General features: G+C 71.5%; 47 protein-coding genes (1 of these 47 cut by a window edge). 25 read left to right on the top strand and 22 right to left on the bottom strand.

The genetic code is table 11. From position 1 onward, the window contains the following. A protein-coding gene (locus E6U81_RS09055) for a sensor histidine kinase (RefSeq protein ID WP_240803721.1) crosses the window boundary here: on the bottom strand, nucleotides 1-1,444 show its 5' portion. 887 nt of this gene lie to the left of the window's left edge; only the first 1,444 of its 2,331 coding nucleotides appear in the window; it begins with the start codon at nucleotides 1,442-1,444; its stop codon lies beyond the left edge, outside the window. A gap of 391 nt (nucleotides 1,445-1,835) precedes the next feature. Between E6U81_RS09055 and E6U81_RS09050 the strand changes: the two genes are divergently transcribed. After that, nucleotides 1,836-2,159, top strand: coding sequence for a hypothetical protein (locus E6U81_RS09050; RefSeq protein WP_136229563.1), 324 nt, complete (start codon nucleotides 1,836-1,838; stop codon nucleotides 2,157-2,159). Nucleotides 2,160-2,266: 107 nt separating this feature from the next. Here E6U81_RS09050 and msrB read toward each other — a convergent pair whose 3' ends face one another. The 4 genes from msrB to E6U81_RS09030 all read right to left on the bottom strand — a co-directional run bounded on the left by msrB (nucleotide 2,267) and on the right by E6U81_RS09030 (nucleotide 5,544). Continuing rightward, a complete protein-coding gene (gene msrB, locus E6U81_RS09045; RefSeq protein WP_136229562.1) occupies nucleotides 2,267-2,680 on the bottom strand; it encodes a peptide-methionine (R)-S-oxide reductase MsrB in 414 nt (137 codons plus the stop codon). A 23-nt stretch (nucleotides 2,681-2,703) separates the two neighbouring features. After that, nucleotides 2,704-4,101, bottom strand: a complete 1,398-nt coding sequence (gene murC / locus E6U81_RS09040; RefSeq protein WP_136229561.1) for a UDP-N-acetylmuramate--L-alanine ligase — start codon at nucleotides 4,099-4,101, stop codon at nucleotides 2,704-2,706. Nucleotides 4,102-4,158: 57 nt separating this feature from the next. Beyond that, nucleotides 4,159-4,626 (bottom strand): indole-3-glycerol phosphate synthase, encoded by a 468-nt coding sequence (locus E6U81_RS09035; protein WP_136229560.1) that lies wholly within the window; start codon nucleotides 4,624-4,626, stop codon nucleotides 4,159-4,161. Between the two features lie 135 nt (nucleotides 4,627-4,761). After that, nucleotides 4,762-5,544, bottom strand: a complete 783-nt coding sequence (locus E6U81_RS09030) for a pyrimidine reductase family protein (protein WP_136229559.1) — start codon at nucleotides 5,542-5,544, stop codon at nucleotides 4,762-4,764. Between the two features lie 36 nt (nucleotides 5,545-5,580). Here E6U81_RS09030 and zapE point away from each other — a divergent pair, with 36 nt between their 5' ends. Together zapE and E6U81_RS09020 are read left to right on the top strand one after the other, a co-directional pair. After that, complete coding sequence (gene zapE, locus E6U81_RS09025; protein WP_136229558.1) at nucleotides 5,581-6,684, top strand: cell division protein ZapE; 1,104 nt, start codon at nucleotides 5,581-5,583, stop codon at nucleotides 6,682-6,684. Between the two features lie 65 nt (nucleotides 6,685-6,749). Beyond that, complete coding sequence (locus tag E6U81_RS09020) at nucleotides 6,750-7,175, top strand: OsmC family peroxiredoxin (RefSeq protein WP_031151218.1); 426 nt, start codon at nucleotides 6,750-6,752, stop codon at nucleotides 7,173-7,175. Between the two features lie 70 nt (nucleotides 7,176-7,245). Here the strand turns inward: E6U81_RS09020 and E6U81_RS09015 are convergent, their stop codons facing one another. After that, the gene (locus tag E6U81_RS09015; protein ID WP_240803720.1) at nucleotides 7,246-8,331 is read right to left on the bottom strand and encodes an amidohydrolase family protein; all 1,086 of its coding nucleotides are present in this window, start codon (nucleotides 8,329-8,331) and stop codon (nucleotides 7,246-7,248) included. Nucleotides 8,332-8,369: 38 nt separating this feature from the next. After that, nucleotides 8,370-9,695, bottom strand: coding sequence for a cytochrome P450 (locus E6U81_RS09010; RefSeq protein ID WP_136229556.1), 1,326 nt, complete (start codon nucleotides 9,693-9,695; stop codon nucleotides 8,370-8,372). A 319-nt stretch (nucleotides 9,696-10,014) separates the two neighbouring features. On the opposite strand from E6U81_RS09010, the gene E6U81_RS09005 reads away from it, so the two are divergent. The 3 genes from E6U81_RS09005 to E6U81_RS08995 all read left to right on the top strand — a co-directional run bounded on the left by E6U81_RS09005 (nucleotide 10,015) and on the right by E6U81_RS08995 (nucleotide 13,044). After that, complete coding sequence (locus E6U81_RS09005; RefSeq protein ID WP_136229555.1) at nucleotides 10,015-10,572, top strand: hypothetical protein; 558 nt, start codon at nucleotides 10,015-10,017, stop codon at nucleotides 10,570-10,572. A gap of 101 nt (nucleotides 10,573-10,673) precedes the next feature. After that, complete coding sequence (locus E6U81_RS09000; RefSeq protein WP_206309882.1) at nucleotides 10,674-12,032, top strand: alkaline phosphatase PhoX; 1,359 nt, start codon at nucleotides 10,674-10,676, stop codon at nucleotides 12,030-12,032. 82 nt (nucleotides 12,033-12,114) lie between these two features. Beyond that, the gene (locus tag E6U81_RS08995) at nucleotides 12,115-13,044 is read left to right on the top strand and encodes a polysaccharide deacetylase family protein (protein WP_240803719.1); all 930 of its coding nucleotides are present in this window, start codon (nucleotides 12,115-12,117) and stop codon (nucleotides 13,042-13,044) included. A gap of 79 nt (nucleotides 13,045-13,123) precedes the next feature. Here the strand turns inward: E6U81_RS08995 and E6U81_RS08990 are convergent, their stop codons facing one another. Next, nucleotides 13,124-13,798, bottom strand: coding sequence for an AIM24 family protein (locus tag E6U81_RS08990; protein ID WP_136229553.1), 675 nt, complete (start codon nucleotides 13,796-13,798; stop codon nucleotides 13,124-13,126). Nucleotides 13,799-13,868: 70 nt separating this feature from the next. On the opposite strand from E6U81_RS08990, the gene E6U81_RS08985 reads away from it, so the two are divergent. The 4 genes from E6U81_RS08985 (at nucleotide 13,869) to E6U81_RS08970 (ending at nucleotide 19,224) form a co-directional block, all read left to right on the top strand. Continuing rightward, entirely contained in the window at nucleotides 13,869-14,621 is a 753-nt protein-coding gene (locus tag E6U81_RS08985) for an aminoacyl-tRNA hydrolase (RefSeq protein WP_136229552.1), read from the top strand. Between the two features lie 141 nt (nucleotides 14,622-14,762). Then, on the top strand, nucleotides 14,763-16,397 hold the full coding sequence (locus E6U81_RS08980) for a DUF692 family multinuclear iron-containing protein (RefSeq protein ID WP_136229624.1): 1,635 nt from the start codon (nucleotides 14,763-14,765) through the stop codon (nucleotides 16,395-16,397). Beyond that, a complete protein-coding gene (locus tag E6U81_RS08975; protein WP_136229551.1) occupies nucleotides 16,394-17,434 on the top strand; it encodes a TIGR04222 domain-containing membrane protein in 1,041 nt (346 codons plus the stop codon). The genes E6U81_RS08980 and E6U81_RS08975 overlap by 4 nt, the downstream gene beginning before the upstream one ends. A 101-nt stretch (nucleotides 17,435-17,535) precedes the next feature. Beyond that, nucleotides 17,536-19,224 (top strand): alpha/beta fold hydrolase, encoded by a 1,689-nt coding sequence (locus tag E6U81_RS08970; protein WP_136229550.1) that lies wholly within the window; start codon nucleotides 17,536-17,538, stop codon nucleotides 19,222-19,224. 113 nt (nucleotides 19,225-19,337) lie between these two features. On the opposite strand, the gene hemQ is transcribed toward E6U81_RS08970, so the two are convergent. Continuing rightward, the gene (gene hemQ / locus E6U81_RS08965; RefSeq protein ID WP_030032685.1) at nucleotides 19,338-20,051 is read right to left on the bottom strand and encodes a hydrogen peroxide-dependent heme synthase; all 714 of its coding nucleotides are present in this window, start codon (nucleotides 20,049-20,051) and stop codon (nucleotides 19,338-19,340) included. 4 nt (nucleotides 20,052-20,055) lie between these two features. After that, entirely contained in the window at nucleotides 20,056-21,540 is a 1,485-nt protein-coding gene (hemG, locus tag E6U81_RS08960) for a protoporphyrinogen oxidase (protein ID WP_136229623.1), read from the bottom strand. A gap of 154 nt (nucleotides 21,541-21,694) precedes the next feature. Between hemG and E6U81_RS08955 the strand changes: the two genes are divergently transcribed. Further along, entirely contained in the window at nucleotides 21,695-22,723 is a 1,029-nt protein-coding gene (locus E6U81_RS08955) for a DUF4349 domain-containing protein (RefSeq protein ID WP_136229549.1), read from the top strand. 59 nt (nucleotides 22,724-22,782) lie between these two features. Then, nucleotides 22,783-24,165, top strand: coding sequence for an FAD-dependent oxidoreductase (locus E6U81_RS08950; protein ID WP_136229548.1), 1,383 nt, complete (start codon nucleotides 22,783-22,785; stop codon nucleotides 24,163-24,165). 78 nt (nucleotides 24,166-24,243) lie between these two features. Here E6U81_RS08950 and hemE read toward each other — a convergent pair whose 3' ends face one another. Continuing rightward, nucleotides 24,244-25,308: a uroporphyrinogen decarboxylase gene (gene hemE / locus E6U81_RS08945; protein WP_136229547.1), complete on the bottom strand. Its 1,065-nt coding sequence runs from the start codon at nucleotides 25,306-25,308 to the stop codon at nucleotides 24,244-24,246. 91 nt (nucleotides 25,309-25,399) lie between these two features. Between hemE and E6U81_RS08940 the strand changes: the two genes are divergently transcribed. From E6U81_RS08940 to E6U81_RS08915, 6 genes are all read left to right on the top strand, one after another. Next, nucleotides 25,400-26,056 carry a DUF3000 domain-containing protein gene (locus E6U81_RS08940; protein ID WP_030651584.1) on the top strand — a complete coding sequence of 219 codons (657 nt, stop codon included), beginning with the start codon at nucleotides 25,400-25,402 and terminating at the stop codon, nucleotides 26,054-26,056. A 265-nt stretch (nucleotides 26,057-26,321) separates the two neighbouring features. Then, nucleotides 26,322-26,984: a response regulator transcription factor gene (locus E6U81_RS08935; protein WP_007267191.1), complete on the top strand. Its 663-nt coding sequence runs from the start codon at nucleotides 26,322-26,324 to the stop codon at nucleotides 26,982-26,984. 124 nt (nucleotides 26,985-27,108) lie between these two features. Then, complete coding sequence (locus E6U81_RS08930) at nucleotides 27,109-28,392, top strand: ribonuclease D (protein WP_136229546.1); 1,284 nt, start codon at nucleotides 27,109-27,111, stop codon at nucleotides 28,390-28,392. Between the two features lie 221 nt (nucleotides 28,393-28,613). After that, a complete protein-coding gene (locus E6U81_RS08925) occupies nucleotides 28,614-29,840 on the top strand; it encodes an acetyl-CoA C-acyltransferase (RefSeq protein WP_136229545.1) in 1,227 nt (408 codons plus the stop codon). Continuing rightward, nucleotides 29,837-31,975, top strand: a complete 2,139-nt coding sequence (locus E6U81_RS08920) for a 3-hydroxyacyl-CoA dehydrogenase NAD-binding domain-containing protein (protein WP_136229544.1) — start codon at nucleotides 29,837-29,839, stop codon at nucleotides 31,973-31,975. The genes E6U81_RS08925 and E6U81_RS08920 overlap by 4 nt, the downstream gene beginning before the upstream one ends. A 91-nt stretch (nucleotides 31,976-32,066) precedes the next feature. Next, nucleotides 32,067-33,107 (top strand): LCP family protein, encoded by a 1,041-nt coding sequence (locus E6U81_RS08915; protein ID WP_136229543.1) that lies wholly within the window; start codon nucleotides 32,067-32,069, stop codon nucleotides 33,105-33,107. Between the two features lie 78 nt (nucleotides 33,108-33,185). On the opposite strand, the gene E6U81_RS08910 is transcribed toward E6U81_RS08915, so the two are convergent. From E6U81_RS08910 to E6U81_RS08885, 6 genes are all read right to left on the bottom strand, one after another. Next, entirely contained in the window at nucleotides 33,186-34,673 is a 1,488-nt protein-coding gene (locus tag E6U81_RS08910) for an amino acid permease (protein ID WP_136229542.1), read from the bottom strand. A gap of 131 nt (nucleotides 34,674-34,804) precedes the next feature. Then, on the bottom strand, nucleotides 34,805-36,721 hold the full coding sequence (dxs, locus tag E6U81_RS08905; protein ID WP_136229541.1) for a 1-deoxy-D-xylulose-5-phosphate synthase: 1,917 nt from the start codon (nucleotides 36,719-36,721) through the stop codon (nucleotides 34,805-34,807). 262 nt (nucleotides 36,722-36,983) lie between these two features. Next, nucleotides 36,984-38,240 (bottom strand): sugar ABC transporter permease, encoded by a 1,257-nt coding sequence (locus E6U81_RS08900; RefSeq protein ID WP_240803728.1) that lies wholly within the window; start codon nucleotides 38,238-38,240, stop codon nucleotides 36,984-36,986. 56 nt (nucleotides 38,241-38,296) lie between these two features. Next, a complete protein-coding gene (locus E6U81_RS08895) occupies nucleotides 38,297-39,085 on the bottom strand; it encodes an ATP-binding cassette domain-containing protein (RefSeq protein ID WP_030847635.1) in 789 nt (262 codons plus the stop codon). 161 nt (nucleotides 39,086-39,246) lie between these two features. Beyond that, complete coding sequence (locus E6U81_RS08890; RefSeq protein ID WP_206309881.1) at nucleotides 39,247-40,359, bottom strand: substrate-binding domain-containing protein; 1,113 nt, start codon at nucleotides 40,357-40,359, stop codon at nucleotides 39,247-39,249. 117 nt (nucleotides 40,360-40,476) lie between these two features. Further along, nucleotides 40,477-41,691 (bottom strand): ROK family transcriptional regulator, encoded by a 1,215-nt coding sequence (locus E6U81_RS08885; protein ID WP_031151165.1) that lies wholly within the window; start codon nucleotides 41,689-41,691, stop codon nucleotides 40,477-40,479. 583 nt (nucleotides 41,692-42,274) lie between these two features. On the opposite strand from E6U81_RS08885, the gene mgtA reads away from it, so the two are divergent. The 3 genes from mgtA to E6U81_RS08870 all read left to right on the top strand — a co-directional run bounded on the left by mgtA (nucleotide 42,275) and on the right by E6U81_RS08870 (nucleotide 46,717). Beyond that, entirely contained in the window at nucleotides 42,275-44,995 is a 2,721-nt protein-coding gene (gene mgtA, locus E6U81_RS08880) for a magnesium-translocating P-type ATPase (protein WP_136229540.1), read from the top strand. 14 nt (nucleotides 44,996-45,009) lie between these two features. Beyond that, on the top strand, nucleotides 45,010-45,723 hold the full coding sequence (locus E6U81_RS41680) for an MgtC/SapB family protein (RefSeq protein WP_276615800.1): 714 nt from the start codon (nucleotides 45,010-45,012) through the stop codon (nucleotides 45,721-45,723). A 109-nt stretch (nucleotides 45,724-45,832) separates the two neighbouring features. Next, the gene (locus E6U81_RS08870; protein WP_136229539.1) at nucleotides 45,833-46,717 is read left to right on the top strand and encodes a hypothetical protein; all 885 of its coding nucleotides are present in this window, start codon (nucleotides 45,833-45,835) and stop codon (nucleotides 46,715-46,717) included. 10 nt (nucleotides 46,718-46,727) lie between these two features. Here E6U81_RS08870 and E6U81_RS08865 read toward each other — a convergent pair whose 3' ends face one another. The 4 genes from E6U81_RS08865 to acnA form a co-directional block, all read right to left on the bottom strand. After that, nucleotides 46,728-47,654 (bottom strand): carbohydrate ABC transporter permease, encoded by a 927-nt coding sequence (locus E6U81_RS08865; protein WP_136229538.1) that lies wholly within the window; start codon nucleotides 47,652-47,654, stop codon nucleotides 46,728-46,730. 13 nt (nucleotides 47,655-47,667) lie between these two features. Then, nucleotides 47,668-48,612, bottom strand: coding sequence for a sugar ABC transporter permease (locus E6U81_RS08860; protein WP_136229537.1), 945 nt, complete (start codon nucleotides 48,610-48,612; stop codon nucleotides 47,668-47,670). A 42-nt stretch (nucleotides 48,613-48,654) separates the two neighbouring features. After that, entirely contained in the window at nucleotides 48,655-50,085 is a 1,431-nt protein-coding gene (gene ngcE / locus E6U81_RS08855; RefSeq protein WP_136229536.1) for an N-acetylglucosamine/diacetylchitobiose ABC transporter substrate-binding protein, read from the bottom strand. A gap of 316 nt (nucleotides 50,086-50,401) precedes the next feature. Continuing rightward, nucleotides 50,402-53,116, bottom strand: coding sequence for an aconitate hydratase AcnA (gene acnA / locus E6U81_RS08850; protein ID WP_136229535.1), 2,715 nt, complete (start codon nucleotides 53,114-53,116; stop codon nucleotides 50,402-50,404). 330 nt (nucleotides 53,117-53,446) lie between these two features. Here acnA and E6U81_RS08845 point away from each other — a divergent pair, with 330 nt between their 5' ends. Then, nucleotides 53,447-54,295 carry a transglutaminase domain-containing protein gene (locus tag E6U81_RS08845; protein WP_136229534.1) on the top strand — a complete coding sequence of 283 codons (849 nt, stop codon included), beginning with the start codon at nucleotides 53,447-53,449 and terminating at the stop codon, nucleotides 54,293-54,295. Here the strand turns inward: E6U81_RS08845 and E6U81_RS08840 are convergent, their stop codons facing one another. Continuing rightward, the gene (locus E6U81_RS08840; RefSeq protein ID WP_136229533.1) at nucleotides 54,296-55,174 is read right to left on the bottom strand and encodes a haloalkane dehalogenase; all 879 of its coding nucleotides are present in this window, start codon (nucleotides 55,172-55,174) and stop codon (nucleotides 54,296-54,298) included. Between the two features lie 97 nt (nucleotides 55,175-55,271). Here E6U81_RS08840 and E6U81_RS08835 point away from each other — a divergent pair, with 97 nt between their 5' ends. From E6U81_RS08835 to E6U81_RS39730, 3 genes are all read left to right on the top strand, one after another. Then, nucleotides 55,272-55,760, top strand: coding sequence for a MarR family transcriptional regulator (locus E6U81_RS08835; RefSeq protein ID WP_136229532.1), 489 nt, complete (start codon nucleotides 55,272-55,274; stop codon nucleotides 55,758-55,760). A 102-nt stretch (nucleotides 55,761-55,862) separates the two neighbouring features. Continuing rightward, nucleotides 55,863-57,392 (top strand): UDP-N-acetylglucosamine 1-carboxyvinyltransferase, encoded by a 1,530-nt coding sequence (locus E6U81_RS08830; protein ID WP_136229531.1) that lies wholly within the window; start codon nucleotides 55,863-55,865, stop codon nucleotides 57,390-57,392. A 78-nt stretch (nucleotides 57,393-57,470) separates the two neighbouring features. Further along, nucleotides 57,471-57,632, top strand: a complete 162-nt coding sequence (locus tag E6U81_RS39730; RefSeq protein WP_168714589.1) for a hypothetical protein — start codon at nucleotides 57,471-57,473, stop codon at nucleotides 57,630-57,632. Nucleotides 57,633-57,671 lie beyond the last annotated feature (39 nt).

Here is a 57,671-nt window from a genome sequence, read left to right as displayed (position 1 = left end):
CTTCGCGCAGCAGGTCGGCGACGCGCATGGGCTCGGTGTGCGGGTCGGGGACCTCGCCGCCCGCCAGGATCAGGAGGTTCTCGATCTGCCGCCGCATGCCGACCGTGAGCTGGTCGGACCGCATCAGCTGGGCGAGCAGGGCCTCGTCGTGGCCGAAGGTGTCCTGGAGGTCCTCGGTGAGGCTCAGCTGGCGGCTGACGAGGTTTCCGGTGCGCGAGGCGATGCCCGAGGCGAACAGGCCGAACCCGTGGCGCTCGGCGGCGAGCCGGCGGTGGCCGTCCACCGACACGGCGACGGCCCGGGCGAACGCGTCGCTGATGCGCCCGACCTCGTCCCGGTCCCCGCTCACGGCCGGCAGGGCCTCCGGGTCCACGGTATGTCCGCGCTGGAGCCGGGCGACGACGTCCGGGAGGGTCTGCTCGGCCACGGTCACCGTGCGCTCGTGCAGGTCGTGCAGGCGGCGGAGGACCGACCGGGTGGTGAACACGACCACGATGACGACGGCGAGCAGCGCGCCGCCGCTGCCGGCTATCAGCCAGGCGACCTCGGCCTGCAGCTCCGCCGCCTTGGCCTCGCCGCGGGCGAGCACCGAGCGCGCCAGGTCGATGTTGAGCGTGGTCATCTGCACGGAGAAGTTGGCGTGTGCGGACGACCAGCCGCTCACCTCGCCGGGGAGTCTGATGCCCGAGACGGTGTCCTTGTGCCCGGAGAGGACCGCGTTCTCGATGCGCGTCTTCTCCTGCCAGTCCTCGGAGCCGACGACCCGCTCGTAGAACCGCTCGTCCCGCGCCGTCAGGTGCGGCACGATCAGGGCTTCGTGCAGGTAGCGCTGGGCTCCCAGGGAGCTGACGAACTGGTCGTAGCCGACGAAGCTCAGTTCTCCGGAGGGCCCGGCGAGGGCCAGGACGGTGTCCTCGCGCGCCACCATCTCGGTGGCCTGGAGCATCGAGACCACGGGGCGGCTCGCCTGGGCGAGTTCGGCGTCCTCCGCGTGGCTGAACTCCTGCTGGTAGACCTGGATGACCTTGCCGATGACCTCGGAGTAGTAGGCGAGGGTGCTGTCGGCGGCGCCGCTGCGGGTGTCCGCGCGCTGGCGGTGGGCGGCCAGTCTGTCGAGCTGCCGGGTCACTTCGGTGAAGGAGCGTGAGGGGTCGTCGGCAAGCGCCCGGAACTCGGCGGCGGCGGAGTCCGTGGCGGCGCGCCGTACGCGCAATTCGCCCTCGGACCCGGTGGTGCCCGCCCACAGGGAGGCGGTCGCCGTGCGTTCCGCCTGCATGTCGACCATCAGCGTGTAGAGCGGGGCTCCGACCCGCTCGGCGGCCTCCACGTCGGCCCGCAGTTGGGCCGACTGCTCCAGCAACCGTTGCGCGGACACCGTGACTTGGGTGCCCATCGCCACGGTGGGGACCACTGCCAGCCAGATGAGGAGGGTGCGCAGGCGCACGTTGCGCCACCGACGCGGCGTCGACTGCCCTCTTACGCCTTCGGGTTCTATGGGAGACATCGGTCCTCGGGAGCGGGGGCGTGGGGACGTCAGGGATGGCCGAACGGCCGGACCGGGCACGGCACTGCAGAGGGGACGTCCACAACCGGTGTGGTTGTGACGGGATGTGAGGGGCCGATCATAACCAGACAGACGGAAGAAACGGATAGGTGTCTTCACACGCCGACCGTGCTATCTCCGTCGGATCACCCCAGGCCAGAGACCGGATCGGAATCGAACCGCGACGTCCCCGACACCATCTCCGTCCGGTTTCGGCCGACCGCCCCTCCGGTCGCACCGGGCAGGGGGCGGGGCGACGATGGGAAGACGACCCCTCCCGTAAGGAGGACCCATGAACCGGCGCACACGGCTCCTCGTCCTCGGCCCCCTCGTGGCCGCTTCCTTCGTCGCCGCCCCCGCCGCCCTCGCGGCGGTGCCGCACACCCCGCCGGCCGCCGTCCCGGCCGCGACGTGTTCGACCTCCGGGGTCCTCGAGAACGGCAAGGTGCACCTGTCCGGCGGCGGCTTCACCCCGGGCCCGGCCTATGTGTACGGGTCGGCCGGCTTCGGCGGGACTGTCGAGATCGCCCAGAACGGCGGCTTCCAGGTCATGAACGTGCCGCCCGGCCAGTACAGCGTCCGCCAGGGCGGCGAGATGACCCAGTGCAGCGGCTGAGCGCCCGCGACGACGCACGCGCCGGCCGCGGATGCGGACACGGCCGGGCCCTCCCGGCCCCGTGCGGGGCCGGGAGGGCCCGGCCGTGCTCCTGAGGCGTTCCGGCGTCAGCCCGCGTCGGGAGCCGGCGTCAGGCGCAGCGAGATGCTGTTGATGCAGTAGCGCTGGTCCGTGGGCGTCGGGTAGCCCTCGCCCTCGAAGACGTGGCCCAGGTGGGAGCCGCACGTCGCGCAGCGGACCTCGGTGCGGACCATGCCGTGGGTGGTGTCGGCGAGCAGCTCGACGGCGTCGGAGTCCTTCGGGTCGAAGAAGGACGGCCAGCCGCAGTGCGACTCGAACTTCTCCGAGGAGCGGAACAGCTCGGCCCCGCAGCCGCGACAGGAGTAGACGCCCTCCGTCTTGGTGTCGGTGTACTCACCGCGGAAGGCCGGCTCGGTGCCGGCGAGGCGCAGCACCTGGTACTCGGACGGGGTCAGCTCCGCCTGCCACTGCTCGTCCGTCTTCTCGACCTCGTACGACATGACTCTTCCGCTCCCTCGTTCCGTCAGCTCGAAAGGCGGGCGAGGATGGCCGGACCGAGGTCCGTGACATCTCCCGCGCCCATGGTGAGAACGAGATCGCCGGGCTTGGCCATTCCCGCGATGACGTCGGCGACGGCCGCCTTGTCGTGCTCGGCGGTGACGTCGGCGCCCGCGGCCCGGGCGGCAGCGATGATGATGTCGCTGGTCACGCCGGGGATCGGGTCCTCGCGGGCGGGGTAGATGTCCAGGACGACGGAGGCGTCGGCGAGGGCCAGGGCCTGGCCCATCTCCTTGCCGAGCTCCTGGGTGCGGGAGAAGAGGTGCGGCTGGAAGACGACCAGGATGCGGGAGTCGCCGGCGGCTCCGCGGATGGCCTCCAGGTCGGCGTTCATCTCGGTGGGGTGGTGCGCGTAGGAGTCGATGACCTGCACGCCGGCGGCCTCGCCCTTGAGCTGGAGGCGGCGCTTGACGCCCGTGTACTTGCCGAGCGCGGAGGCCAGGTTGTGCGCGGGGATGCCGAGGGCCACGCCCGCGGCGAGGGCCGCGACGGCGTTGTGCGCGTAGTGGCGGCCGGGGACGGAGACGGTGAAGGTGAGCATCCGGCCGTCCAGGACCACGGTGACCTCGCTGGTCAGGCCGCGCGGGGTGATCTTGGTGATCCGGACGTCGGCGTCCTCCTCCTCGCCGTACGTGACGACGGTGAGGCCCTCGCGGTCCGCGACGCGGCGGGCGATCTCGGCGGCGCCCTCCTGGCCGTGGGCGACGACCAGGGTGCCACCGGGCACGACCTTGCCGACGAAGGTCTCGAAGGACTCGTAGATCTCCTCGATCGACGCGTAGTTCGCGTGGTGGTCGAGCTCCGCGTTGAGGATGATCGCGACCTGCGGGGTGTACTTGTGGAACGTGCGGTCGCTCTCGTCGGCCTCGGCCACGAAGATGTCGCCCTCGCCGTGGTGGGCGTTGGAGCCCGGGGCGTCCAGGTCGCCGCCGATGGCGTAGGAGGGGTCCAGGCCCAGGGCGGAGAGGGAGACCGCCAGCATCGAGGTGGTGGTGGTCTTGCCGTGCGTGCCGGCGACGGCGATCGGGCGCAGTCCGTCCATCAGCGCGGCGAGGGCGTCGGAGCGGTGCACGACGGGGATGCCGAGCTCGGCGGCGCGGGCCAGCTCGGGGTTGTCGGCGCGGATGGCGCTGGAGACGACCACGCAGGTGGAGTCGGGGGCGAGGTTGCCGGCCGCGTGCCCGCCGTGGACCGTGACGCCGTGGGCGCGCAGCGCCTCGGCGGTCTCGGAGTCGCCGCGGGCGTCGCTGCCGGCGACCTTCCCGCCGCGCTGGGCCAGGATCTTCGCGATGCCGGACATTCCGGCGCCGCCGATGCCGATGAAGTGGGGCCGTTCCATGGCGGTCGGCAGGCCGGGCTTCATTCAGGTCGCTCCAGGATCGAGTGCGGTGCTTGTGTGCGTCGGGCTCTGGGCCCCAGCCTATTCGTTGTGGGCGAAGAGCTTGAGCACGGGAACGCCGACCTTGTGGCGCGCCCGGGAGGCCCAGTCCCGGTGGAAGAACTCCTCCACGAAGTGCGGGGAGGTCAGGACGATCACCTCGTCGGCGCCGGTTTCGTCCACGACGGACTGCAGCTTGTCGAGAGGGTGCTTCTCGACGATCTGCCCGACGGCCCTGGCGCCCTTCTGGCGCAGGGCGTTCAGGGAGTGCGCGAGGGCGTGCGCGGCGGGGCCGAGCGCGTCCTCGCCCTCGGGCTCGTCACCCTCACGGATGGCCTCGGGGAGCTCACCGAGCGCTACGTCGTCGATGGCGCGCAGCAGTCGGTCCTGGTCGCCCCGGGGTTGCATGAGGACGACGAAGGAGACCGCGTCGTCTCCGTGGAGGCTGGTGACGAAGTCCACGTCCACCGTGGTCAGCGGCTGCTCGATCATCAATACGCTCGTGAACACGGACGCCCTCTCCTTCATGGGCCGAGGCCGGCCGGCCGGCCCCTGCGGAAACCATCCTGCCCCGCTCTCGCACGGGGCCTGCGCAGGTATATGTGCCCAGCGGAAGCAAAGCGGAACGGGAAATTCCGCCCCTTGTCAGATCCGACGGTAGCTCGTGAAGAGGAACCCGGCCTCCTCCAGTACGCAGGCGGGCGCGAGCCGGTGCGGAACCGTGACGGAAGGGCCTCCGGCGATGCGCTGGGCGCCGCCCGCCGTGAGCGTCGGGGAGATCGTCAGGCACAGCTCGTCGAGCACGTCGGCGGCCACGAACTGGCCCAGCAGCCTGGGCCCGCCCTCGGTGAGCTGGCGGCGCAGCCCCCGGTCCGCCAGCTCCCGTACGGCCCGGGCCGCGTCCACGGCCGCACCCTCGCCGGCCACCACCACCTCGGCGCCCGCGGCCCGCGCCTGGGCCACCCGGTCGGAGGGCGCGGCGGCGCCGGTGACCACCAGGGTCGGGACCAGCGGGGAGGTGAACAGCGGCAGGGAGAAGTCCAGGTCCATGCTCGCGGTGACCACGGCGACGGCCGGGGCCGGGCCCTGTCCGGCGGCCTCGCGGCGGGCCGCGAAGGCCTCCCGGGCGCGGGCCGGGCGGTAGCCCTCCTGGCGAACCGTTTCCGCGCCGACGACCACCACATCGGCCAGTGCCCGCAGGGTGCCGAAGATCCGCATGTCGGTCTCGCCCGAGATGGGCTGCGAGCGGCCGTCGTGCTGGGCGGCGCCGTCCAGGGTGGAGACCATGTTGGCCCGCAGCCAGTGGCCGTCCGCCGCCAGGGCGGGGTACGCGTAGGCGTCCGCGAGCTCGTCGAGCGACCACTCCCGGTCCGCCCCGTCCTGGCTCCGGGCTGGTGTCTGATCGGTCACAGGGAACAGGCGTCGCATCGGTGCAGTGTGCCACGCCCCGTAGAGTTAAGGGCTGTGTCGACATCACTCTCCACCTCCGGTTACACCTCAGGCCGGCCCCCGATAGCCGACGCCGGGCCGCAGGCCCTGTGCGCGCGCGAGCCGCGGGTTCCCGCCGAGCGGCTGGTGGCCGAGATGGTGCCGCCGCCGCGGTTCGACTCCGTCCGCTTCGACACCTACAACCTCGACCCGGCCCAGCCGAGCCAGGCCGAGGCCGTCACCGTGCTGAGCGGCTTCGCCGCGGGCCTGGGCGGGGCGCACGCGAGCGGCTCGGGCAGGAAGCGCTGGTTCTCCAGGAAGCCGGCGGCTCCCGCCGCGCCCCGCGGGGTCTACCTCGACGGCGGCTACGGCGTCGGCAAGACCCACCTGCTCGCCTCCCTGTGGCACGCCACCCCGGCCGAGCCCGCGCTCAAGGCCTTCGGCACCTTCGTGGAGCTCACGAACCTGGTGGGCGCGCTCGGCTTCCAGCAGACCGTGCAGACCCTGGGCGGGCACAGGCTGCTGTGCATCGACGAGTTCGAGCTGGACGACCCGGGCGACACCGTGCTGGTGTCCTCGCTCCTCAGCCGCCTCGTCGAGCAGGGCGTGGCGCTGGCCGCCACCTCCAACACGCTGCCCGGCAAGCTCGGCGAGGGCCGCTTCGCCGCCGCCGACTTCCTGCGGGAGATCCAGGGGCTGTCGGCGCACTTCCGGCCGCTGCGCATCGACGGCCAGGACTACCGCCACCGCGGCCTGCCGCAGGCCCCGGCGCCGTTCTCCGACGAGCAGGTCACCAAGGCCGCGTACGCGACCGGGGGCGCGAGCCTGGACGACTTCCCCGGCCTGCTGGAACACCTGGCCCGGGTCCACCCGAGCCGGTACGGCGCGCTGACCGACGGCATCACGGCCGTCTGCCTGACCGACGTCGGCCCGGTGCCGGACCAGTCCACGGCGCTGCGGCTGGTGGTCCTCGCCGACCGGCTGTACGACCGCGAGGTCCCGGTCCTGGCCTCCGGGGTCCCCTTCGACAAGCTGTTCAGTGAGGACATGCTGAACGGCGGTTATCGGAAGAAGTACTTCCGCGCCATATCGCGGCTCACCGCGCTGGCGCGCGACGCGAAACCCCTGGTGTCCCAGTAGGTTTGGGAGCGCCGGGCACCCTTCGGGGAGCCCGGCCGTTTCCCACCATCTGCGAAGGGACCACCATGGCCACCACGCGTCACGCGCACACCGTCTGGGAAGGCGACCTGCTGAAGGGCAAGGGCGTCGTCAGCCTCGACTCCTCGGGCATCGGTTCGTACGACGTCTCCTGGCCCGCGCGCTCCGAGGCCGCGAACGGCAAGACCAGCCCGGAGGAGCTGATCGCCGCCGCCCACTCCAGCTGCTACTCGATGGCGCTCTCCCACGGCCTCGCGGGCGCGGGCACCCCGCCCACCCGCCTGGAGACCAAGGCCGACGTCACCTTCCAGCCGGGTGAGGGCATCACCGGCATCCACCTGTCCGTCGAGGGCACGGTCCCGGGGCTGGACGAGGCCGCCTTCGCCGCCGCCGCCGAGGACGCCAAGAAGAACTGCCCGGTGAGCCAGGCCCTGACGGGTACCACGATCACCCTCAGCGCCAAGCTCGTCTGACCGCGGGACCACGCGATCACCGCCGGGGGTGCGGGCCGCACGGCGCGGCCCGCACCCCCTCGCGTGTCCCTCAGGCCGTCGCCAGCTGCGGGATCAGCCGCATGGCGTTGTCGTGGTAGATCCCCCGCAGCTGCTCAGGGGTGAAGGCCGGGTCCGCGTCGAGGGCGGGCAGGGCCAGGTCCATGACCGTGTCCGCGGGGGCGGCGGGCCAGTCCGTACCGAACAGGACGTGGTCGGCCGGCACGTGCTCCAGCAGGGTCGCGGCGGGCGCCATGGGACCCGCGGTGTCGTAGTAGAAGCGGCTCAGGTGGTCGCGGACGGCGGCGGGCTCGACGCCCGGTTCGCAGAACCGCCCGAGGGCCTGCAGGCGCGTCGCGATGTACGGCAGGAAGCCGCCGGCGTGCGGCAGGACCACGGAGATGTCCGGGAAGCGGTCCAGCGTCCTGCGGCTGATCATGTTCACCGCGGCCCGGGTGGTGTCCAGCAGGAAGTCGCACATGAAGTTCGGGATGCCCGGAACGGTCGACGCGCCGGGCGGGCCGCCCGGCAGGTTGTGCGGGTGGGTGTCCACCACCGCGGACTGCTCGTTCAGCTCGTGGAACAGCCGGTCGTAGGCGGGGTCTCCGAGGTAGACGCCCCCGTAGTTGGCGGTCACGTTGACACCGACGGCGCCGAGCTGCCCGAGACCGCGGCGCACCGCCCAGGACGACGCCTCCTGGTCGTCCAGGAAGAGCGGCACATAGTACGAGAACCGTCCCGGGTGGGAGGCCGCCACCTCGGCCATCGACCGCAGCGTGATGTTGATCGCCTCGCGCAGCTGGGCCGAAGACCGGTAGCGCGCGGGCAGCATCGGCTTGAGGACGGCGGTGGTGATGCCCGCGTCGTCCATGAACCTGATCGACGCCTCGGTGTCGAGGCGGGTCCACGGCGGCAGCTGCTCCGGCTTGATCAGCCCGTGGTGCACGGCCCACTCGCGCCACTCCGGGGCGCAGTAGTGGTGGTGCATGTCGATCTTCGAGTGGACCGTGCCCGCCGGGTCCGCGTCCGCGGCCGGCGCGGAGGGGCCCCGGGCGATCCGGATGACCTCGCTGGTGCCCACCGCGGCGATGCGCAGTTCGTCCGCCGGCGTTCCCAGGAGCCGCACGGGGGTACTCACGGAATCCGTCATGCCAATCCACCGCCCATCGGTCCGGCTCACTTTCCGGAGGCCACGGAGGCCAGGGTCGGCTCGCCCGGGTCGCCGTCGGTTTCGCCGGCCGGGCGTGAGGGCTCCAGGACGATCCGGAGGTGCTCCAGCCCCCGGAAGGCCGGGACCGGGCCCTTCAGCCATGCGCCCCGGGTCTCCTCCAGGTCCACCGGGCGCATGTCGGGGAACTCCCGCAGCAGGCAGGTCAGCGCGATCTCGAGTTCGAGGCGCGCCAGCGGCGCCCCCAGGCAGTAGTGGGTGCCGTGGCCGAAGCCCAGGTGCGTGCCCTGGAGTCCTTCGCGGGTCACGTCCAGCTCGTCGGGCGCGTCGAACCTCTCCGGGTCCCGGTTGGCCGAGGAGATCGCGATCTGCACCAGGGAGCCCTTGGGGATCACCGTGTCCCGGATCCGGGCCTCCTCGGCCGCGTACCGGAAGGTCGACGTCTCCACCGACCCTTCGAAGCGCAGCATCTCCTCGACCGCCCCCGGGACGAGCCGGGGGTCCTCGCGGAGCCTGGCGGCCTGGTCGGGGTGGAGCAGCAGGTTGAGGACGGAGTTCCCGATCTGGTAGGCGGTGGTCTTGTGCCCGGCGAAGAACAGGACCCACAGCGAGGCGACCAGTTCGGGGTCGTCCAGCCGTTCCTCCGCCCGGAGGAGGTCGCTGAGGAAGGTGTCCGACGGGTGGTCGCGGGTGTCCGAGATGAGCCGCTCCAGCCGGTGCTGGAGCCTCTCCTCGGCCGCCTTCAGCTCCGCCCGGCGGCTGGGGTCGAACCGGGAGCGGGTCACCACCGCGAACTGCTCCAGGATCTCCGGGCGGTCCTCCTGCGGGATGCCCATCAGTTCGCACAGGACCGCGACGGGCAGCGGGAACGCGAACGAGGCCATCAGGTCGACCGTGCCGGCCCTGCGGCACTCGTCGAGGATCGTCTCCGCGATCTCGGTGATCCTCGGTCGCATCTGCTCCACCCGCCGGGGGGTGAAGGCGCTGCGCAGGATGCGGCGCAGCCGGGTGTGCCGGGGCGGGTCCGAGAAGAGGACGTTGTCGTCGAGCGCGTCGAAGAAGCTGCCGTACACCGCGTGATAGGTGTCGATGGCGCCGCGCATGTCCTTGCTGAACCGGGGGTCCGACAGGGCGTCGCGGGCGTCGTCGTGGCGGGTGATCAGGTACGTGTCGACCCCGTGGGGCGGGGTCAGCCGGCACACCGGGGCCTGCTCGCGCAGGGCCGCGTACAGGGGGTGGGGGCACTGCCGGTACTCCGGCGCTCCCCTGGAGACGGCCGACACGATGTCGTGCAGTTCTCCGTCGCCGTTCGGTGCCGCATCCCGCTGCGCCATGTTCCGCACCCTCCGTCGCACTCCGCCGTCGCTGTGGCCGTGGCCGTGGCCGTCGCAACGGCCGTCTGCGGACTCACCGGTTCCCCGTGTCGGTGCGCTACGAAACGGCCGGCTCCCGTTCGGGTGAGCCGCCGGCCCGGGGCCGGGGCCGTCCCGCGGGCGGCTGCCCGGTCACCGGTCGGCCGGGCGAGGGCGGGTCGGCCGTCGGCCGATCGGCGGTCGCCCGTCCGTGCCGTGTACGGGCGGGCGCGGGGCGGGCGGGGCGGCGCTCGGGAAGGGCTGCTGTGCCACCAGCCAGCCCGTCACGAGGAGCCCGCGCATGGCCCGACGTCTCACCCCCGCCCTCACCGCTGCCGCCGCGCTCGTCCTGGCGGCCGTCGCCGCTCCGCCGGCGGCCGCCGGCCACGGCCCGGACGCCGGCCGGGCCCTGGCCGACCGGGCGGTCGCGTACGCCGCGACCGCCAGGTTCCAGGTGCACGCCAACGCGGTGGCGGCCGGCTACGTGCCGGACAAGTACTGCGTCTTCGACAAGGTGGGCAGGACCGGCGCGCTCGGCTACCCGCACTTCAACCACACGTACGACAACTCCGTCGACCCGACGAAGCCCGCGGCGCTGTACTACGAGGACGACGGGCGCGGCGGCAAGCGCCTCGTCGGCGTCCAGTGGCTGGTCTACGACCGCGACCAGAAGCTGACCACGGACGACGACCGCCCCACGATGTTCGGCACCGCGTTCAAGGGCCCCAAGCCCGGCAACTTCCCCGGCCAGCCGGTCCACTACGCCCTGCACCTGTGGCTGTGGAAGAAGAACCCCCGCGGCCTGCACGAGACCTTCAACCCGGCGGTGGCCTGCCTTCCCGGCACCACCCGGCCGTAGAGGTGTCCTGACGGCTGTGTGTCGGCGGCCGGGCCGGTCACGGGCCCGGCATGATCGGCGGGACAAGCCCCACGGGGCCCGACGTCCTCCGGGAGCCGCCGATGTCCGTCACCCGACGCAGCCTGCTCGCCGCCGGCGCGATCACCTTCAGCGGAGCACTGGGCGCACTGTTCGCCGGCGGCTCCCCCGCCTCCTCCCGGGCGGCCCGTACCGGCGGCGGGTACGGGCCGCTGCTCCCCGACCCGCACGGGCTGCTCGACCTGCCCGCCGGGTTCGGCTACCGGGTGCTCTCGCGGGCGGGCGACCCGCTGCGCTCCGGTGAGGGCGCCGTCCCCGCCAACTGCGACGGCATGGCCGCCTTCGACGCCGGGGGCGGCCGGGTCCGGCTGGTGCGCAACCACGAGAACCGGGCCACCGCCGCCCTGCGCGTCCCCGCCGTGGCGGGGCTGACGTACGACCCCGGGGCGCTCGGCGGCTGCACCGCACTGGACCTCGCCGCGGACGGGCGGGTCACCGGCGAGCGGGTCGCCCTCGCCGGCACCGCCGTCAACTGCGCGGGCGGCCGGACCCCCTGGAACACCTGGCTGAGCTGCGAGGAGACCGAGGACCGGGCCGGCACGGCCGGCAGCGAGCGGGATCACGGCTACGTCTTCGAGGTGGACCCGGCCCGTCCGCAGCGCACGGGCGCCGTCCCACTCACCGCGATGGGCCGCTTCGCGCACGAGGCCGTCGCCGTGGACCCGTACCGCGGGGTGGTCTACGAGACCGAGGACGCCTTCGTCCGGCCCTTCGGGCTGTTCTACCGGTTCCTGCCGGACCGGCCGCTCGGCGGCACCGGTTCGCTGCGGGCCGGCGGCGCCCTGGAGGCCCTGCGGGTCCCGGGCCTGGCGGACCTGGCCGCGGTGGACGAGCCCGGGGCGGAGTTCCCGGTGGAGTGGGTGCCCGTACCGGACCCCTCGGCGGCCGTCACCCCGATCCGGCACCAGGACTTCGGGCCGGGCGGCATCACCCACGCGCAGAAGCTGGAGGGCTGCTACTGGGGCGGCCACGGCGTCCACTTCGTGTCCAGCTACGCCCGCAGGGGCGAGGGGGCGCCCGCCGACCACCACGGACAGGTGTGGTTCTACGATCCCCGCCGGGCCCGGCTCCGCCTGGACGTGCTCTTCGGGCCGGCCGCCGACGTACAACTGCCCGGGGACTCCCCCGACAACATCTGCCTGGCCCCGGACGGCGGGCTGATGGTGTGCGAGGACGGCGGCGGGGCGCAGTACGTGTTCGGGGTGACGGCGGGCGGCGAGGTCTACCCGGTGGCCCGCAACGCCGACGACATCGGCGGGCCGGGGGCCCCGGAGTGGGGGGAGTTCGCCGGGGTCACCTTCTCCCCCGACGGCCGGACCCTGTACGTCAACGCCTACGCGCCGGGCACCACCTTCGCCGTGACGGGCCCCTGGCGGCGCTGACCGGGGGGTCGGCCGGCACAAGGCGGAACAAGTGGGAGTGCCGCAGACCACCACTTGTCACATAGTCATATATTTTGCGTGCGTGACCATTTCTGTGCGCAAGGTTGCGGCCGCGGCCGCACTCAGTGCCGCCCTCACCGCCTCCCTCGCGGGCTGCGGCGGCGGCTCCGGCACCAAGGACGCCGGCCGCGAAGCCCGCCTGGGCACGCCTGCGGCGTCCGCCCCCGCGGCGTCCGCGCCCGGCGCCGCGGCCGCCTCCCGGAGCCCCTCCCCCGGCGCCCCGGGCGCCCCGCCCGCCGGCGCGCCCGGCAAGGCGCCGACCCTGGCACCCGGCCCGAACGGCCTGACCCCCGTCTTCGAGCGGGCGAAGCAGCAGACGGACAAGACCGTGGCGCTGACCTTCGACGCCGACATGACCTCCGACCAGGGGCCGCGCGCAGCGGACGGGGAGCACTTCGACAACCCCCAGCTGATCTCGACGCTGCGCACCCTCAAGGTGCCCTCGACGATCTTCATGACGGGCCGCTGGGCCGAGGAGTACCCGGACCAGGCCAAGGCCATCGGCACCGATCCGACCTTCGAGATCGCGAACCACTCCTACAGCCACCACGCCTTCAAGTCCCCCTGCTACGGACTGCCCGCGCTCGACGGCGCCGCCGCCCGGGCCGACGTGGACCGGGCCTTCGCCGCCTTCCGCCAGGCCGGCGCCGTCAACACCGTCCCGTACTTCCGCTTCCCGGGCGGCTGCTACGACGACCCGGCGCTGCGGGCCCTGTCCACGGCCGGGGTCACGGCGGTGCAGTGGGACGTGGTCAGCGGGGACGCCTTCGCCAAGGACCCGGACGCGGTGGCCGAGCAGGTCCTCGCCGGGGTCAGGCCCGGCTCGGTGGTGGTGATGCACTGCACGCGCAGCGCCGCCCCGGTCACCGAGGAGGCCATCCGGAAGATCGTCCCGGAACTGCGCAAGCGGGGCTACCGCTTCGTGAAGGTGTCCGAGCTGATCGGGACATAGCGGCCGGCCGTGCCCGGCAGGGCACCGCGCAGCGCCCGGGGCCGGCCCTGCCGGGGCGGCGGTCCCGCCCCGGTCGGGTTCAGTGCGCGGACGCCGTCTCGGTGAGCTCGCTCGGGCGGACGATGACGAAGCCCTCGCCGCTCAGCTTCAGCTGGACCGCCTCGCCGGAGCCGCCGCGGATCATCGAGCCGACCGACTGGGAGCGGTGCAGGCCGGTCTCCAGCTGGGCGCTCCAGCCGACGACCGCGTCCGTGTCGACGTGGACGGGGGCCTGCGGGGTGACCGGGATGATGATCGGGTGTCCGTCGCAGACGACGGCGAGCTTGCCGGTGCCGGTGAAGACGCTGTTGAAGAGGCCGCCGCCGGTCATGCCTGCGCCCTTGACCATCTTGATCTCGTAGGACAGCGTCGGGTCGAAGCACAGCACGTTGCGCCCGTTGACGGTGAGGGCGTCACCGTGCTCGATGTCGATGATGAAGCAGTTGCCCGCCTGGTGGGCGAACCAGGCCTCGCCCTGGCCGCGTACGGACATCAGCGCCAGGCCCTCGCCCGTGACGGCGCGCTTGAGCATGCCGCCTATGCCCTGTCCCTTGCGCTCGAACTGCAGGTTCCCGCGGAAGGCGACCATCGATCCCTGACGGGCCAGCATCTCCCCGTTGACGTTGTACTTCACGGACTTGGCGTTCTGCAGGCTCATGCCGGGGGTGGCGGCGGCCCGGGCCAGGTTCTCGGACGCGAAAAGATCACTCTTCATGGCCCGATCCTCACCCGGGCCGGCCACCCGGGACATCCTCCTCAAGGCGGAGCCTGGCATTCTTGGCGGGATGAGCAGCCAGCACACGAACGAGACCTCCGGCGTACCCGCGGTCGGGTCCGACAGCGCCTTCCGGCGGGAGCACGCATTGCGCGACGAGGCCCCGCAGTTCGTCCTGCCGCTGGTCGTGCGCATCGAGAAGACGGAGCCGCCCGCCCGTACCGACGCCCTGGAGACCGCGGCGCGGGCCGTGCTGGTGCTGCTCGCCGACGAGCGGGCCCACGGTGAGGGCGAGTGGGCGCAGGCCGTCCGGGACTGGCAGGACGCGCGGATCCGCAAGGTGGTCCGGCGGGCGCGCGGGGCGGAGTGGCGCAAGGCGGAGACCCTGCCCGGCATCACCGTCCACGGCGACGCCGCGCAGGTCCGGGTCTTCCCTCCCGTGCCCCTCGACGGCTGGCCCAAGGAACTGGCCAAGCTCCAGGTGTCGGGCACCGACCTCGACGACCCGGAGCCGGTGCCCGCGGCCGACGACGCCACCCTGCCCGTGCTGTGGCTCAATCCCGCCCTGGAGATGTCGGCCGGCAAGGCGATGGCCCAGGCCGGGCACGCGGCCCAGCTGGCGTGGTGGGAGCTGACGCGGGCGGAGCGGTCGGCCTGGCAGGAGTCGGGCTTCCGCCTGGCCGTACGCACCGCGGCGCGCGAGCGGTGGGAGGAGCTGGGCGGGAGCGGGCTGCCGGTGGTCCGCGACGCCGGGTTCACCGAGATCGCACCGGGCAGCGCGACGGTCGTGGCCGACCATCCGGCGCTGCGGGCCCGGCTCTGACGGCTGCTCGGCGGGCGTTTCGATCTGCCGGGAACCTCAAATGTTGCTCTGAACGTCCCCTCGTGCGGATTGGCGCGACGGCGTCGGGTGCATGACATCCGCACACAGTGCTTTGAGAGGGGGCGAGGGGACATGAAGCCCATGGCACACCTGGGGGTGGGCATCGGCTGGCGGCCGGAGATCGCGGACGCGGTCGACCGGCTGGACGGCCTGGACTGGGTCGAGGTGGTGGCCGAGAACATCTGCCCGGGCCACCTGCCCGACGCTCTTCAGCGGCTGCGCGAGCGGGGCACGCGCATCGTGCCGCACGGGGTCTCGCTCGGCCTCGGCGGCGCCGACCGGCCGGATCCGCAGAAGCTGGTGGCGCTCGGGGAGCGGGCGGTGGCGCTGGGGGCACCGCTCGTCACCGAGCACATCGCCTTCGTACGGACCTCCTCGCCGGTGCTGGAGGCCGGGCACCTGCTGCCCGTGCCGCGCACCCGCGACGCGCTGGCCGTGCTGTGCGAGAACGTGCGGATCGCGCAGGACGCGCTGCCCGTGCCGCTGGCGCTGGAGAACATCGCCGCGCTGTTCGCGTGGCCGGGCGAGGAGATGACGGAGGGGCAGTTCCTCACGGAGCTGGTCGAGCGCACCGGGGTCCGGCTGCTCATCGACGTGGCCAACCTGCACACCAACCGGGTCAACCGGGGCGAGGACCCGGCCGCCGTGCTGGACGCGATCCCGCTGGAGGCGCTGGCGTACGTGCACGTCGCGGGCGGTGTCGAGCGGGACGGCGTCTGGCACGACACGCACGCGCACCCCGTACCGCCGGTCGTGCTCGACCTGCTGGCCGAGCTGCGCTCGCGGGTGGAACCGGCGGGCGTCCTGTTGGAGCGGGACGACGACTTCCCGCCCGAGGCGGAGCTCGCGGGCGAACTGGCCGCGATCCGCGAGGTCGTGACGGCCGCCGCACGCGAAGCCGTGCCGGAGCCGAAGAAGACCGCGGCCGTACCGCACACCGGCGTCGCGGCACGGGCCGCAACCGAGCCGGCGACCGAGCCGGCGACCGGACCGGAGCCGCAGACCGGGGCACAGCCCGGGGCCGGGGCACAGCCCGGGGCCGGACCGCAGGCCGGGGCCGGACCGCAGGCCGGACTCGGACCGCAGGCCGAGGTCGCGCCGGAGCCGGGGTCCAACCCCGAGCCGCACACCGGACTCGGACCGAAGGCCGAAGCCGCGCCGGAGCCGGGGTCCGACCCCGAGCCGCACACCGGAGCCGGGCCGCAGGCCGGACTCGCACCGAAGGCCGACGCCGCGCCCGAGACGGGGTCCAACCCCGAGCCGCACGCCGGAGCCGGGCCGCAGGCCACATCGCCCGGGGTCGGCGAGGCCGCTCGGACGCGTGTGGCGCTCGGGCAGGCCGCGCTGCTGTCCGCGCTCGTGGCCGGGACCCCCGTGCCCGAGGGCTTCGACCGCGCCCGCATCCGGGTCCAGGTGCGGGCGCTGGCCGCCAAGCGCGCCGACGTGGTCGCCAAGGTGGCTCCGGAGCTGCCCGGGATCCTGGGCGGCCGCGCCCCGTACCGCAGGGCTTTCCTCACCTACGCGAAGGGCCGCCCCATGACCGCCGGATACCGCAGGGACGCGCTGGACTTCGCGGAGCACCTGCTGATCCAGGACCTGCCGGCCGACCCGGCCGCCCGGCGCCGGCTCACCGCCTGGTGGCGGGAGCGGGCGGGGGCCAGGCCACCGCGCCGCATCGTGCGCTGGGCCCGGACGCTCGCGGGGAGGGCCGCGTGAACATCCTCGCCGTCGCGATCTGGATCTCCGTCGTCGTCTCCTCCGTCCTGCTCGTGCGCGGGCTGCGCCGCGCCCGGCCCGGAGCCGCGGTCGCGTCGGCCGCCCTCCACGACCTGTCCGAGGCCGCGTTCCTGGTGGGCGGCCCCGGCACCGTCGTGGACGCCGCACTCGTCTCGATGCTCGGGGACGGCCGGCTGGTCGTCGGCGGTCCCGGCATCGTCCAGGTACGCCCCGGAGCGCGGGCCGCCGACCCCGCCGAACGCGCCGTGCTCCAGGCCCACGCCGCAGCCCCCTCGGGCTGGCTCTACCAGGTGCGCTACGGCGCCATGTGCGACCCGGCCGTCCAGGAGATCGGGGACGCCCTGGCCGCCCGCGGGCTCATCGCCCCGCCCGGCAGCGGCAGGCGCTGGCGCCGCTGGGGGCTGATCCAGGCCGTCGCGTGCATGGTCTGGCTGGTGGCGTCGATCCCGCTGACCGTCGTGGGCTACGCCCTCGACCGCGACCCCGGCGTGCCGTTCATCGTGATGGTGGCGCCCGTGCTGCTGGCGGGCATCGTCCTGGGCCTGTTCTGCATGGCCCGCGCCGGGAACCGGGTCACCCCGGCCGGGCTGCGGGCGCTGCTCGCCGTGCGCTCCGCCTACGTGAACGACCGCACCCCGCACGTGCAGACCGCGCTCTTCGGCCTGCGCGGCCTGCGCGACCCGTTCCTGCGCCAGCAGCTGGTGCCCGCCGTCCGCGGCACCCGGCTCGCCGCGGCCCAGTCGGGCGCGCGCTCCCACCGTCCGCACACCGACTCGTCCTCGTCCGACTCCTCACTCGTACTGCTGCCGGTGATGTGGTGCGCGGCGAGCGACGGTGGCGGCGCGGGCGGTTCGGGCTGCGGCTCCGGCTCCGGCAGCAGCTGCGGAGGCGGTGGCGGCTCCGGCTGCTCGGGCAGCAGCGGTTCGAGCTGCGGCAGCTCGTCCTCCAGCTGTTCCAGTTCGAGCGGTTCCAGCTGTTCGAGTTCGAGCGGTTCCAGCTGTTCCAGCAGTTCCTGATACGGCAACCGGGGTCACGGCCGCCGACACCGGCCGATGATCCTTTACAAGTGCGGCGCCCAGGCCTCTCATCGGTTCATCGGATGAGAGGCAGGAGTGCCATGCGAACGAGAACCGCACGCCAGGGATCCGTCGCGGCCGCACTCCTCCTCGCCCTGTGCGCGCCCACCGCCGTGGCCGCACCTGTCCCGCGGACCCCGGACACCACCGCCCGCGACTCCGCCGACGCCCCCGCCTCCGCCGCCGAGAGCGCAGGAGCCGCGCTCGTCGCCCGCCGGGCGGCCCTCGCGGCCGCCTCCCGGGGCGGCGGCGCCGCCGGTCTCGACTTCGGTGCCTGCCCCGCCGTCGAGGACCTGCCCTCCCGCGTCCGGTGCGCCACCCTGCGCGTACCGCTCGACTACGCCCGCCCCGACGGCCCGCAGATCTCCCTGACCGTCAGCCGGGCCGCCGCCACCGGGGCCGGCGGCGCCGCCCGCCAGGGCGCGCTCGTCCAGAACCCCGGCGGCCCCGGGGCCTCCGGGATGCACTTCCCGCTCGTCGCCGGCCTCCCCGGCTGGGAACGGATCGCCGCCGCCTACGACCTCGTCGGCTACGCCCCGCGCGGGGTCGGGCGCTCGGCCCCGCTGTCCTGCACCGACCCGGCGGCCCGCCCCCGGGGGCCGGTCCAGGAGCCGGTCCGCCCCTCCCCCGCCTACAAGCAGGAACGACTCGCGCAGGCCCGGGCCTACGCGAACGGCTGCGCGCGCCGCGCCGGCGCGGCCCTGCCGTACTACACCACCCTGAACAACGCCCGTGACCTGCACGTGCTGCGCGCCGCACTCGGCGAGGAGAAGCTGACCTTCATGGGCGCCTCGTACGGCACCTACCTCGGCGCCGTGTACGCCACCCTGTACCCGGGCCACGTGCGCCGCATGGTCCTCGACTCGGCGGTCGATCCCGACCCGCGCCGCGTCTGGTACCGCAACAACCTCGACCAGGCACGCGGGTTCGAGGGGCGCTGGCACGACTTCCGCGCCTGGGTGGCCCGGCACCACGGCACGTACGGGCTCGGCACCACGCCGGCGGCCGTGCAGGCCGGCTACGAGCGGGTCCGGGACGCGGTGGCCCGTACCCCGGCCGGCGGGACCGTCGGGACCGGCGAGCTGCGGGCCTCCTTCCTCCAGGCCGCCTATTACGACGACGTCTGGCCGGACCGGGCTGCGGCCCTGGCCGCGTTCCTGCGCGGCGATCCCTCGCTGCTGGCCGCCCAGGCCGCGCCCGACCCGGCGTCGGCGGCCGGGGCCGAGAACGCGACGGCCGTCTACACGGCGGTGCTGTGCAACGACGCCTCCTGGCCCGCCGACTGGGAGACCTGGGACCGCGACAACACCGAACTGGCCCGTACGGCCCCCTTCGAGACCTGGGCCAACGCCTTCCTCAACCTGCCGTGCGCGTCCTGGCCGGTGCGCGGACGGCAGTCGCCGGCGGCGGTCGGCTCCCAGCCCGAACGGCTGCCGCGGACCCTCGTGGTCGCTGCGGAACGGGACGGCGCGACCCCGTACCCGGGCGCGCTGGAACTGCAGCGGCGGCTCGGCGCCGGGTCGTCACTGGTGACGGAGTCGGGGTCCGGCTCCCACGGAGTGGTCGGCGGACGCAACAACTGCGTGGACCGGCACGTGGAGCGGTATCTGCTGACGGGCGCCACCCCGGGGTGGCGCGTGCGTTGCGCGCCGCATCCGGAGCCCGCACCGGTGTCGCTGGACGACGGGGCGGCTGGCGCCCGCAGGGCGCTGCTGCCGCCGGTCGTCTGAACTTCCGGGCGGGGTCTCCGGCTGCGTCGTTTCGGGGGCTGTGCCTCCCGATCCACCGGAGGCACTCACCTGACGGTGTGGTCGTCCTCCGGCCCTTCCCCCCAGGGGAGGTATCAGGCGAGCCCGGCCACCAGGTCGGCGACGGACTTGCGGCGCCCGGTGTAGAAGGGCACCTCTTCACGGACGTGCATACGGGCCTCGGAGGCACGCAGGTGACGCATGAGGTCGACGATGCGGTACAGCTCGTCCGCCTCGAAGGCCAGCAGCCACTCGTAGTCGCCCAGCGAGAAGGAGGCGACGGTGTTGGCGCGTACGTCCGGGTAGCCGCGGGCCATCTTGCCGTGGTCGGCGAGCATGCGGCGGCGGTCCTCGTCGGGCAGCAGGTACCAGTCGTAGCTGCGCACGAAGGGGTAGACGCTGACGTAGTCGCGTGCGACCTCGTCGGCCAGGAAGGCCGGGATGTGCGACTTGTTGAACTCGGCCGGGCGGTGCAGGGCCATGTTCGACCACACCGGCTCCATCGCGCGGCCCAGCTTGGTACGGCGGAACAGGTTGTACGCGGTCTGCAGCTCGTCCGCGGTCTCCGCGTGCCACCAGATCATGATGTCGGCGTCGGCGCGCAGGCCGGAGACGTCATAGGTGCCGCGGACGGTGATGTCCTTGGCGGCCAGCTGGTCGAACAGCTCCTGGACCTCGTCGGCGAAACCGGCGCGGTCCTCCGGCAGGACGTCCTTCAGCTTGAAGACGGACCACAGGGTGTAGCGGATGACCTCGTTGAGGTCCTTCGCCTTCTTCCCCGCGTTGGGAATCTTCTCTGGTGCAGTCATGTGCCTATTGTCCCGTGCGCTGATCAGTGGTCGGAGCCAGGGGTGCCGTACGCGCACCGAGCGAGGCGATCACCGCGTCCGCGGCCCGGCCGGCGCTCGCGACGCAGGCCGGAATGCCCACCCCGTCGTAGAGCGCCCCGCACACCGCGAGCCCGGGCAGGGCCTCGACTGCGCCGCGGATCCGGGCGACCCGGTCGAGGTGGCCGACCGGGTACTGGGGCAGTCCGCCGTCCCAGCGGGTGACGGTGGAGGCGACGGGCCGGGCCGTCAGGCCCACGGCCTCGCCGAGGTCGGTGAGGGACACCTCGACGAGTTCGCCGTCCTCGCGCTGCAGGTCGCGCTCGTCGGCGTACCGGCCGACGGAGGTGCGCAGCAGGAAGAGGTCGGGGTCCCGGCCGGCCCAGGCCCACTTGTTGCTGGAGAAGGTGGACGCCTTGATGGTCCGGCCGTCGACGGGCGGTACGAGGAAGCCGCTGGCGCCGCCGCCGGAGACGGCCGCCGGCAGGTCGCTGCGCCGGAAGGCCATGGTGATCAGTGCCATGGAGGCGTATTCGACCTGGTTCAGCTCGGCCGCGGCGGCCGGCGCGAGGGTGTCCAGCAGCCGGGCGGCGGGCCCGGCCGGGACGGCCAGGACGACGCCGTCGGCCTCGAAGGCCTCCTCGGCGGCCACGACCCGCCAGCCTTCAGCCGTACGAAGGACCTCGCGCACGGGGGTGCCGGTGACGATCCGCGCACCGGCCTTGCGGCAGGCCTCGGCCACGGCGAGCGGGAGGCGCCCGATGCCCCCGTCGATGCCGGCGAAGACCGGGCCGGCCTGCTGGGGGCCGCTCTGCGCCTTGCGCTGCAGCTCCCGTACGCCGTCGCCCAGCAGGGCGTGCGTGCGGGCAACCTCGAAGAGCTGGGGCACGGCGGCCCGCATGGAGATGCGGTAGGCGTCACCCGCGTAGACCCCGCCGAGCAGCGGTTCCACGAGCCGGTCCACGACCTCGCGGCCGAGGCGGGCGGCCACGTACGCGCCGACGGCGACGTCCTCGCCGATCTCGGCGGGCGGCAGCGTGCGCTCGGCCTCGATGCGGGCCAGGCCCTCGGCGGAGAGGACCCCGGAGGCGGCGAGCGGTCCGAGGTCGCCGGGGACGCCCATGACGTGGCCGCGCGGCATCGGCCGCAGCGCGCCCCGGGTCCACAGGTGGGCGGTGGCGGTGGCGGGCGGCTGCACGGCGTCGGCCAGGCCCACGGCCTCGGCGAGGGCGACGGCCTCGGGGCGGCGGGCGAGCATGGACTCGGCGCCGAGGTCGACGGGGGCTCCGGCGAGCTCGCCGGCGTACAGCTTTCCGCCGAGCCTCGGTCCGGCCTCCAGCAGCGTGACGCGGGCGCCTTCGGCGAGCAGCCGGTGGGCCGCCGCGAGGCCCGCGATGCCGCCGCCGATGACGACGACGTGTCCCGGGGAGCCGGCGGGCCGGGTGGGGCTCCCCGGCTGATCCGTACGCATGTCCGCTTCGTGCATGGACACATCGTCGCAGACCGATCACCGAGGCCGGACCGTGACCGCATCGGGACCGGCTCGGAACCGCATGTGCGAAACCCGCGACGGGAGCCTGTACGTCGAAACGGCAACACCAGCCGATCTTCGGGGGTTTACAGCGATGCACAGCATCAGCAGACACCGTTCCGCGGCGGCCCTGGCCGCCCTCTCCCTCACCGGGGTGCTCGCGCTCTCGGGCTGCGGCGCGGACGGCCAGGGCGCGGCGAGCGACAAGGCGGCGGTCGCACCGCCCGCGGCGGACGGGAAGGCCCGGGAGGGCGCGGCGGGCGCCGCGGCGGCCCCGGCCCCGGCGGGGTCGGCGGGGTCGGCCGCCGAGAACGACGGGGCGCCGGTCGCGGTCCGCCCGAACGTCATCCGTACGGCGACGCTCGGCATCGAGACGACCGACGTCCAGAAGACGCTGGCGGCCGCCCGCACCGCGGCCGACGGCGCGGGCGGGTACGTCGGCAACGAGTCGACCAAGCGCGGCGGAGACGGCCGGATGACCTCGACGGTGACCCTGCGGGTGCCCGGCGAGCGCTACGACGCCGTGCTCGGCGCCATGGAGGGCCGCGGGACGCTGCTGCACCGCAAGGTCGACGCGCAGGACGTCACCGAGAAGGTCGCCGACATCAACAGCCGTGTCTCCTCGCAGCAGGCGAGCGTGGCGCGGGTGCGCGAGATGATGGGCAAGGCCTCGGCGCTGAGCGAGGTGGTGATGCTGGAGAGCGAGCTGAGCCGGCGCCAATCGGACCTGGAGTCGCTGCTGGCGCAGCAGACGGCGCTGAAGGACCAGACCTCGATGGGCACGATCACCCTGGAGGTCTCCGAACCGGCCCCCGCGGCGGCGGAGAAGAAAAAGGAGAAGGAGCCCACCTTCCTCGGTGCGCTGCGCGGCGGCTGGGAGGTCTTCACGAAGATCCTGCGCTATCTGATGGCGGCGCTGGGTGCGCTGCTGCCGTTCCTGCTGACGGCCTCGGTGGTGGTGGTGCTGGTGCGGGCGTACCGGCGGTGGCGGCCGGCGCGGCCGAAGACGGGCCTGACCCCGAAGCGGGTGCCGGTGCCGGCGGCCCGGACGGCGCCTGCGGCCCAGGCTCCCGCTGCGGCTCCGGTGCCGGCCGCGGACACCGAGGACGACGTACGGGACTGAACGCGCGTTCGCCCGTAGCGTGTTCACCATTCGACGGCGGTGAAGGGGCGGTACGGGCGATGGCGACGGAACGACTGGTGGTGGTCGGGGGCGACGCGGCGGGGATGTCCGCCGCGTCACAGGCCCGCAGGCTGAAGGGGCCGCAGGAGCTGGAGATCGTCGCCTTCGAGCGCGGCCGCTTCACCTCGTACTCGGCGTGCGGCATCCCGTACTGGGTCGGCGGCCTGGTCGCCGAGCGCGACGACCTGATCGCCCGCACCCCCGAGGAGCATCGGGCCCGGGACATCGACCTGCGCACCCGCACGGAGGTGGTGGAGCTCGATCTGGCCGGGTCACGGGTCCGCGCCCGCGATCTGGACGGCGGATCCGAAGCGTGGACGCCCTACGACAAGCTCGTCCTGGCCACGGGCGCCCGGCCCGTGCGCCCCCGCCTGCCCGGCATCGGCGCGCACGGGGTCCATGGCATCCAGACCCTGGACGACGGCCAGCGGCTCATGGACTCGCTGGAGCGCACGCGGGGCCGACGGGCGGTCGTGGTCGGCGCGGGCTACATCGGCGTGGAGATGGCCGAGGCGCTGGTGCTGCGGGGCTACGAGGTGACCGTCCTGCACCGGGGCGAGCAGCCGATGGCCACGCTGGACCCGGACATGGGCGGCCTGGTGCACACCGCGATGAACCGGATGGGGATCACCACGGTGGCGGGCGCCGAAGTCACCAAGATCCTCACCGACGAGGAGGGCCGGGTCCGGGCGGTGGCGACGTCCGCCGGTGCGGAGTACCCGGCGGACGTGGTCGTACTCGGCATCGGCGTGGAGCCGCGGACGGCGCTGGCCCGCGCCGCGGGCCTCCCGCTCGGCCCTTCGGGCGGGATCCTCACGGACCTGTCGATGCGGGTCCGGGGCCACGAGAACGTCTGGGCGGGCGGCGACTGCGTGGAGGTCCTCGACCTGGTCGCGGGCCGCACCCGGCACATCCCGCTGGGCACCCACGCCAACAAGCACGGCCAGGTCATCGGCTCCGGGGTGGGCGGCGGTTACGCGACCTTCCCGGGGGTGGTCGGTACGGCGGTCAGCAAGGTCTGCGACCTGGAGATCGCCCGTACGGGGCTGCGCGAGCGGGACGCGCTGGAGGCGGGCCTGCGCTTCGTGACGGCCACCATCACCTCCACCAACACGGCGGGCTACTACCCGCAGGCGGCGGAGATGACGGTGAAGATGCTGGCGGAGCGCCGTACGGGCCGTCTCCTGGGCGTACAGATCGTCGGCGGCGCGGGCTCCGCGAAGCGCGTGGACATCGCGGCGGTGGCGCTCACGGCGGGCATGACGGTCGAGCAGGTGGTCTCGCTCGACCTCGGCTACGCCCCGCCGTTCTCCCCGGTCTGGGACCCGGTCCTGGTGGCGGCCCGCAAGGCGGTCTCCGCGGTCCGCGCGGCAGGCGTCTGACCATGCGAAACGTCGGTCCGTGCCCCGTCATGCGGGCACGGACCGACGTTTCGGTGCTGCTCGGGTGCGGCTTTCCGCTCAGCGGGCCGTCTTGGTGTGGACGTAGTCCACCAGGCGGGTCAGCGCCTCGGGGTCGGTCGTCGGGAGGACGCCGTGGCCGAGGTTGAAGACGTGGCCCTCCAGGCCGGCGGCCGCCGCGAGGACCTCGTCCGTCTTGGCCTCGACCGCCTCCGTGGTGGAGAAGAGCACGGCCGGGTCCAGGTTGCCCTGGAGGGCCTTGCCCGGGCCGACCCGGCGGGACGCCTCGTCGAGCGCAACGCGGTAGTCGACGCCCACGACGTCCGCGCCGGCCTCGCCCATCAGGCCGAGGAGTTCGCCCGTGCCCACGCCGAAGTGGATCCGCGGGACCCCGTAGGAGGCGACGGACTGCAGGACCTTGGCCGAGGCGGGCATGACCGAGCGGCGGTAGTCCGCCGGGGCGAGCGCGCCGACCCAGGAGTCGAAGAGCTGGACGGCGGAGGCGCCGGCCTCGATCTGGACCTTCAGGAAGGCGGAGGTGATCTCCGCGAGGCGGTCCAGGAGGTCGGCCCAGAGCTGCGGGTCCCCGTACATGAGGGCCTTGGTGTGCTCGTGGTTCTTGGAGGGGCCGCCCTCGACCAGGTAGCTCGCGAGGGTGAAAGGCGCGCCCGCGAAACCGATCAACGGCGTGGAGCCCAGTTCACTCGTGAGCATGCCGATCGCCTCGGTGACGTACGAGACGTCCTCAGGGGTGAGGTCGCGCAGCTGTGCGAGGTCCTCGCGGCGGCGGATCGGCTGGGCGACGACCGGGCCGACGCCCGGCTTGATGTCCAGGTCGACGCCGATGGCCTTGAGCGGGACCACGATGTCGGAGAAGAAGATCGCCGCGTCGACGTTGTGGCGCCGCACCGGCTGCAGGGTGATCTCGGTGACCAGGTCGGGCCGCATGCAGGACTCGAGCATCGCGGTGCCCTCGCGGACCTTGCGGTACTCGGGGAGTGAGCGCCCGGCCTGCCGCATGAACCACACCGGCGTGTGCGGCACCGGCTCCCGCCGGCACGCCTTCAGGAAGGCGGAATCGTACGTCTGGCTCGGCTGGCCCTTGGGGCTGTCGTTGGCGCTCACGACCCAAATCTTCGCACGTATGAAGAAGTGCCCGTCCCGGGACGGGTGTCCCTGCGCCGTACGGCCGCACATACCGCCTAGTCTTCCCCGCATGGCTGCGGCTCAGGGACGATTTTCAGATGGCGCCGACGGTACGGACAGTGCGAAGGAGAGCTCCGTCCCACTCCCGTTCCGCCGGGCGGTCGAAGGATTGAAGAAGGCCCGGCTGCGCCCGGGGGTCGAGATCGACCCGACGAAGCCGCCCCAGCGGCTGGCCCCGTACGCCTACGCGCTGGAGGCCGCGGTGGTGGACGGGGAGGACGACCTGGCCGACGGCCGGCTCATCCTGCTCCACGACCCGGCCGGGCACGACGCCTGGCACGGGACCTTCCGGCTGGTGACGCTCGTACGGGCGGAGCTGGAGCCGGAGATGGCCGCGGACCCGCTGCTGCCCGAGGTGTGCTGGTCCTGGCTGACGGGGGCCCTGGAGGCGCGCGGGCTGGCCTACGGCGAGGCGAGCGGGACGGTCACCATGGCGAGCTCGCACTACTTCGGCGGGCTCGCGGAGCGGCGGCCCGCGACGCAGATCGAGATCAGAGCCTCCTGGACACCGCGTGAGGGCGTGGGCGGGGTCCCGGACACCCCCGCGCACCTGTCGGCGTGGTGCGAACTGATCTGCCAGATCGCGGGGCTGCCGCCGGTGGGCCCGACGGACACGGCGACGGGTGTGGTCTCCCTGCCACAGCGCCGCGGTCCGCACCACCCGTAGGCACGGGGCCGTACGGCCGCCACGGCACGGGGGAACGCCCGGCCGAAGCCCGCAACCGAGTGTCACAACCCGGCCTCCGTTGCGGGCTTCTGATCACCCGATGATCGATCGTGCGTCCGAATTGCCCGAATTGTTACTCACCAAATCGTGATCATTCTCTAAAGCCGGGCGGGTGACGTGCCGAAGGAGTCAGTGACCATCCGCACGGTTCGCACCGGCTTCCTTCCCCGAGCCGGCCGTCCCGCCACTCCCCCAGGAGGCCTAGGTGTCCGTTCTTCTCGAGCAGCCCGCAAGCCTGGTCGCCTACCGCCCGAACAAGCCGACGGCCATGGTCGTCGTGGCCGACCCGCGCGTCCGTTCCACCGTGACCCGCCATCTGTGGGCCCTCGGAGTCCGTGACGTGATCGAGGCGTCGTCCATCGCGGAGGCCCGCCCCCGCGTCGGCAGCCCGCGCGACATCTGCGTGGCCGACGTACACCTGCCCGACGGCTCCGGCCTCACCCTGCTGTCCGAGACCCGTGCCGCAGGCTGGCCGAACGGCCTGGCCCTGTCCGCCGCCGACGACATCGGCGCCGTGCGCAACGCCCTCGCGGGCGGCGTGAAGGGCTACGTCGTCACCGGTACGCGGACCAACATCGGGCTCCCCACCCGGCCCGGCGCCGCCCCCATCGGCGCTGCCGCCGCCCGTATGCACCGCCGCCCCCCGGGTGCCCCGAGCCACCCGGGCGGCTACCGGGAGCTCTCCGGCCGCGAGGTCGAGGTCCTGCGCCTCGTCGCGGAGGGCCAGTCCAACAAGGCCATCGGCGTCTCGATGGGCCTGTCCGCCCTGACCGTCAAGTCCCACCTCGCCCGCATCGCCCGCAAGCTGGGCACCGGTGACCGCGCGGGAATGGTCGCCGTGGCCCTGCGGACCGGGATCATCCACTGAGCACGGGCCGGAGCGCCCGGATAGACGTCCGGGATACCCCCGGAAAACACCCCGCATATTGATCGCGCCCGTCGACGGAACGTTCCGGCGACGGGCGCGTCGTATACACGGATACCCTTGACCGGTGACCGACGCCCAAGAGACCGCAGCAGACCTGCGCACCACCACCGGGGGCGGCCCCCCGGACGACGTCGTTGTTCCGCCCGGTGGGGTGCCGACTCCTTTGCTGGAGCCCCGCGAGGGGATTCCGCCGGTGGTCGCCGACGCGGACGCCCTCGCCGAGGTGGTCGCGGCCTTCGCCGCGGGCACCGGCCCCGTGGCCGTCGACGCCGAACGCGCCTCCGGGTACCGCTACGGCCAGCGCGCCTACCTCGTGCAGCTGCGCCGCGAGGGTGCCGGGTCCGCCCTGATCGACCCGGTGGGCTGCCCCGACCTGTCCGCACTGGGCGAGGCCCTCTCCGGCACCGAGTGGATCCTGCACGCCGCCACCCAGGACCTGCCGTGCCTGCGCGAAATAGGCATGGTTCCCACCTCGCTGTTCGACACCGAGCTGGCGGGCCGGCTCGCCGGCTTCCCGCGGGTCGGACTCGGCGCGATGGTCGAGAGCGTTCTCGGCTTCGCCCTGGAGAAGGGCCACTCCGCCGTCGACTGGTCCACCCGCCCGCTGCCCGAGCCGTGGCTGCGCTACGCCGCCCTGGACGTGGAGCTGCTGGTGGACCTGCGGGACGCCCTGGAGAAGGAACTGGACCGGCAGGGCAAGCTGGAGTGGGCCCGCCAGGAGTTCGACGCCATCGCCGCCGCTCCCCCGGCCCCGCCGCGCAAGGACCCGTGGCGCCGTACGTCCGGCATGCACAAGGTGCGCCGCCGTCGGCAGATGGCCGTCGTACGGGAACTGTGGGAGTCCCGGGACCGGATCGCGCAGCGGCGCGACGTGTCGCCGGGCAAGGTGCTGGGCGACGCGGCGATCGTCGAGGCCGCGCTGGCCCTGCCCGCGAACGTGCACACCCTGTCGGCCCTGCCCGGCTACGGGCAGCGCATGGGCCGCCGACAGCTCGACCAGTGGATGGCCGCCGTGGACCGGGCGAAGGCGCTGCCCGAGAACGAACTGCCGCAGCCCGGCGCGACCCCGGCCGGCCCGCCCCCGCCGCGCTCCTGGGCCGACAAGGACCCGGCCGCCGCAGCCCGGCTGGCCGCGGCCCGCACCGCCGTCTCGGCGCTGGCGGAGCAGCTGAACCTGCCCCAGGAGAACCTGATCACCCCGGACACGGTCCGCCGCCTGTGCTGGGAGCCCCCGCAGCGGCTGGACGCGGACGCGGTGGCCCAGGCCCTGGCCCTGCACGGCGCCCGGCCGTGGCAGATCGAGCAGGTGACCCCGGTCCTGGTCACGGCCCTGGCGGCCACGGCCTGACCCCTTCCCGCACAGCGAAAGAGCCCCCGGCCCCCGGCCGGGGGCTCTTTCGTCGCCCGCCTCGCCGGCGCGGTCCGAGTGTGACCTTCGCCGCTCCTCCGGGAGGGGGTGTGCACATTGGTTACCCGCAAGTAGCATGGTCGGGTGAGCGGGCGCTCAGCAACGTATGCCGAACGCGCCCCCGCGCAGCAGTGCCATCCCGCACCTGGAGGAGAGCCAACGTGCCTCGTACCGTCAGGGACGTCGTCTTCGTCGACGGCGTCCGCACCCCGTTCGGCAAGGCGGGCCCGAAGGGCATCTACAACGAGACCCGCGCCGACGATCTCGTCGTGAAGGCGATCCGGGAGCTGCTGCGCCGCAACCCGGACCTGGACCCCAAGAAGATCGACGAGGTCGCCATCGCCGCGACCACGCAGATCGGCGACCAGGGCCTGACGCTGGGCCGCACGGCCGGCATCCTCGCGGGCCTCCCGCAGTCCGTCCCGGGCTACTCCATCGACCGCATGTGCGCCGGCGCGCTGACCGCCGTGACCGCCGTCGCGGGCGGTGTGGCCTTCGGTGCGTACGACGTCGCCCTCGCCGGCGGTGTCGAGCACATGGGCCGCCACCCCATGGGTGAGGGCGTCGACCCGAACCCGCGCTTCGTCTCCGAGAAGCTGGTCGACGAGTCCGCCCTGTTCATGGGCATGACCGCCGAGAACCTGCACGACCGGTACCCGACGATCACCAAGCTCCGCGCCGACGAGTACGCCGTGCGCTCGCAGGAGAAGGCCGCCAAGGCGTACGCCGACGGCAAGATCCAGCAGGACCTGGTCCCGATCTCGGTGCGCAACACCAACGAGGCCGCGGGCGAGACGGGCTGGGGCCTGGTCACCACCGACGAGCCGATGCGCCCGGGCACCACGCTGGAGAACCTGGCGAACCTGAAGACCCCGTTCCGTACGCACGGCCGGGTCACCGCGGGCAACGCCGCCGGTCTCAACGACGGTGCCACCGCCGCGATCATCGCGTCCGAGGACTTCGCCCGCGAGAACAACCTCCCGGTCAAGATGCGCCTCGTCTCGTACTCCTTCGCGGGTGTCGAGCCGGAGGTCATGGGCTACGGCCCGATCCCGGCCACCGAGAAGGCCCTGGCCCAGGCCGGCCTGACGATCGACGACATCGGTCTCTTCGAGGTCAACGAGGCCTTCGCGGTCCAGGTCCTCGCGTTCCTGGAGCACTACGGCATCGCCGACGACGACGCCCGCGTGAACCAGTACGGCGGCGCCATCGCCTTCGGCCACCCGCTGGCCTCCTCCGGCGTGCGCCTGATGACGCAGCTGGCCCGCCAGTTCGAGGAGCAGCCGCACGTCCGCTACGGCCTGACCACCATGTGTGTCGGCTTCGGCATGGGCGCCACGGTCATCTGGGAGAACCCGAACTTCAACGCCGAGGGAGACTCCAAGTGAGCACCACCGCTGAGCTCCTGAAGGGCGCGGCCGAGCTGTTCCCGGACGAGGTCGTCACGTCCGCGCACGTCCGCCACCTGGACCTGCCGTTCGGCGCCGGGCGCTTCGCGCTCATCACGCTGGACAACGGCTTCGACCACACCAAGCCGACCACCTTCGGCCCGCAGTCCCTCGCCAACCTGAACGCGGCGATCGACCAGGTCGAGCAGGAGGCCGCCGCCGGCACCATCGTCGGCGCGGGCATCACCGGCAAGCCGTTCATCTTCGCGGTCGGCGCCGACCTCAAGGGTGTCGAGCTGCTGAAGAAGCACGACGAGGCGCTCGCCATCGGCAAGGGCGGCCACGACGTCTTCAAGCGCCTCTCCGCGCTGGCCGTCCCGACCTTCGCGTACTACAACGGTGCGGCGATGGGCGGCGGCGTCGAGGTCGGTCTGCACTGCAGCTACCGCACCGTCTCGAAGGCCATCCCGGCCTTCTCGCTGCCCGAGGTCTTCCTCGGCCTGGTTCCCGGCTGGGGCGGCTGCGCCATCCTGCCGAACCTGATCGGCGCCGAGCGCGCGGTCTCGGTCATCATCGAGAACGCGCTGAACCAGAACCGCCAGCTCAAGGGCAAGCAGGTCTTCGAGCTCGGCATCGCCGACGCGATCTTCGAGGGCGCGGACTTCCTGGAGCAGTCGCTCCTGTGGACCGCGAACGTCCTGAACGGCACCACCGAGGTCGTCCGCGACGAGATCGACCGCGGCGAGGCCTGGGACGCGGCCGTCGCCAAGGGCCGCTCCATCGCGGACTCCAAGGTGCACGGCGCCGCTCCGGCCGCCTACCGCGCGCTGGACATCATCGCCGCCGCCAAGTCGGGCGACCTGCAGGCCGGCTTCGACGCCGAGGACACGGCCCTGGCCGACCTCATCATGGGCGGCGAGCTGCGCTCGGGCATCTACGCCTTCAACCTGGTCCAGAAGCGCGCCAAGCGCCCGGCCGGCGCCCCGGACAAGTCCCTGGCCCGCCCGGTCACCAAGGTCGGCGTCGTCGGCGCGGGCCTGATGGCCTCGCAGCTGGCGCTGCTGTTCCTGCGCCGCCTGGAGGTGCCGGTGGTCCTCACCGACATCGACCAGGAGCGCGTGGACAAGGGTGTGGGCTACGTCCACGCCGAGATCCAGAAGCTGCTCGGCAAGGGCCGCATCAACCAGGACAAGGCCAACCGCCTGACCGCCCTGGTGACCGGCGTCCTGGACAAGGCCGAGGGCTTCGCGGACGCGGACTTCATCATCGAGGCCGTGTTCGAGGAGATGTCCGTCAAGCAGAAGGTGTTCGCGGAGGTCGAGGCGGTCGCCCCGGCGCACGCGATCCTCGCCACCAACACCTCCTCGCTGTCGGTGTCGGAGATGGCCTCCAAGCTCCAGCACCCGGAGCGCGTGGTCGGCTTCCACTTCTTCAACCCGGTCGCGATCCTCCCGCTGCTGGAGATCGTCCGCGGTGAGCAGACCGACGACGCCTCGCTGGCCACGGCCTTCGGCGTCGCCAAGAAGCTGAAGAAGACCGCGGTCCTCACCAAGGACGCCCCGGCGTTCGTCGTGAACCGCATCCTGACCCGCTTCATGGGCGAGATCCAGAACGTCATCGACGAGGGCACCCCGGTCGCCACGGCGGAGAAGGCCATCGAGCCGCTCGGCCTGCCGATGTCCCCGCTGGTGCTGCTGGAGCTCGTGGGCCCGGCGATCGGCCTGCACGTCTCCGAGACCCTGAACCGCTCCTTCCCGGAGCGCTTCACCGTCTCCCCGAACCTCGCTGCGGTCGTCAAGGCCGGAAAGCGCGGCTTCTACGTCTACTCCGCCGAGAACGGCTTCAAGCCGGAGCTGGACCCCGAGGTCGCCGCGCTCCTGGTCCAGGGCGACTCCGTCCTGACCGAGGAGCAGGTCCGGGTGCGCGTCCTGGACGCGGTGGCGCAGGAGATCGGCCTGATGCTGGAGGAGGGTGTCGTGGCCGAGGCCCAGGACATCGACCTCTGCCTCATCACCGGTGCCGGCTGGCCCTTCCACCTGGGCGGCATCACGCCGTACCTGGACCGTGAGGGCGTCTCGGAGCGCGTGAACGGCAAGAAGTTCCTCGCCCCCGGCATCGCGAGCGTCCCGGCCTAGTCCGGGTCGCAAGCGGCTGTTCGACGGCCCGGCCCGCTCCCTCCGGGGGGCGGGCTTCGGCCGTTCGAATACCTGTCTAAGATTCACCCCCATGACGGAAACGCACGCGCGGCCCGGGCGCCGCCGACGCCGCATTCTGCGGATCACCCTGCTGCTGGTCGCCGTGCTGATCCTGGGCGCTGCCGGGGCGGGCTGGTGGACGTACAGCCACCTCAACAACAACATCGACAGCGTCGACCTGGACCGGGCGATCGGGGACAACCGGCCCGCCAAGGTGGTCGCGAACGCGCAGAACGTGCTGGTGCTCGGCTCGGACTCGCGGGCCGGGGCCAACGGGGACCTCGACCACGGCTCCGTGAGCGGCGCCCGCTCGGACACCGCGATGCTGGTGCACATACCCGAGGGCCGGGCGAAGGCCACCGCGGTGAGCATCCCCCGCGACACCCTCATCACCCGGCCCGAGTGCAAGGACCGCGACGGCAAGTCCGTTCCGTCCGCGAAGCGGGTCATGTTCAACTCCGTCTACTCGCTGGCCGGCCCGGCCTGTGTGGTCAACACCGTCGAGCAGATGTCCGGTGTGCGCGTGGACCACTTCGTCGAGGTGGACTTCGCCGGCTTCAAGGGCCTGGTGGACGCGCTGGGCGGGGTCACCGTCACCCTGGACAAGCCGATGAGCGGCGCCAAAGGCGGGCTGAAGCTCGATGCGGGCACGCACCGGCTGAACGGCACCGACTCGCTCAAGTTCGTCCGCACCCGGTACGGCTACGGCGACGGCAGCGACCTCGGGCGCATAGGCCTGCAGCAGCAGTTCATGCTGGCGATGCTGTCGGAGATCAAGAAGCAGGACGCCCTCGGCAACCCGGCGCGGCTCTACAAGCTCGCGGACGCCGGCACCAAGTCGCTGACCACGGACTCCGATCTGGCCTCGCTGACCGCGCTGTCCGACTTCGCGCAGAGCATGAAGGGCGTGAACCCGGAGACGATGGAGACCATCATGCTGCCGGTCGCCTACGACAAGGTGGACCCCAACCGCGTGGTCGTGGCCGAACCGCAGGCCACCCAGCTGTGGGACGCCCTGCGCAGGGACGAGAAGGTCCCCGCCTCCGCGAAGGACTCCCCGGCCAAGGGCTGACGGGTCCCGCGCACACGGAGCCGGCCGTACGGGTGACCCGTACGGCCGGCTCCGGCGTTCGCGCGTCTGTCGCTTTTCTCAGAACTTGGCGTCCGCGCCGACCTTGCCCAGACGGCTGTGCTGACGGCCGTAGAGGAAGTAGACGATGACGCCGATGACCATCCAGATGCCGAAGCGCAGCCAGGTCTCGGCCGGCAGGTTGAGCATCAGCCAGAGCGAGGCCGCGATCGACAGGATCGGGATGAACGGCACCCAGGGGGTGCGGAAGGAGCGGTGCAGGTCGGGGCGGGTCTTGCGGAGGACGATGACACCGAGCGCGACCACGACGAACGCGAACAGGGTGCCGATGTTGACCAGTTCCGCAAGGCTCTCCAGGCTGGTGAAGCCCGCGACGATCGCGATGATCCCGCCGAGCAGAATGGTCGCCCGGTAGGGGGTGCGGTACTTCGGGTGGGTCACGGAGAAGACCCGGGGCAGCAGTCCGTCACGGCTCATGGCGAAGAACACGCGGGTCTGGCCCAGCAGCAGGATCATGCACACGGTGATCAGGCCCACGGACGCGCCGAGACTGATCGCACCCGAGAAGAATGGCTGGTTCACCGATTTGAAGGCCTCGGCGAGTGGCGCGGTCGCGGACATCTCCGAGTACTTCTGCATGCCCGTCACCACGAGGGTCACCGCGACGTAGAGCACGGTGCAGATGATCAGCGAGCCGAGGATGCCGCGCGGCATGTCCCGCTGGGGGTTCTTGGTCTCCTCGGCCGCCGTCGCCACCACGTCGAAGCCGATGAAGGCGAAGAAGATGAGCGAGGCCGCCGTGAAGATGCCCATGACGCCGAAGTTGGTGGGTTCGTAGCCGAAGAGCAGCTGGACCAGCGGCGAGTGCCAGCCGCTGACGCCCTCGGCCTGCGGCTGGGCCGGCGGGATGAACGGCGAGTAGTTGTCGGCCTTGATGAAGAACAGGCCCGCGATGATGACCAGCAGTACGACGGTCACCTTGATGGCGACGACGACGGCGGTGATGCGGGCCGAGAGCTTCGTCCCGACGACCAGGATCCACGTCAGCGCCAGGACCAGCAGGAAGGCCAGCAGGTCGAAGTGACCGCCGGCGTCGGGGCCGGACAGGGACGTCGGCAGGGTCCAGCCGAGGTTGGTGTCCATGAGGTGGCGCACGTAGCCGGACCAGCCGACCGCGACCACCGCCGTACCGAGCGCGAACTCGAGCACCAGGTCCCAGCCGATGATCCAGGCGGGCAGCTCGCCGATGGAGGCGTAGCTGAAGGTGTACGCCGATCCGGCCACCGGCACGGTGGACGCGAACTCGGCGTAGCAGAGCGCCGCGAGGGCGCAGACGATGCCCGCTGCCACGAAGGCGAGGGCGGTGGCGGGTCCGGCGTTGTTCCGGGCCGCGATGCCCGTCAGGACGAAGATGCCGGTGCCGATGATGACACCCACACCGAACACCGTCAGGTCCCAGGCGGAGAGCGACTTCCGGAGCGCGTGTTCCGGCTCCTCCGTGTCGCGGATGGACTGCTCCACCGTCTTGGTGCGGAAGGGGCTGTTCATATCCCTACTCACCGACGCACCTCCGAAACAGGTGTGGACGCACGCGAACGGGCCGGGAGGCCCACTCCTCAAGAGTGATCTCCCGGCCCGTGACGTGCAACCGCGCGGCGATCTAGTGGCGCGTACCCGTCCTAGTCGACGGTGGCGGCCGGCTCGCTGTCGTAGCGGCCGTCGAGCTTGGCCACCAGGCCCGTGACCTGCCGGGCGATGTCCGGTGCGGTCAGGCCGATCTCCGCCAGGATCTCCTTGCGCAGGGCGTGGTCGAGGAAGCGCTGCGGGATGCCGAAGTCGCGCAGCGGTACGTCGACGCCCGCGTCCCGCAGGGCCTGCGAGACGGCGGAGCCCACGCCGCCGGTGCGGCCGTTGTCCTCGACGGTGACGACCACGCGGTGCCGGTCCGCGAGCGGGGCCAGGGCCTCGTCCACGGGCTTGACCCAGCGGGGGTCGACGACGGTGGTGGAGATGCCCTGCTTGTCGAGGAGGTCGGCGATCTCCAGGCACATCGGGGCGAGTGCGCCGACCGAGACGAGCAGTACGTCCGGACGGGTGACCTCGGGGGCCGGGGTGCGCAGCAGGTCCATGCCGCCGATGCGGCCGACGGCCGGAACGGCCGGGCCGACGACGCCCTTGGAGAACCGGACCACGGTCGGGGCGTCCTTGACCTCGACGGCCTCGCGGAGCTGGGCGCGCAGCTGCTCGGCGTCGCGCGGTGCGGCGAGGCGCAGGCCGGGGACGACCTGCAGGATGGACATGTCCCACATGCCGTTGTGGGAGGCACCGTCGTCACCGGTCACGCCGGCCCGGTCCAGGACGAAGGTGACGCCGCACTTGTGCAGGGCGACGTCCATCAGGACCTGGTCGAAGGCGCGGTTGAGGAAGGTGGCGTACACCGCGAAGACCGGGTGGACGCCGCCGGTGGCGAGGCCCGCCGCCGAGGTGGCGCCGTGCTGCTCGGCGATGCCGACGTCGTAGATGCGGTCCGGGAAGGCCTCGGCGAACTTGTTCAGGCCGACCGGGTGGAGCATGGCGGCGGTGATGCCGACGATGTCCTCGCGCTCGTGGCCGATCTTGACCATCTCGTCGGCGAAGACGGAGGTCCAGCTGGCGGCCGCGGTCTTGACCGGCAGGCCGGTGTCCGGGTGGATCACGCCGACCGCGTGGAAGCGGTCCGCCTCGTGCTCCAGGGCCGGGGTGTAGCCGCGGCCCTTCTGGGTGAGGCAGTGGACGATGACCGGACCGCTGAAGCGCTTGGCGCGCTGCAGGGCGGACTCCAGGGCCTCGATGTCGTGGCCGTCGATGGGCCCGATGTACTTCAGGCCGAGGTCCTCGAACATGCCCTGCGGGGCGATGAAGTCCTTGAGGCCCTTCTTGGCGCCGTGCAGGGTCTCGAAGAGCGGCTTGCCGACGACCGGGGTGCGCTCCAGGAGCTCCTTGCCGCGGGCCAGGAAGCGCTCGTAGCCGTCCGTGGTGCGCAGGGTGGCCAGGTGGTTGGCGAGGCCGCCGATGGTGGGGCCGTAGGAGCGCTCGTTGTCGTTGACGACGATGACGAGGGGGCGGTCCTTGGCGGCGGCGATGTTGTTCAGCGCCTCCCAGGCCATGCCTCCGGTCAGCGCGCCGTCGCCGATGACGGCGGCGACGTGGTGGTCCTCGCGGCCCAGCACCTCGTTGGCCTTGGCCAGGCCGTCGGCCCAGCCGAGCACGGTGGAGGCGTGCGAGTTCTCGATCACGTCGTGCTCGGACTCGGCGCGCGAGGGGTAGCCGGAGAGGCCGTTCTTGGTGCGCAGGCCGGCGAAGTCCTGGCGGCCCGTGAGCAGCTTGTGGACGTAGGCCTGGTGGCCGGTGTCGAAGAGGACCTTGTCCTTGGGCGATTCGAAGACCCGGTGCAGGGCGATCGTCAGTTCGACCACGCCGAGGTTGGGGCCGAGGTGCCCGCCGGTCTTGGAGACGGCGTCGACGAGGAAGGACCTGATCTCTGCCGCGAGCTGGGTCAGCTCCTCCTGGCTGAGCCGGTCCAGATCGCGCGGTCCCTTGATGCGGGTCAGCAGCACCCGTGCCTCCTTGCAGTTGCTTGCTGGTCTGTCGAGTCTAATGTTCCGTTCGCGGGCGCGGTCATCGGGCCGTCCCGGCGGAGTTACAGCTTTGTCATACATGTGCACGCCACCGCACGGCCACACATCGCATACGGGCGTATACCCGCACAGGAGTACCCGCATTTGTACGCACGGATGCCCGGCGCCACGCGAGGTGGCACCGGGCACTGTGACCGTTCTTACCGCCGCGGTGTGCTGCGGCGGGCAGTCGGGCGCGCGGTCAGGCGCGTCCGGCCGTCTTCTGGGTCTTGCGGGTGACCGAGTCGATCACCACGGTGGCCAGCAGGACCGCGCCGGTGATCATGTACTGGATCGGCGTCGCGATGCCCTCCAGGGCCAGACCGTACTGGATCGAGACGATGACCATGACGCCGAGGAGGGCGTTCCAGGTCCGGCCGCGGCCGCCGAAGAGGCTGGTGCCGCCGATGACGGCCGCCGCGATCACGTTCATCAGCAGGTCGCCGGCGCCGGCGCTCTGGTTGGCCGCCGCGATCTTGGAGGCCCAGAACAGACCGCCGATGGCGGCGAAGGTGCTGGAGATCGCGAAGACCGTGATCCGGATGCGGGTGACGTTGATGCCCGCACGGCGGGAGGCCTCGACGCTGCCGCCCAGTGCGAAAACGTTTCGCCCGAAGGTCGTGCGGCGCAGCAGGAAGTCCGTGACGACCAGGGCCAGCAGGAAGAGCACCACCGCGAGCGGCAGGCCCTTGTACTGGTTGAACAGCACGGCCGGGCCGAAGGCGCACAGCGCCAGCAGGCCGGTGCGCAGCAGGATCTCGGCGAGCGGCCGGGAGGGCATCCCGGCGGCCTCGCGGCGCCTCGCGTCGAGGAAGGCCGCGAGGAAGTAGCCGGCCACCGCGAGCGCGGCCAGCGCGTAGGCGACGGCCACGTCCGAGAAGAAGTACGTGGTCAGCTGGCCGACCACGCCGTCGGAGTCGATGTTGATCGTGCCGTTGCTGCCGAGGATCTGCAGCATCGCGCCCAGCCAGAAGAGCAGGCCCGACAGGGTGACGGCGAAGGCCGGGGCCCCGACCTTGGCGAAGAAGAAGCCGTGGATGGAGCCGATCAGGGCGCCTCCGACGATGGCCGCGAGGATGGCCAGCCATTCGTTCACGCCGTGGCTGACGGCGAGGACGGCGACGATCGCGCCCGAGACACCGCTGACCGAGCCGACCGAGAGGTCGATCTCACCGAGGAGCAGCACGAAGATGATGCCGATGGCGATCATCCCGGTGCCGGTCATCGTGATCGCGATATTGGTGAGGTTCTCCGGGGAGAGGAAGTTCGAGTTCAGCCCCTGGAAGATGGACCAGATGACGATGAGACCGATGACGACCGGGAGGGAGCCCAGGTCGCCGGCCTTCATCTTGCGCTTGAACTCGCCCCAGTAGCCGGCGAGGCCCTCTTCCCTGACGAGCAGGCGGGGGTCCACGGCCGGGATCGCGTCGTGCGCGGCCGCCGGGTTGACCGGGTCGATGTGCTCCTGCGCGGCAGGGCCCTTGTCCAGTGGATCGGTGGCAGGGTTCTGGGTGCTCACTTGCCGGCCTCCGAGGTGCGGGCCGCCCGGCGGGTCACGGCGTTGTCCGTGGCACCGGTGATGGCGGAGATGATCTCTTCCTGCGAGGTGTCGGCGACGTTGAAGACACCGTTGTTGCGGCCCAGCCGCAGGACCGCCACCTTGTCGGCGACGGCCTTCACGTCGGCCATGTTGTGGCTGATGAGGATGACGGCGTGGCCGCGCTCGCGCAGCCGTTCCACCAGGTCGAGCACCTGGGCGGTCTGCTCGACGCCGAGGGCCGCGGTGGGCTCGTCGAGGATGACGAGCTGGGGCTCGCCGAGCATGGAACGGGCGATCGCCACGGTCTGGCGCTGACCGCCCGAGAGCGAGGCGATGGGAATCCGGACGCTGGGGATCCGGATGGACAGGGTGGTCAGGAGCTCGCGGGCGCGCCGCTCCATCTCCACCTCGTCGAGGACGCCGAACTTCTTGAGCTCGCGGCCGAGGAAGAGGTTGCCGACGACGTCGATGTTGTCGCACAGCGCCAGGTCCTGGTAGACCGTCGCGATGCCCAGGTTCTGGGCGTCGTGGGGCTTGCCGATGGAGACCGGGCGCCCCTCCCACTCGATGACACCTTCATCGATGGGGTGCACGCCGGCGATCGTCTTGACCAGCGTGGACTTTCCGGCACCGTTGTCGCCGACGAGGGCGACCACTTCACCGGAGTGGATCTCGAGTTCTACGTCGGTGAGGGCCTGAACGGCGCCGAACCGCTTCGAGACCCCTCGCAACGCCAGCACGGGCGCAGCGGACACATGAACCATCTCCTTCGCCGCCTGACCGGCGGGGATGTCGTGCAAAAGAGCAGGAGCGGGACGAATAGGGGAGGAACGTTTCTGCCCGGCGCCCCGCCCGGTGGCGGGGATGGAGGGGAGGGGCGCCGGTCAGGCACGGGGGCCGCCTCACGGGGAGGCGACGGGGGCCGCTACTTCAGGCCGAGGGCGGCGCAGGCGGCCGCGTACTTGTCGGTGCAGATCTCGTCGACCGTGTAGACGCCGTCCTTGACGACGGTGTCCTTGATGTTGGCCTTGGTCAGCGAGACGACCGGGATCAGCACGGAGGGGACGCCCTTGGTGGTGGGGCTGTCGACCGTGGAGGTGGTGCCTTCGGGCTTCCCGCCCTTGGCGAGGGCGACGGCCATCTTCGCGGCGGCCTCGGCCTCGGGGGCGTACGGCTTGTAGACGCTCATGAACTGCTCACCGGCGACGATGCGCTGAACGCCGGCGAGTTCGGCGTCCTGGCCGGTGACCGGGGGCAGCGGGGAGACGCCGGCGGCCTTGAGGGCGGTGATGATGCCGCCGGCCATGCCGTCGTTGGCGGAGTAGACGCCGACGACCTTGTCCTTGCCGAGCGCGGAGAGCGCGGCCGCCATGTTGGTGTTGGCGTTCTCCGGCTTCCACTCGACGGTGTCGTACTCCTTGCCGACGTTCACCTTGCCGTCGAGCTCGGAGTGGGCGCCGGACTTGAAGAGCTTGGCGTTCGGGTCGGTGACCGAACCGTTCATCATGACGATCTGGCCGTCCTTGGCCTTGTCGCCCAGCGCCTCGAGCAGGGCCTTGCCCTGGACCTTGCCGACCTCTTCGTTGTCGAAGGAGGTGTAGGCGTCGATCGGGCCCTCGGCCAGACGGTCGTAGGAGACGACCGGGATGCCGGCGTCCTTGGCCTTCTTGACCGAGCCGGCGATGGCCTTGGAGTCCACCGCGTCGATGATCAGGACGTCCACCTTGTTGGTGATCATCGTGTCGACCTGGGAGTTCTGCGTGGTCGCGTCCTGCTTGGCGTTGGCGTAGACGACCTCGCCCTTGCCGCCGGTGAGCTCGGCGACCTTCTTCTCGATGAGCGGCTTGTCGAACTTCTCGTAACGCGCGGTCTGGTTCTCCGGCAGGAGCAGACCGACCTTGATCGCGTCGCCCTTGGCAGCGCCGGAGGACTCCTTCGTCTTGTCGCCGGCCTCCTTGGCACTGCCACAAGCGGCAAGGGAAACGGCCATGGCGCCGGCGGCAACGGCTACGGCGGCTCTGCGCATACGCGTGTTCATTACTTGAACCTCCCTGACGAGGCCGCTACGCCGCGGCCGAGGTGGATGTGAGTCAACCCCGGCCGCGTTTTGCCGTCAAGGAGTGAATTCTTAACGAGATGACAACGGTGCCATTCGTTATCTACCTGAAGGCAAGACGGCTGGAGCTCGCACTCCACTTCCATGATCTGACAAAAGTGTCGAATCGCCCATCTCGCTCAGCACGAGAGCCAGTGCGCCCAGCACCTCGGCCCGGCCGCCCAGGGACCCCGTGAGCACCGACAACTGGCGCGCCGCGCTGGGGATCGCGTACCTCCCGACTGATTCACGGATGGGGGCCAGGACGAGTTCACCCGCCTCCGCGAGCGAGCCGCCCAGCACCACCCGGCTCGGGTTCAGGAGGTTGCACAGGCTGGCCACCCCGCTGCCGATGTGGCGGCCGACGTCGGTGATCACCCGGCGGCAGCCGGGGTCGCCGTCGCGGGCCAGTTCCACCACCCGCTCCATCGTCAACTCCGGCCCGTGCGTGCCCTGGAGCAGGGGCAGGACGTACCGGGCCGCGGCGAAGGTCTCCAGGCAGCCGCGGTTGCCGCAGCGGCACACCGGGCCCGATTCGTCCAGCGTGATGTGCCCGATCTCGCCCGCCGTGCCGCCCGGGCCGCGGTAGATCTGGCCGTTGATCACCAGGCCGGCGCCGACGCCGCTGGCCACCTTGATGTAGGCCAGGTCCTTCACTCCCCGCCCGCTCCCCCAGACGAGTTCACCGAGGGCGCCGAGGTTCGCGTCGTTGTCGACGTAGACGGGCACACCGAGCCGCTGCGAGAGCTCCTGGCGCGGATTGATCCCCGCCCAGCCCGGCAGGATCGCGGTCGAGCCCAGGGTCCCGGACTCCACGTCGATGGGGCCGGGGACGCCGAGGCCGACACCGATGACCTTGTCCAGCCCGACTTCTATGCCGGCGATCAGGCGCCCGACCAGCGCTTCCGCCCGGTCGAAGCCGTCCGCCCAGGAGGCGTCGACGTCCAGCGGTTCGGACTCCTCGGCCAATACCTGGTGGGCGAGGTTGCCGACGGCCACCCGCAGGTGGGTGTGGCCGAAGTCGACGCCGATCACGATGCCCGCGTCACCGCTGAGCGACACGCTCCGTGCCCGCCGGCCGCCGGCCGAGGTGTCGGTGACCTCGACGGTCCCGCCGTCCTTCAGCTCCCGGACGATGTTGGAGACCGTGGCCGCCGACAGTCCGGTGGTACGGGCGATCTCCGCCTGGGTCAGCGACCCCGCGAGCCGCACCGCCCGTACGACCCGTTCGAGATTCGCGCGGTGCAGCGACGACTGCGATCCGGGAGTCTGCACGACTCATCCACTCCTGCCCATTAGCGACGGCAAGCCGTCGCCCCCCGGCCGGGACACGTCGCGACTTCGCTCCGAGACCCCGGCGTCTCTCCAACTTGTGAACCTTAAGTCGAGCCTTTGCGCATCCGCACGTCAAGAGGCTGACACGACACGAAACGGGCCTACCGGCCGAAAGGGGGAGGGAGCGGCCTGCCTGATCGTGTTACGGTCGCTGAGGCGCCGGTCCTCTGCGGCCTTTCCGGCCGGACCGGGCGCCTGCCATGTCAGCGCGACGCGAGGAGGTGTTCGGGATGAGTCCCGATCGAAGTCCTCGCAGCGCTCTCTCCGGCTGACCCGCCGAACGGCTGATCGGCCGACCTTTCCGTGAGTACGCACGGCAGCGGTGTCCCGCTGTTCCCGTGCGCTGCAGCGCTGCTCACGCGTTCCTCCCCTTCCGCATGACCGGACTGCTCCGTCCGGCGTGCGTCATCCATGTCCGTCGGCATCGGCGGCGGCCCGCGCGGCCGCCGTACGCCGACTCCTGATCACTCCACGTGACCGTTCGGCTTCGAGCTGCCCGGAAACGTGGAGGGAGGTATGTGCCATGACCATGCTCACCCCCCGTTCCCCGGCCAAGCTCGCGCCGCCGGGCCGGTCCCGCCGCGAGCGCAAGGCCGTCGAGCTGGAGTCCCGCACCCGGCTCGTCGGCGAGCGCCTCGCCGACATCAGCGCCGGCCCGGGCGTGCGGGCCCTGCAGTGCGTGGATGCGTCCGCGAGCGGCCTCACCCACGCCGAGGCCGCGCTGCGCCTGGAGCGCCACGGCGCCAACGTCGTCGCCCAGGAGCGGGCGCCGCGCTGGTACGTCCAGCTCGCGAAGGCCTTCCGGAACCCCTTCATCGCCGTCCTGGTCTTCCTGGCCGCCGTCATGTACTGGCAGGACCCCGCGGACCCGGGCGTCGTCATCCTCTCCGCGATGGTGGGGATCAGCGGGCTGCTGCGCTTCTGGCAGGAGTACCGCTCCGGCCGCGCCGCCGACGCCCTGGGGCAGCTGGTCACCACCACCTGCGCGGTCCAGCGCCGGGCCGGCAGCGGCTCGGCGCCGACCACCTTCGAGGTGCCCATGGACCAGGTGGTCCCGGGCGACGTGGTCAGGCTGGCCGCCGGCGACCTGATCCCGGCCGATCTGCGGCTCCTCACCGCCAAGGACCTGATGATCAGCCAGGCCGCGCTCTCCGGCGAGTCCCTGCCGGTGGCCAAGGCCGACACGCGCGCCCAGGATCCGGGCCAGCAGGCCACCACCGACCCGGTCGAGGCCGACAACCTGGCCCTGATGGGGACCTCCGTCACCTCCGGCACCGCCACCGGGGTCGTCGTCGCGACCGGTGCCGACAGCTGGTTCGGCTCGATGGCCGGCTCCCTGGTAGGCGAGCGCCCGCAGACCAACTTCGACACCGGCGTGCGCAAGGTCAGCTTCCTGCTGATCCGCTTCATGCTGGTCATGGTCCCGGTCGTCTTCGTGATCAACGGCCTGACCAAGGGCGACTGGGACGAGGCCTTCCTCTTCGGCATCGCCGTAGCCGTCGGCCTGACCCCCGAGATGCTCCCGATGGTGGTCTCCGCCAACCTGGCGCGCGGAGCCGTCGCCATGGCCAGGCACAAGGTGGTCGTCAAGCGGCTCAACGCGATCCAGAACCTGGGCGCGATGGACGTGCTGTGCACCGACAAGACCGGCACCCTCACCGAGGACCGGATCGTCCTGGACCGCTACCTGGACGTGCACGGCAACGACGATGGCGAGGTCCTGGAGTACGGCTACCTCAACGCGCACTTCCAGACCGGCCTGCGCAACCTGATGGACCAGGCGGTCATCGACCGCGCGGGCGAGGCCGAGGAGGTTGTCGTCGACGCACGGTTCTCGATGGTCGACGAGATCCCCTTCGACTTCGCCCGGCGCCGGATGTCCGTGGTCCTGGCCCGCAACACGCTCACGGGCGGTTCCGGACCCGGCGAACACGTCATGATCACCAAGGGTGCGGTCGAAGAGGTCCTGGACCTCTGCACGCACCTGACCGACCGCGGCGAGACCGTGGAGCTGACCGAGCAGCTGCGGTGGCACGTCACCCGGATCGCCGAGGACAACAACCGGCGGGGCCTGCGCGTCCTCGCCGTCGCCACCCGCACCGTCGACACCCCGCGCGACACCTACTCCGTCGCCGACGAGGACGGGCTGACCCTGGTCGGCTTCCTCGCCTTCCTCGACCCGCCGAAGGCCGACGCCGCCCGGGCCCTGGAGGCGCTGGCCGACAAGGGCATAGCGGTGAAGGTCGTCACCGGCGACAACGACCTCGTCGCCGCCCGGGTCTGCGCGGACGTCGGCATCGACGTGGGGACCGTGGTCCTCGGCCCCGAGACCGACGCCCTCGACGACACCGAACTGCGCGCGCTGGCCGCCCGTACGACGGTCTTCGCCAAGGTCAACCCGGTCCAGAAGGCCAGGATCGTCCGCGCCCTCCAGGCCGACGGGCACACCGTCGGCTTCCTCGGCGACGGCATCAACGACGCCGCCGCCCTGCGCGACGCCGACGTCGGCATCTCCGTGGACACCGCCGTCGACATCGCCAAGGAGTCCGCGGACATCATCCTGCTGGAGAAGGACCTCACCGTCCTGGAGCAGGGCGTCCTCCAGGGCCGCACCACCTTCGGCAACACGATCAAGTACATCAAGATGACGGCGTCGTCGAACTTCGGCAACGTCTTCTCGGTCCTGGTCGCGAGCGCCTTCATCCCCTTCCAGCCGATGCTCGCGATCATGCTGCTGGTCCAGAACCTGGTCTACGACATCGCCCAGCTGGCCACCCCGTGGGACCGGATGGACGAGGAGTACCTGCGCAAGCCCCGCAACTGGGACGCCAGGGGCATCGGCCGCTTCATGGTCACCATCGGCCCGATCAGCTCGATCTTCGACATCGCGATGTTCCTGATCATGTGGCACGTCTTCGCCGCCGACAGCGAGGCGAGCCAGTCCCTCTTCCAGTCGGGCTGGTTCATCGAGGGCCTGCTCTCTCAGACCCTGATCGTGCACATGATCCGCACCCGGAAGATCCCGTTCATCCAGTCCCGCGCCTCCTGGCCGGTGATGGTCATGACCGTCCTCGCGGTGCTGACCGGGCTCTGGCTGCCCTTCTCGCCGCTGGCCCCCTCGCTGGGCTTCGTCGCCCTGCCGGCGAGCTACTTCCCGTGGCTGATCGGCGTGCTGCTCGCCTACTGCACGCTCACCCAGCTCGTGAAGACCTGGTACATCCGCCGCTTCGGCACCTGGCTGTAGGAGGAGGGAGTCCGATGCTGCTCACCGAAGGGCAGATGGCCGCGCACCTGGCCGCCGCGCTCGGGCTCGGAGCGGTCATCGGCCTGGAGCGCCAGTGGCGGGCCCGCCTCGCGGGTCTGCGCACGAACGCCCTGGTCGCGGGCGGGGCCGCGCTCTTCGTGCTGCTCTCGCAGTACGGGTTCCTCAGCGCGGTGTCCGAGGTGAACCACGACGGCTCCCGGGTCGCCGCACAGATCGTGTCCGGGATCGGCTTCCTCGGCGCCGGCGTGATCATGCGCGACGGCCTCAGCGTGCGCGGGCTGAACACGGCCGCCACCCTGTGGTGCTCGGCGGCCGTCGGCTGCCTGGCCGGCGTCGGCCTGTTCGTCCTGGCCGTCTGCGGCACGGCGGGCGTGGTGGGGGCAAACCTCCTGCTGCGCCCGCTGGGCCGGCGCCTCGACCGCGAGCCGCGCGGCGGGGCCGAGGTGGCCGCCGAATACCACTTCGAGGCGGTGTGCCTGGAGGCGGAGGAGGCCCACATCCGCCACCGGCTGGTGGACGCCCTGGGCCGGCCGGGACACCAGCTGCGCTCGATCCGGAGCCAGGACGGCCCGGTGCCCGGCCGGGTGACCGTGTCCGCACTGCTGACCGCCGAGGGAGCCCAGTGCCCGGCGCTGGAGGAGGCGGTCGGCAACCTCTCGCTGGATCCGTCGGTGTCGGCGGTCAGCTGGTCGGTGGTCCCCTCGTGAGGCGGGCGCGAAGAATGAATTGAACGCGTTCAGCCCGGCTGGCACTATGGATCCAGGATTCGCCGGCCGGGCCGACACGTCTGCCCACCGGTCCGCATGGGGGGTGAGCATGCGTCAGAAACGGTCGTACGGCCGCGTGCTGGTGGTCTCGACGCTGGTGGGATGCCTGGAGGTCGTGCTGACGATCGTGGTGGTCCTGCTGTACGTGCAGACGCAGCCACCGCCGGACGAGCCCCCCGACTGGGTGACCATCGGGGGGTCCCTGATCGCGACCATGCCCCTCGTCGGCTTCATCGCGTTCATGCTGTCGCTCGTCTTCGTCGTGCCGGCGGTCGCGCTGGCGGACCTCGTCGTCCGCGGGCTCGACGCCCGCGCCGCCTGGTGGGCGACGGTGGCGGCCCCGGCGGCCGTGGCGGCCCTGCTGGCGGCTCCCGTCCTGATCTTCGCGACGTACAACGACGCGGAGACGGGTAACACACTGGCTTTCTGGGCCTCGGCCACCGCCTCGCTCTCCCTGGGGGCGGTCATCGCCCTGCCCCGGGGCGAGGGCCTCCTGCGGCGGGTCGCGCTGTGGGGCACGGCGGTGGTGGCGGGGACGGGCCTGTGCGGCGCGCTCGGGCTGGCCGTCGGCGTACTGCCCGCCTACGAGCCGCCGAGGATCGGGCCGCAGACCATGACCGGCACCTGGATCGACCACACGAGGGGAACGCTGGTCTTCACCCCGGACGGCCGGGTCACCGCCTCCGGCGTCGGCGTGCACCGCCTCGGCGACCGCCCCGGCGAGCCCTCACGGCGGTGCTCGGGCTCCGGCACCTGGTTCTACGAGCCGGGGCACGACGTGTGGTCGCAGAGGGTCCGCGTGGAGATCCCCGTCTGCCACTGGCAGGCCTGGCACGTCGACGGCACCGGGCAGGAGCCCCGGATCAGCCAGGAGGTCGGCGACCCGGGGTCCGGACTGCTGTACAAGCTGCGGAAGGCCTCGGACCGCACCTGACGCGGGGCCGCTACTTCAGCGTCGCCGAGGTCAGGCCCGCCTGGATCTGGCGCTGGAAGGAGAGGTAGACGACCAGCATCGGGATCATCGCGATGGTCACGCCGGCGAAGAGCACGGGCAGGTCGGTCTCGTAGCCCTGCTGCTGCTGGAGCTGGATCAGGCCCTGGGTGAGCAGGTAGCGCTCGGGGTCGGATCCGGTCTGGGGCTGCATCAGCACGGAGGGCAGGATGTACTGGTTCCACTGGCCCAGGACGTTGAAGATCCCGACGCTGATCAGGCCGGGCTTGGCCATCGGCACCATCACCTGGAAGAAGATCCGGGTGTCGGAGGCGCCGTCGATCACCGCGGCCTCGTGCACAGCCGTCGGCAGCGTGCGGAAGAACGAGTGCATGAAGAAGACGGTGAACGGCATCGAGTACGCCACGTACACGAGGATCAGGCCCTGGTACGTGTTCAGCATGTCGAACCGCTTGACCATGAAGAACAGCGGGACGAGCGCGAGGAAGACGGGGAACATCGCCCCGCTGACGAAGAAGTAGTAGACGAACCGGTTGCCCGGGAAGGGGTAGCGGGCCAGGACGTACGCCGCCATCGAGCCGAGCAGCATCGTCAGCGGTACCGAGAACACCATCACGATGAGGGTGTTGGCGAAGTAGTCGCCGATGCCCTTGTCCCAGGCCCGCCCGAAGGCGTCGAGGTTCCAGTTGGAGGGCCAGCTGAGCGCCGAGCCGCCGATCTGCGCGTCGGTCTTGAAGGAGCCGAGCGCCAGCCAGATCAGGGGCAGCACGATCAGTACGGCCCAGAGGACGAGGAAGCCGTGGGAGAAGACGTTGAGGACCAGGCCCTCGGAGCGTCCGGTGCTCCGTTCCCCGTCGGGGCCGGCTCCGCCGGACCGCTCCGCAGCGGATTCGCCCGGAGCCTTGATCACTGTGGTCATGACGGTCTCCCGCTCAGAACTCGATGCGCTCGCGGCGGGTGGCGCGCAGCGTGATGACGGAAAGGATCATGGTGAGGACGAGCATGACCACGCCCATGGCGCAGGCGTAGCCGCTCTTGCCGAAGTAGAGGAAGTTCCTCATCAGCACCGTGGCCATGACCTCGCTGTGATGGTCGGGGCCGCCCCCGAACTGGCCGGAGGTCATGGTCGACACCAGGACGAACATGTCCATCGCGGCGATGCCCAGATAGACCGCGGAGGTCTGTACGGAGTCCCACAGCAGGGGCAGGGTGACCCTGAAGAAGGTCTGGGCGCGGCCCGCCCCGTCGAGCAGGGCCGCTTCGTAGATGTCCTTGGGGACGGACTGCATGGCCGCGGAGAACAGCACGAGGTAGAAGCCCACGCCGTGCCAGACCACCACGAGGAGCAGGCACCACAGGACCAGCCTCGGCTCGTTCAGCCATTCGATCGGGTGCATCCGGTCGACGATGCCGAGCCGGATGAGGACGCCGTTGAGCAGGCCGCCCTCGTCGGTGCGGTACACGGCGCCGAAGAGCACCGCGAGGATGGCGAGGGAGAGCACCTGCGGGAAGAAGTAGACGATCTTGTAGAAGCGCGAGCCCGCCACGCCCTGGACACCGCCGGCCCCGCCCCGCCCGCCCGCGTTCACCATGAAGGCGAAGAAGAGGGCGAGCAGGATGGTGACCGCCGGGACGAACACCAGGAGCAGCAGGTTGTTCCAGAGGGCCCCGCGGAAGACCTCGTCCTTCATCAGGGCGGAGTAGTTGTCCACGCCGACGAAGTCGAACGTCGGGGACTGGCCCGTCCAGTTGGTGAAGGAGTAGCCGAACGTCTGTACGTACGGCCAGATGACGAAGGTCAGATACAGCGCGAGGGGTGCGAGGAGGAAACCGGCGATGAAGCCGCTCCGTCCCCTGCCCCGGACTACTTGGCTCATGGTGTCCGTCCCTGGTGTGCCGGTGACCGGTGGGGCGTGCTGTCAGCTGCGACGGTTGTTCTTGGCGCCTGGATCCTGTGCCGCCTTGTTGACCGCCGCCTGGGCCCGCTTGATCCACTCCTTCGGCTGAATCCGCTTGGCCATCAGCTCGTTGGACGCGTCCTGGATCGCCGTGTCCATCTCGCTGTACCAGTCGGGGTAAAGGTAATTGAAGGTGTTCGTTCCCGCCGCCTTGAGGGCGGTCACCGCCGACTGGGTGCCGGGCCGCAGTTTCACGCCCGGGTCCACGCCGTCCTTGACCACGGTGAGCGAGTTGGCCTGCTGGGCGAAGATGGTCGACCATTCGCGGGACAGCATCGAACGGATGAACTCCAGGCCGCCGGGCTTGTTGGCGGCCTTCTCCGGGACGATGAAGGGCTCGCCGGCGCCGGCCCGGATGGCCTCGAAGGGCAGCTTGCTGTCCGCGAGCGCCGGGACCGGCAGGAACTGCATGTCGAAGTCGTCGGGCGTCTGCTTGAGCTGCTCGTTCTCCAGCCAGGAGCCGGAGGGGATGAAGGCCGCCTTGTACTGGTTCCAGGCGGTCTGGGACTCGGTGTGGGTCAGGCCGTTCGTCCCCGGGAGGAGCAGGTCCTTCTCCACCACCTCGTAGACCGCCTCTACGGCGGCGAGGGCGGCCGGGTTGCCCTCGAAGGCGTTCGGCTCCAGGTTGTCGATCGCCTTCATGGCCTCCAGACCGCCCTTCTTGGCGATCAGGTCCATGATGACGACGTTGATGTAGTACGGGTACTTGCCCTGGTGGGCGAGGCCGCCGAGGCCGGCCTCCTTGGCCTTGGCGCAGACCGCGAGGAACTCGTCCCAGGTCTTGGGCGGCGTCCAGCCCTTCTCCTTGAAGAGCTTCCCGGAGTACCAGAATCCGTAGACGGTGTAGACGTAGTTCAGCGAGACGAACTTGCCGCCCTGCGTGCCCTGTTCGACGGTGCCCGCGATGAGCGTGTCGCGGACCTTCTTGCTCGGGTCGTCGAGGGAGGGGGCGTCCAGCACGGGGGTGAGGTCGGCGAGCTGGTTGCTCTTGAAGAGCACGTCCAGCTTGATCTTCTGGGCGCCCGAGTTGTCGACGACGTCCGGCGGGTTGCCGCCGTTGAAGCGGGTCTGGAGCTTTCCGGTGATCTCCTGGGTGCCGAGGTGGGAGCTGGTGGTGCCCCACTTCTTGTCGAAGGCGGCCTCCCAGGCCTTCGCGTAGTCGTCGCCGAAGCCGCCCTTGAAGACGACGACGTCCATCTTGCCCCCCTTCGCGACACCGAAGGGGTTCTCCTTGGACACGACCCCCTTGTCGGGGCCCTTCGTGGTGTCCTCACCGCCGGAGGCGCAGGCGGACAGGAAGCTCATCGTCGGCACGCTGATCAGGCCGAGCGCTGCGGAACGCTTGATCAGATCACGGCGGCCGAAGCCCTCACCAGTGGATCCCATGCTCATGTCCTCGCCTTCGTCAGGAGTGTGAAGGAGGCCGGAAATCGCGGCAGTTACCGTGCATGCGGGCATCACCGCAGGTCCCCCGGCATCCCCCGGCCCGGGACCGCTCATCACGCAGTGGCCCGGACGGGCACAGGTATAGTCCACTTCCGCTCGACTGAGCAAGATCGTGCACAAGGATCGTTCCCGGCTTTTCCGAGTTGAGACCTGTCCGTCACCTGAGACCGCCGCCGCGAAAAGCGACAAGGGCCGCACCCCCTCGTCGGGGGTACGGCCCTATGGTGCCGACAGACGGCGGATCGCTCCGCCTGGCGCGCCCTTAGCCGCGGATGAGGTTCCGCAGGACGTACTGCATGATGCCGCCGTTGCGGTAGTAGTCGGCCTCACCCGGCGTGTCGATGCGGACGACCGCGTCGAACTCCACACCGGTCTCGGTGGTGACCTTGACCGTGCGCGGGGTGGTGCCGTTGTTCAGCTCCTCCACACCGGTGAAGGAGAAGGTCTCCTCGCCGGTGAGGCCCAGCGAGGCCGCGGTGGCGCCCTCGGGGAACTGCAGGGGCAGGACGCCCATGCCGATCAGGTTGGAGCGGTGGATGCGCTCGTAGGACTCGGCGATGACGGCCTTGACGCCGAGCAGCGCGGTGCCCTTGGCGGCCCAGTCGCGGGACGAGCCGGAGCCGTACTCCTTGCCGGCCAGGATGACCAGCGGGATGCCGGCGGCCTGGTAGTTCTGCGAGGCGTCGTAGATGAACGAGACCGGCGCGCCCTCGACGGTGAAGTCGCGGGTGAAGCCGCCCTCGGTGCCCGGCGCGATCTGGTTGCGCAGGCGGATGTTGGCGAACGTACCGCGGATCATGACCTCGTGGTTGCCGCGGCGGGAACCGTACGAGTTGAAGTCGCGGCGCTCGACGCCGTGCTCGGTGAGGTACTTGCCGGCCGGGGTGTCGGCCTTGATCGCACCGGCCGGGGAGATGTGGTCGGTGGTGACCGAGTCGCCCAGCTTCGCCAGCACGCGGGCGCCGGCGATGTCGGAGACCGGGGTGGTCTCCATCGTCATGCCCTCGAAGTAGGGGGGCTTGCGGACGTAGGTGGACTGCGGGTCCCACTCGAAGGTGTTGCCGGTCGGGATCGACAGCGCCTGCCACTGGGCGTCGCCCGCGAAGACGTCGCTGTAGGACTTGCTGAACATGTCCTCGCCGATGGCGTTCGCCACGACGTCGTTGACCTCGGCCTCGGAGGGCCAGATGTCCGCGAGGAAGACCGGCTTGCCCTCGGTGTCGGTGCCCAGGGCGTCCTTGGTGATGTCCACCTTCATGGAGCCCGCGATGGCGTACGCGACGACCAGCGGCGGGGAGGCCAGGTAGTTCATCTTGACGTCGGGGTTGATGCGGCCCTCGAAGTTGCGGTTGCCCGACAGCACCGAGGTCACCGCGAGGTCGGCCTCGTTGATCGCCTTCGAGATCTCCTCGTCCAGCGGACCGGAGTTGCCGATGCAGGTGGTGCAGCCGTACCCGACGAGGTTGAAGCCCATCTTGTCGAGGTACGGGGTCAGGCCGGCCTTGTCGAAGTAGTCGGTGACGACCTTCGAGCCCGGGGCGAGGGTGGTCTTGACCCACGGCTTGCGGGTCAGGCCCTTCTCGGACGCCTTCTTGGCCACGAGCGCCGCGGCGACCATGACGTAGGGGTTCGAGGTGTTGGTGCAGGAGGTGATCGCGGCGACGGTGACGGCGCCGTGGTCGATCTCGAAGGAGGTGCCGTCGGCCAGGGTCACCAGGGTGGGCTTGGTGGGCACACCGTTGGAGGACGCCGGGGCGTCGGACGCCGGGAAGGACTCCTTGCCGGCCTCCTCGTCGTCGCTGACGTAGTTGCGCACGTCCACGGCGAACTGCTCGGCGGCGTTGGCGAGGACGATGCGATCCTGCGGGCGCTTCGGGCCGGCGATGGAGGGGACGACCGTGGAGAGGTCGAGCTCCAGCTTCTCGGAGAAGTCCGGCTCGGCGGCCGGGTCCAGCCACAGGCCCTGCTCCTTGGCGTACGCCTCGACGAGCGCGACCTGCTGCTCGGAGCGGCCGGTGAGACGCAGGTACTTCAGGGTCTCGCCGTCGATCGGGAAGATCGCGGCGGTGGAGCCGAACTCCGGCGACATGTTGCCGATGGTGGCGCGGTTCGCGAGGGAGGTGGCGGCGACGCCCTCACCGTAGAACTCGACGAACTTGCCGACGACACCGTGCTTGCGCAGCATCTCGGTGATGGTCAGCACCAGGTCGGTGGCGGTGGTGCCGGTGGGCAGCTCGCCGGTCAGCTTGAAGCCGACGACGCGCGGGATCAGCATGGAGACCGGCTGGCCGAGCATCGCGGCCTCGGCCTCGATGCCGCCGACGCCCCAGCCCAGCACGCCGAGGCCGTTGACCATGGTGGTGTGGGAGTCGGTGCCGACGAGGGTGTCGGGGTAGGCCTGGCCGCCCCGGACCATGACCGTGCGGGCCAGGTGCTCGATGTTGACCTGGTGGACGATGCCGGTGCCCGGGGGGACGACCTTGAAGTCGTCGAAGGCGGTCTGGCCCCAGCGCAGGAACTGGTAGCGCTCCTTGTTGCGGCCGTACTCCAGCTCGACGTTCTGCGCGAAGGCGTCCTTCGTGCCGAACTTGTCGGCGATGACCGAGTGGTCGATGACCATCTCGGCGGGCGAGAGCGGGTTGATCTTCGCCGGGTCGCCGCCGAGGGCCTTCACGGCCTCGCGCATCGTGGCGAGGTCCACGACGCAGGGGACGCCGGTGAAGTCCTGCATGATCACGCGGGCCGGCGTGAACTGGATCTCCTGGCTGGGCTGGGCCTGGGAGTCCCAGCCGCCGAGCGCCCGGATGTGGTCGGCGGTGATGTTCGCGCCGTCCTCCGTGCGGAGCAGGTTCTCCAGCAGCACCTTCAGGCTGTAGGGCAGGCGGGCGGAGCCCTCGACCTTGTCCAGCCGGAAGATCTCGTACGACTCGTCGCCCACCTGCAGCGTGCTGCGGGCGTCGAAGCTGTTCGCCGACACGACAGTCTCCTTCATGCATGAATTCGCGCGTTTACCGCATCCTGCCGCCACGCCCCTTGGCCAATCCGCTAAGGTAAGGCTAAGTTAGGTAACCCTTACCAGCGGGGGCGGCTGCGGTACGCCTTCGGCAGATATCTCGATGTCGAGATAACTCTAGTACATGTCCGGGTGCGACGACGAGGCACGCACCCGCGCCCGGACGGGCGAAGGGCCGGAAGGGCGCTTCCGCATGCCCCGATCCGGGGTGCGATGCACTATTGAACGCGTTCAGATCTTCTGTCAGGATGCGTCCAGCCCTCGGGGGGAGGGCCTGACGAGAGGACGCCGTCCATGACGAGCTCATTGCTCATGCCCTGGGGCCGGACCCGTACGGGAACAGGCGCGGGCGACGGGATGCGCGGCGGTGCGGTGCCGGAGGGGAGCACCGCCCCGACCCGGATCCTGGACTGGCGGGACCCCCGGGTCGCCGCACTGGTGCGTGAGCTGGGCGCGGCGGGCCCCGAGGGCCCGGTGGACCCCGCGCGGCAGATCGAGCGCCTGCACCGGGCGCACGCGTGGATCGCCGCGGCCGTCCGGCCGGTCTACTCCGTCCAGGACGAGCGGCCCGTGTCGGAGGTGCTGCGCCGGGGACGGGGTTCGTGCAGCCAGCGGCTGGCCGTACTGGAGGCGGTGGCGCGGGCATACGGGGTGCCCACGCGGGTGCGCGGGCTGCTGGTGGACGGCACGTTCTGGTACCCGCGGTTCCCCCGGCTGCGGCGGATCGTCCCGGACCAGGTGCTGCTGGCCTGGCCGGAGTTCCGGCTCGGAAGCCCGGCGGTGTCGGGAGGGGCTCCCGCGTCCTGGCTGACGGTGTCGCAACTCCTCGGCGGAATGCGCCCCGGGGGCGGGGAGCAGGGCGGGGAACGCGGCGGAGCGCGCGGCGGGGGCTTCACCAACGCCGGGTCGGAGACCCTCTTCGAGGCGCTCTCGCGGACGGCGATCGACTGGGACGCGGCGCCGGCCGCCTGCCCGGGCACGGGCCCCGGGGCGGGCGCCGCGTGCGACCTGTCGGCGTACGTCCTGTCCGACCTCGGCCACCACGACTCGCGCGACGAGCTCTTCGCGCGGCACGGCCAGACCCTGTGCGGCCTGGCCAGGCTGGTGGCCGAACCGGTCCTGGGCCGCCGGGGCGCGGCCTAGTCAGTCTCTTCCGGGCCGCTTGGCGAGGGCGTGGCGGGCGGCCCAGGCGTTGACGGCCGCGGCGATCTCCTCGGGGCGGTCCTCCGGGCAGAGGTGGGCGGCGGGACCGCAGTACTCGCTCTCCAGCGCCGAGATGTTCCGTTCGCACCAGGCGGCCGTCTCGGCGCCGATCATCAGGGCGGGTGAGCCGTCGAAGGTGAGCAGGAGCTTGGGGACTTCGGGGCTGTCGGCCAGCCAGGCGTCGTACCGCTCGACGACGGCGACGACGTCGGCCGGTTCCCCGCCGATCGGCAGCGAGCGGGCCCACTGCAGCATGGGCAGCCGGCTCTCGCGGGTCGGGTAGGGGGCGCCGTAGACGGCGCGGTCCGCCTCGGCCATCGGGTGGAGCACGGTCCTCGGGATGCTGTCCTCGATGAAGATGTTCCGGTCGAGGACCATCTCCTCCCCCACTCCCGGCGTGCGGATCGCCTCGAACCGGACACGCGCGGCAGGCGGGTACTCGTCCCACCCCATCGGGCGCACGATCGTCTCCATGAAGGCGATCCCGCGGACCCGCCCGGGATGGCGGGCGGCCCGGTCGAAGGCGAGCGCGCCGCCCCAGTCCTGACCGACCAGCACCGCCTCGTCGAGCCCGAGTGCGTCGAACCACGCGTCCAGGTGGCGCGCGTGGTCGGCGAAGCGGTACTCCCCGCCCGGCTTTCCGGAGCGGCCCATGCCGATGAGGTCGGGGGCCAGGGTGCGGACCGGGCCCTCGATGCGGGGCAGGACGCCCCGCCACAGGTGGGAGGAGGTGGGGTTGCCGTGCAGGAAGACGAAGGGCACGCCCTCGCCGCGGTCCTCGTAGTACATCGTCGAGTCGAGTACGTCGATCGTGGGCACGGGAGGCCCCTTCCCTTATCGTTTGCCTGACTAACGTTAGCGGCACCAACGAAGTTAATTCGTTAGTGCCACCAACGCAAGCGGTAGCATCAACCCCATGACCACGGGAGAGAACGGGGGCGCGGCCGTCCCGGCGCGGCTGCGCGAACTGCCCAGCCGGCTACTGGGCCAGGCCTCCACCCACGCGCAGCGCCTGGTGACCGACGCCCTCGGTCGGGCAGATGCCCGCACATGGCACTATGCGGCCATGGTCGCGCTGGAGGAGTCCGGGCCGGCGAGCCAGGCCGCGCTCAGCGACCGCACCGGCATCCACCGCAGCGACCTGGTCGCCGTCATCAACGAACTCGCCGAGCGCGAACTGGTCGAGCGCGCCCCCGACCCCGAGGACCGCAGGCGCAACGTCATCACCCTCACCCCGCCCGGCCGGCGGCGGCTGCGCCGGCTGGAGCAGATCCTCGACACGACCCAGGACGAACTCCTGGCCCCGCTGTCGGCGGCGGAGCGCGAGCAGCTCACCCGCCTGCTGGGCCGGATCGTCGAGCACCACGCACACGGCGGCCCCGCCATGGGACCTGACGGTCAGTAACACGCGGGAGGGTGCGGCGACACGCGCACGACACGCCGCTCGATGCACCCGTCTGCCCCACCCGGCGCAGGAGTCATCTCATATCTGAGATACGGTGCCCCCATGGCAGACGACTACCTCGTACGCATCGGCAAGCTCATCCGTGACGCCCGGCAGCACCGGGGCTGGACACAGAGTCAGCTCGCCGAAGCCCTCGGCACAAGCCAGAGCGCAGTGAACCGGATCGAGCGCGGCAATCAAAACATCAGCCTTGAGATGATCGCCCGAATCGGTGAAGCTCTCGACAGCGAGATCGTCTCCCTGGGCTACGCCGGCCCGATGCACCTGCGCGTGGTCGGCGGCCGCCGGCTGTCGGGCGCCATCGACGTCAAGACGAGCAAGAACGCGTGCGTCGCGCTGCTCTGCGCCTCGCTGCTCAACAAGGGCCGTACGGTCCTGCGGCGGGTGGCCCGCATCGAGGAGGTCTACCGCCTGCTGGAGGTCCTGAACTCCATCGGCGTCCGCAGCCGCTGGATCAACGACGGCGTGGACCTGGAGCTGGTCCCGCCGGCCCGCCTCGACATGGAGGCCATGGACGCGGACGCGGCCCGCCGGACCCGGAGCATCATCATGTTCCTGGGCCCCCTGCTGCACCGCATGGAGACCTTCCGCCTGCCCTACGCGGGCGGCTGCGACCTCGGCACCCGCACCATCGAGCCGCACATGATCGCCCTGCGCCGCTTCGGCCTGGACATCACCGCGACCGAGGGCATCTACCACGCGAAGGTCGCGGCCGGGGTCTCCCCCGACCGTCCCATCGTGCTGACCGAACGCGGGGACACGGTCACCGAGAACGCGCTGCTGGCAGCCGCCCGGCACGACGGCGTCACCGTCATCCGCAACGCCTCCTCCAACTACATGGTCCAGGACCTGTGCTTCTTCCTGGAGGCACTGGGCGTCAAGGTCGAGGGAGTCGGCACCACCACGCTCACCGTGCACGGCGTCCCGAACATCGACGTGGACGTCGACTACTCCCCCTCGGAGGACCCGGTCGAGGCGATGAGCCTGCTGGCCGCCGCGGTCGTCACGGAGTCGGAGCTGACGATCCGCCGGGTGCCGATCGAGTTCATGGAGATCGAGCTCGCGGTGCTGGAGGAGATGGGCCTCGACCACGACCGCTCGGCGGAGTACTCGGCGGACAACGGCCGCACCCGGCTCGTCGACCTCACGGTCCGCCCCTCGAAGCTCGAAGCGCCGATCGACAAGATCCACCCGATGCCCTTCCCCGGGCTGAACATCGACAACGTCCCCTTCTTCGCGGCCATCGCGGCCGTCGCCCAGGGCCAGACCCTCATCCACGACTGGGTGTACGACAACCGCGCCATCTACCTGACGGACCTGAACCGCCTGGGCGGCCGCCTCCAGCTGCTGGACCCCCACCGCGTCCTGGTCGAGGGCCCCACCCGCTGGCGCGCGGCGGAGATGATGTGCCCGCCGGCCCTCCGCCCGGCGGTGGTCGTCCTCCTGGCGATGATGGCGGCCGAGGGCACCTCGGTCCTGCGCAACGTCTACGTGATCAACCGCGGCTACGAGGAACTGGCCGAACGCCTCAACTCGGTGGGCGCCCAGATCGAGATCTTCCGCGACATCTGAGCCGCCCGCGGGCCGGGCCCGGCGAACTGCCGGGCCCCGCACGGGGGAAAGCGCAGGTCACCCTCGTAAACTCACCCCATGGGGGATTTCGCGAGCAAGGGCCGCACGGTCCTGTGCAAATGGTGCAACCGGCAGCTTCCGCAGGAACGGCGCTGGTTTCCGCGCCCGTACTGCAACCGCAGGCACAAGTGGAGGCACCGGATCGCGGAAGCGGTCAGCGGCATCCTCGACGGCGCCTGATGCCCCGTGCGGAAGAGCGGGGCCACCCGGCAGGAGGAC

The organism is Streptomyces sp. A0592, from assembly GCF_004795115.1.
Taxonomy (GTDB): domain Bacteria; phylum Actinomycetota; class Actinomycetes; order Streptomycetales; family Streptomycetaceae; genus Streptomyces; species Streptomyces erythrochromogenes.
This window is presented reverse-complemented; position numbering and strand designations above follow the sequence as displayed.

Coding starts and splice junctions, on each gene's coding strand:
- E6U81_RS09050 (WP_136229563.1), top strand. CDS start 1,836: ATGAACCGGCGCACACGGCTCCTCGTCCTCGGCCCCCTCGTGGCCGCT.
- msrB (WP_136229562.1), bottom strand. CDS start 2,680: ATGTCGTACGAGGTCGAGAAGACGGACGAGCAGTGGCAGGCGGAGCTG.
- murC (WP_136229561.1), bottom strand. CDS start 4,101: ATGAAGCCCGGCCTGCCGACCGCCATGGAACGGCCCCACTTCATCGGC.
- E6U81_RS09030 (WP_136229559.1), bottom strand. CDS start 5,544: ATGCGACGCCTGTTCCCTGTGACCGATCAGACACCAGCCCGGAGCCAG.
- E6U81_RS09020 (WP_031151218.1), top strand. CDS start 6,750: ATGGCCACCACGCGTCACGCGCACACCGTCTGGGAAGGCGACCTGCTG.
- E6U81_RS09010 (WP_136229556.1), bottom strand. CDS start 9,695: ATGGCGCAGCGGGATGCGGCACCGAACGGCGACGGAGAACTGCACGAC.
- E6U81_RS09005 (WP_136229555.1), top strand. CDS start 10,015: ATGGCCCGACGTCTCACCCCCGCCCTCACCGCTGCCGCCGCGCTCGTC.
- E6U81_RS09000 (WP_206309882.1), top strand. CDS start 10,674: ATGTCCGTCACCCGACGCAGCCTGCTCGCCGCCGGCGCGATCACCTTC.
- E6U81_RS08990 (WP_136229553.1), bottom strand. CDS start 13,798: ATGAAGAGTGATCTTTTCGCGTCCGAGAACCTGGCCCGGGCCGCCGCC.
- E6U81_RS08985 (WP_136229552.1), top strand. CDS start 13,869: ATGAGCAGCCAGCACACGAACGAGACCTCCGGCGTACCCGCGGTCGGG.
- E6U81_RS08980 (WP_136229624.1), top strand. CDS start 14,763: ATGGCACACCTGGGGGTGGGCATCGGCTGGCGGCCGGAGATCGCGGAC.
- E6U81_RS08970 (WP_136229550.1), top strand. CDS start 17,536: ATGCGAACGAGAACCGCACGCCAGGGATCCGTCGCGGCCGCACTCCTC.
- hemQ (WP_030032685.1), bottom strand. CDS start 20,051: ATGACTGCACCAGAGAAGATTCCCAACGCGGGGAAGAAGGCGAAGGAC.
- hemG (WP_136229623.1), bottom strand. CDS start 21,540: ATGCGTACGGATCAGCCGGGGAGCCCCACCCGGCCCGCCGGCTCCCCG.
- E6U81_RS08955 (WP_136229549.1), top strand. CDS start 21,695: ATGCACAGCATCAGCAGACACCGTTCCGCGGCGGCCCTGGCCGCCCTC.
- E6U81_RS08950 (WP_136229548.1), top strand. CDS start 22,783: ATGGCGACGGAACGACTGGTGGTGGTCGGGGGCGACGCGGCGGGGATG.
- E6U81_RS08940 (WP_030651584.1), top strand. CDS start 25,400: ATGGCTGCGGCTCAGGGACGATTTTCAGATGGCGCCGACGGTACGGAC.
- E6U81_RS08915 (WP_136229543.1), top strand. CDS start 32,067: ATGACGGAAACGCACGCGCGGCCCGGGCGCCGCCGACGCCGCATTCTG.
- E6U81_RS08910 (WP_136229542.1), bottom strand. CDS start 34,673: ATGAACAGCCCCTTCCGCACCAAGACGGTGGAGCAGTCCATCCGCGAC.
- E6U81_RS08895 (WP_030847635.1), bottom strand. CDS start 39,085: ATGGTTCATGTGTCCGCTGCGCCCGTGCTGGCGTTGCGAGGGGTCTCG.
- E6U81_RS08890 (WP_206309881.1), bottom strand. CDS start 40,359: ATGAACACGCGTATGCGCAGAGCCGCCGTAGCCGTTGCCGCCGGCGCC.
- mgtA (WP_136229540.1), top strand. CDS start 42,275: ATGACCATGCTCACCCCCCGTTCCCCGGCCAAGCTCGCGCCGCCGGGC.
- E6U81_RS41680 (WP_276615800.1), top strand. CDS start 45,010: ATGCTGCTCACCGAAGGGCAGATGGCCGCGCACCTGGCCGCCGCGCTC.
- E6U81_RS08870 (WP_136229539.1), top strand. CDS start 45,833: ATGCGTCAGAAACGGTCGTACGGCCGCGTGCTGGTGGTCTCGACGCTG.
- E6U81_RS08865 (WP_136229538.1), bottom strand. CDS start 47,654: ATGACCACAGTGATCAAGGCTCCGGGCGAATCCGCTGCGGAGCGGTCC.
- E6U81_RS08860 (WP_136229537.1), bottom strand. CDS start 48,612: ATGAGCCAAGTAGTCCGGGGCAGGGGACGGAGCGGCTTCATCGCCGGT.
- ngcE (WP_136229536.1), bottom strand. CDS start 50,085: ATGAGCATGGGATCCACTGGTGAGGGCTTCGGCCGCCGTGATCTGATC.
- E6U81_RS08845 (WP_136229534.1), top strand. CDS start 53,447: ATGACGAGCTCATTGCTCATGCCCTGGGGCCGGACCCGTACGGGAACA.
- E6U81_RS08835 (WP_136229532.1), top strand. CDS start 55,272: ATGACCACGGGAGAGAACGGGGGCGCGGCCGTCCCGGCGCGGCTGCGC.
- E6U81_RS08830 (WP_136229531.1), top strand. CDS start 55,863: ATGGCAGACGACTACCTCGTACGCATCGGCAAGCTCATCCGTGACGCC.
- E6U81_RS39730 (WP_168714589.1), top strand. CDS start 57,471: ATGGGGGATTTCGCGAGCAAGGGCCGCACGGTCCTGTGCAAATGGTGC.